General features: G+C 65.3%; 68 protein-coding genes (1 of these 68 running past the window's edge). 9 read left to right on the top strand and 59 right to left on the bottom strand.

Going from position 1 to position 54,527, the window contains the following annotated elements:
* Positions 1-430 carry the 3' end of a MalY/PatB family protein gene (locus QMG61_RS10190; RefSeq protein WP_349358280.1) on the top strand. Its footprint begins 812 nt before the window's first position, so 430 of the gene's 1,242 nt are visible here — the last part of the coding sequence; the start codon falls outside the window, past its left edge; it ends in the stop codon at positions 428-430.
* 179 nt (positions 431-609) lie between these two features.
* Here QMG61_RS10190 and guaB read toward each other — a convergent pair whose 3' ends face one another.
* On the bottom strand, positions 610-2,112 hold the full coding sequence (guaB, locus tag QMG61_RS10185) for an IMP dehydrogenase (RefSeq protein ID WP_283494215.1): 1,503 nt from the start codon (positions 2,110-2,112) through the stop codon (positions 610-612).
* Between the two features lie 324 nt (positions 2,113-2,436).
* Between guaB and QMG61_RS10180 the strand changes: the two genes are divergently transcribed.
* Genes QMG61_RS10180 through QMG61_RS10165 form a run of 4 tightly spaced genes read left to right on the top strand, consistent with a single transcriptional unit; the run spans position 2,437 to position 6,371 of the window.
* On the top strand, positions 2,437-3,705 hold the full coding sequence (locus tag QMG61_RS10180) for a branched-chain amino acid ABC transporter permease (RefSeq protein WP_502847027.1): 1,269 nt from the start codon (positions 2,437-2,439) through the stop codon (positions 3,703-3,705).
* A gap of 15 nt (positions 3,706-3,720) precedes the next feature.
* Complete coding sequence (locus QMG61_RS10175) at positions 3,721-4,701, top strand: branched-chain amino acid ABC transporter permease (RefSeq protein ID WP_283494251.1); 981 nt, start codon at positions 3,721-3,723, stop codon at positions 4,699-4,701.
* The gene (locus tag QMG61_RS10170; protein ID WP_502847026.1) at positions 4,691-5,614 is read left to right on the top strand and encodes an ABC transporter ATP-binding protein; all 924 of its coding nucleotides are present in this window, start codon (positions 4,691-4,693) and stop codon (positions 5,612-5,614) included. The genes QMG61_RS10175 and QMG61_RS10170 overlap by 11 nt, the downstream gene beginning before the upstream one ends.
* Entirely contained in the window at positions 5,601-6,371 is a 771-nt protein-coding gene (locus QMG61_RS10165; protein ID WP_283494214.1) for an ABC transporter ATP-binding protein, read from the top strand. Before QMG61_RS10170 ends, QMG61_RS10165 begins: the two co-directional genes overlap by 14 nt.
* 470 nt (positions 6,372-6,841) lie before the next feature.
* Here the strand turns inward: QMG61_RS10165 and QMG61_RS10160 are convergent, their stop codons facing one another.
* From QMG61_RS10160 to groES, 4 genes are all read right to left on the bottom strand, one after another.
* Positions 6,842-8,137, bottom strand: a complete 1,296-nt coding sequence (locus QMG61_RS10160; RefSeq protein ID WP_283494213.1) for an ABC transporter substrate-binding protein — start codon at positions 8,135-8,137, stop codon at positions 6,842-6,844.
* A 126-nt stretch (positions 8,138-8,263) separates the two neighbouring features.
* Positions 8,264-8,989 carry an ABC transporter substrate-binding protein gene (locus QMG61_RS10155; RefSeq protein WP_283494212.1) on the bottom strand — a complete coding sequence of 242 codons (726 nt, stop codon included), beginning with the start codon at positions 8,987-8,989 and terminating at the stop codon, positions 8,264-8,266.
* A gap of 48 nt (positions 8,990-9,037) precedes the next feature.
* Entirely contained in the window at positions 9,038-9,976 is a 939-nt protein-coding gene (rarD, locus tag QMG61_RS10150) for an EamA family transporter RarD (RefSeq protein ID WP_283494211.1), read from the bottom strand.
* Positions 9,977-10,062: 86 nt separating this feature from the next.
* The gene (gene groES, locus QMG61_RS10145) at positions 10,063-10,359 is read right to left on the bottom strand and encodes a co-chaperone GroES (RefSeq protein WP_066597535.1); all 297 of its coding nucleotides are present in this window, start codon (positions 10,357-10,359) and stop codon (positions 10,063-10,065) included.
* 129 nt (positions 10,360-10,488) lie between these two features.
* On the opposite strand from groES, the gene QMG61_RS10140 reads away from it, so the two are divergent.
* Complete coding sequence (locus tag QMG61_RS10140) at positions 10,489-11,688, top strand: class I SAM-dependent methyltransferase (RefSeq protein ID WP_283494210.1); 1,200 nt, start codon at positions 10,489-10,491, stop codon at positions 11,686-11,688.
* Between the two features lie 9 nt (positions 11,689-11,697).
* On the opposite strand, the gene QMG61_RS10135 is transcribed toward QMG61_RS10140, so the two are convergent.
* The 9 genes from QMG61_RS10135 to glmS form a co-directional block, all read right to left on the bottom strand.
* Positions 11,698-12,126 (bottom strand): hypothetical protein, encoded by a 429-nt coding sequence (locus tag QMG61_RS10135; RefSeq protein ID WP_283494209.1) that lies wholly within the window; start codon positions 12,124-12,126, stop codon positions 11,698-11,700.
* Between the two features lie 8 nt (positions 12,127-12,134).
* The gene (locus QMG61_RS10130; protein WP_283494208.1) at positions 12,135-12,581 is read right to left on the bottom strand and encodes a DUF4190 domain-containing protein; all 447 of its coding nucleotides are present in this window, start codon (positions 12,579-12,581) and stop codon (positions 12,135-12,137) included.
* 134 nt (positions 12,582-12,715) lie between these two features.
* Positions 12,716-13,783: a tRNA (adenosine(37)-N6)-threonylcarbamoyltransferase complex transferase subunit TsaD gene (tsaD, locus tag QMG61_RS10125; RefSeq protein WP_283494207.1), complete on the bottom strand. Its 1,068-nt coding sequence runs from the start codon at positions 13,781-13,783 to the stop codon at positions 12,716-12,718.
* Complete coding sequence (gene rimI, locus QMG61_RS10120) at positions 13,780-14,343, bottom strand: ribosomal protein S18-alanine N-acetyltransferase (RefSeq protein WP_283494206.1); 564 nt, start codon at positions 14,341-14,343, stop codon at positions 13,780-13,782. The genes tsaD and rimI overlap by 4 nt, the downstream gene beginning before the upstream one ends.
* On the bottom strand, positions 14,344-14,976 hold the full coding sequence (gene tsaB, locus QMG61_RS10115) for a tRNA (adenosine(37)-N6)-threonylcarbamoyltransferase complex dimerization subunit type 1 TsaB (RefSeq protein WP_283494205.1): 633 nt from the start codon (positions 14,974-14,976) through the stop codon (positions 14,344-14,346).
* Positions 14,977-14,985: 9 nt separating this feature from the next.
* On the bottom strand, positions 14,986-15,534 hold the full coding sequence (gene tsaE / locus QMG61_RS10110) for a tRNA (adenosine(37)-N6)-threonylcarbamoyltransferase complex ATPase subunit type 1 TsaE (protein ID WP_283494204.1): 549 nt from the start codon (positions 15,532-15,534) through the stop codon (positions 14,986-14,988).
* Positions 15,535-15,543: 9 nt separating this feature from the next.
* Positions 15,544-16,692 (bottom strand): alanine racemase, encoded by a 1,149-nt coding sequence (gene alr, locus QMG61_RS10105; protein WP_283494249.1) that lies wholly within the window; start codon positions 16,690-16,692, stop codon positions 15,544-15,546.
* Positions 16,693-16,702: 10 nt separating this feature from the next.
* On the bottom strand, positions 16,703-17,059 hold the full coding sequence (locus QMG61_RS10100; RefSeq protein WP_283494203.1) for a holo-ACP synthase: 357 nt from the start codon (positions 17,057-17,059) through the stop codon (positions 16,703-16,705).
* A 34-nt stretch (positions 17,060-17,093) separates the two neighbouring features.
* On the bottom strand, positions 17,094-18,944 hold the full coding sequence (gene glmS, locus QMG61_RS10095; protein ID WP_283494202.1) for a glutamine--fructose-6-phosphate transaminase (isomerizing): 1,851 nt from the start codon (positions 18,942-18,944) through the stop codon (positions 17,094-17,096).
* A gap of 33 nt (positions 18,945-18,977) precedes the next feature.
* Here glmS and coaA point away from each other — a divergent pair, with 33 nt between their 5' ends.
* Positions 18,978-19,934, top strand: a complete 957-nt coding sequence (coaA, locus tag QMG61_RS10090; RefSeq protein WP_283494201.1) for a type I pantothenate kinase — start codon at positions 18,978-18,980, stop codon at positions 19,932-19,934.
* 19 nt (positions 19,935-19,953) lie between these two features.
* Here the strand turns inward: coaA and glmM are convergent, their stop codons facing one another.
* From glmM to QMG61_RS10070, 4 genes are all read right to left on the bottom strand, one after another.
* Positions 19,954-21,315 carry a phosphoglucosamine mutase gene (gene glmM / locus QMG61_RS10085; protein WP_283494200.1) on the bottom strand — a complete coding sequence of 454 codons (1,362 nt, stop codon included), beginning with the start codon at positions 21,313-21,315 and terminating at the stop codon, positions 19,954-19,956.
* A 22-nt stretch (positions 21,316-21,337) separates the two neighbouring features.
* The gene (gene rpsI / locus QMG61_RS10080) at positions 21,338-21,823 is read right to left on the bottom strand and encodes a 30S ribosomal protein S9 (RefSeq protein WP_283494199.1); all 486 of its coding nucleotides are present in this window, start codon (positions 21,821-21,823) and stop codon (positions 21,338-21,340) included.
* A gap of 49 nt (positions 21,824-21,872) precedes the next feature.
* On the bottom strand, positions 21,873-22,319 hold the full coding sequence (gene rplM / locus QMG61_RS10075) for a 50S ribosomal protein L13 (protein ID WP_283494198.1): 447 nt from the start codon (positions 22,317-22,319) through the stop codon (positions 21,873-21,875).
* 189 nt (positions 22,320-22,508) lie between these two features.
* Positions 22,509-23,342, bottom strand: a complete 834-nt coding sequence (locus QMG61_RS10070; RefSeq protein WP_283494248.1) for a tRNA pseudouridine synthase A — start codon at positions 23,340-23,342, stop codon at positions 22,509-22,511.
* Positions 23,343-23,532: 190 nt separating this feature from the next.
* Between QMG61_RS10070 and QMG61_RS10065 the strand changes: the two genes are divergently transcribed.
* Complete coding sequence (locus tag QMG61_RS10065) at positions 23,533-25,419, top strand: acyltransferase family protein (RefSeq protein WP_283494197.1); 1,887 nt, start codon at positions 23,533-23,535, stop codon at positions 25,417-25,419.
* Between the two features lie 186 nt (positions 25,420-25,605).
* Here QMG61_RS10065 and rplQ read toward each other — a convergent pair whose 3' ends face one another.
* The 10 genes from rplQ to QMG61_RS10015 form a co-directional block, all read right to left on the bottom strand.
* Complete coding sequence (gene rplQ, locus QMG61_RS10060; RefSeq protein WP_283494196.1) at positions 25,606-26,139, bottom strand: 50S ribosomal protein L17; 534 nt, start codon at positions 26,137-26,139, stop codon at positions 25,606-25,608.
* A gap of 46 nt (positions 26,140-26,185) precedes the next feature.
* A complete protein-coding gene (locus QMG61_RS10055; protein WP_134508190.1) occupies positions 26,186-27,175 on the bottom strand; it encodes a DNA-directed RNA polymerase subunit alpha in 990 nt (329 codons plus the stop codon).
* 147 nt (positions 27,176-27,322) lie between these two features.
* The gene (gene rpsK, locus QMG61_RS10050) at positions 27,323-27,721 is read right to left on the bottom strand and encodes a 30S ribosomal protein S11 (protein ID WP_055821293.1); all 399 of its coding nucleotides are present in this window, start codon (positions 27,719-27,721) and stop codon (positions 27,323-27,325) included.
* Positions 27,722-27,765: 44 nt separating this feature from the next.
* Positions 27,766-28,140, bottom strand: a complete 375-nt coding sequence (gene rpsM / locus QMG61_RS10045; RefSeq protein WP_283494195.1) for a 30S ribosomal protein S13 — start codon at positions 28,138-28,140, stop codon at positions 27,766-27,768.
* Positions 28,141-28,376: 236 nt separating this feature from the next.
* Positions 28,377-28,490, bottom strand: a complete 114-nt coding sequence (gene rpmJ / locus QMG61_RS10040; protein ID WP_035834639.1) for a 50S ribosomal protein L36 — start codon at positions 28,488-28,490, stop codon at positions 28,377-28,379.
* Positions 28,491-28,556: 66 nt separating this feature from the next.
* Positions 28,557-28,778, bottom strand: coding sequence for a translation initiation factor IF-1 (infA, locus tag QMG61_RS10035; RefSeq protein ID WP_055965022.1), 222 nt, complete (start codon positions 28,776-28,778; stop codon positions 28,557-28,559).
* 171 nt (positions 28,779-28,949) lie between these two features.
* On the bottom strand, positions 28,950-30,101 hold the full coding sequence (locus QMG61_RS10030) for a mannitol-1-phosphate 5-dehydrogenase (RefSeq protein ID WP_283494194.1): 1,152 nt from the start codon (positions 30,099-30,101) through the stop codon (positions 28,950-28,952).
* Positions 30,098-30,535, bottom strand: coding sequence for a PTS mannitol transporter subunit IIA (locus QMG61_RS10025; RefSeq protein ID WP_283494193.1), 438 nt, complete (start codon positions 30,533-30,535; stop codon positions 30,098-30,100). The genes QMG61_RS10030 and QMG61_RS10025 overlap by 4 nt, the downstream gene beginning before the upstream one ends.
* Entirely contained in the window at positions 30,532-32,010 is a 1,479-nt protein-coding gene (locus QMG61_RS10020) for a PTS mannitol transporter subunit IIBC (protein ID WP_283494192.1), read from the bottom strand. The genes QMG61_RS10025 and QMG61_RS10020 overlap by 4 nt, the downstream gene beginning before the upstream one ends.
* 65 nt (positions 32,011-32,075) lie before the next feature.
* The gene (locus QMG61_RS10015) at positions 32,076-32,399 is read right to left on the bottom strand and encodes a PTS sugar transporter subunit IIB (protein WP_283494191.1); all 324 of its coding nucleotides are present in this window, start codon (positions 32,397-32,399) and stop codon (positions 32,076-32,078) included.
* Between the two features lie 152 nt (positions 32,400-32,551).
* Here QMG61_RS10015 and QMG61_RS10010 point away from each other — a divergent pair, with 152 nt between their 5' ends.
* On the top strand, positions 32,552-34,465 hold the full coding sequence (locus tag QMG61_RS10010) for a BglG family transcription antiterminator (RefSeq protein ID WP_283494190.1): 1,914 nt from the start codon (positions 32,552-32,554) through the stop codon (positions 34,463-34,465).
* 4 nt (positions 34,466-34,469) lie between these two features.
* Here the strand turns inward: QMG61_RS10010 and QMG61_RS10005 are convergent, their stop codons facing one another.
* The 31 genes from QMG61_RS10005 to QMG61_RS09855 all read right to left on the bottom strand — a co-directional run.
* A complete protein-coding gene (locus QMG61_RS10005) occupies positions 34,470-34,799 on the bottom strand; it encodes a PTS sugar transporter subunit IIB (protein WP_283494189.1) in 330 nt (109 codons plus the stop codon).
* A gap of 162 nt (positions 34,800-34,961) precedes the next feature.
* On the bottom strand, positions 34,962-35,792 hold the full coding sequence (gene map, locus QMG61_RS10000; RefSeq protein WP_283494188.1) for a type I methionyl aminopeptidase: 831 nt from the start codon (positions 35,790-35,792) through the stop codon (positions 34,962-34,964).
* An 85-nt stretch (positions 35,793-35,877) separates the two neighbouring features.
* Complete coding sequence (locus tag QMG61_RS09995) at positions 35,878-36,462, bottom strand: adenylate kinase (protein ID WP_283494187.1); 585 nt, start codon at positions 36,460-36,462, stop codon at positions 35,878-35,880.
* Positions 36,459-37,781, bottom strand: a complete 1,323-nt coding sequence (gene secY / locus QMG61_RS09990; protein ID WP_283494186.1) for a preprotein translocase subunit SecY — start codon at positions 37,779-37,781, stop codon at positions 36,459-36,461. The genes QMG61_RS09995 and secY overlap by 4 nt, the downstream gene beginning before the upstream one ends.
* A gap of 99 nt (positions 37,782-37,880) precedes the next feature.
* Positions 37,881-38,444 carry a 50S ribosomal protein L15 gene (gene rplO / locus QMG61_RS09985; RefSeq protein WP_196901940.1) on the bottom strand — a complete coding sequence of 188 codons (564 nt, stop codon included), beginning with the start codon at positions 38,442-38,444 and terminating at the stop codon, positions 37,881-37,883.
* Positions 38,444-38,626 carry a 50S ribosomal protein L30 gene (gene rpmD, locus QMG61_RS09980; RefSeq protein ID WP_283494185.1) on the bottom strand — a complete coding sequence of 61 codons (183 nt, stop codon included), beginning with the start codon at positions 38,624-38,626 and terminating at the stop codon, positions 38,444-38,446. Before rpmD ends, rplO begins: the two co-directional genes overlap by 1 nt.
* Positions 38,626-39,297, bottom strand: a complete 672-nt coding sequence (gene rpsE / locus QMG61_RS09975) for a 30S ribosomal protein S5 (protein ID WP_134365623.1) — start codon at positions 39,295-39,297, stop codon at positions 38,626-38,628. Before rpsE ends, rpmD begins: the two co-directional genes overlap by 1 nt.
* Positions 39,298-39,332: 35 nt before the next feature.
* A complete protein-coding gene (gene rplR / locus QMG61_RS09970; RefSeq protein ID WP_134508213.1) occupies positions 39,333-39,704 on the bottom strand; it encodes a 50S ribosomal protein L18 in 372 nt (123 codons plus the stop codon).
* A 2-nt stretch (positions 39,705-39,706) separates the two neighbouring features.
* The gene (gene rplF, locus QMG61_RS09965) at positions 39,707-40,243 is read right to left on the bottom strand and encodes a 50S ribosomal protein L6 (protein WP_283494184.1); all 537 of its coding nucleotides are present in this window, start codon (positions 40,241-40,243) and stop codon (positions 39,707-39,709) included.
* Positions 40,244-40,249: 6 nt separating this feature from the next.
* On the bottom strand, positions 40,250-40,648 hold the full coding sequence (rpsH, locus tag QMG61_RS09960; RefSeq protein WP_134363327.1) for a 30S ribosomal protein S8: 399 nt from the start codon (positions 40,646-40,648) through the stop codon (positions 40,250-40,252).
* A 118-nt stretch (positions 40,649-40,766) separates the two neighbouring features.
* Positions 40,767-41,369 carry a 50S ribosomal protein L5 gene (gene rplE, locus QMG61_RS09955; RefSeq protein WP_283494183.1) on the bottom strand — a complete coding sequence of 201 codons (603 nt, stop codon included), beginning with the start codon at positions 41,367-41,369 and terminating at the stop codon, positions 40,767-40,769.
* On the bottom strand, positions 41,369-41,728 hold the full coding sequence (gene rplX, locus QMG61_RS09950; RefSeq protein WP_283494182.1) for a 50S ribosomal protein L24: 360 nt from the start codon (positions 41,726-41,728) through the stop codon (positions 41,369-41,371). Before rplX ends, rplE begins: the two co-directional genes overlap by 1 nt.
* A gap of 3 nt (positions 41,729-41,731) precedes the next feature.
* Positions 41,732-42,100 carry a 50S ribosomal protein L14 gene (rplN, locus tag QMG61_RS09945; protein WP_104100960.1) on the bottom strand — a complete coding sequence of 123 codons (369 nt, stop codon included), beginning with the start codon at positions 42,098-42,100 and terminating at the stop codon, positions 41,732-41,734.
* A 33-nt stretch (positions 42,101-42,133) separates the two neighbouring features.
* A complete protein-coding gene (rpsQ, locus tag QMG61_RS09940) occupies positions 42,134-42,433 on the bottom strand; it encodes a 30S ribosomal protein S17 (RefSeq protein WP_283494181.1) in 300 nt (99 codons plus the stop codon).
* Between the two features lie 2 nt (positions 42,434-42,435).
* Positions 42,436-42,783 (bottom strand): 50S ribosomal protein L29, encoded by a 348-nt coding sequence (gene rpmC / locus QMG61_RS09935; protein ID WP_283494180.1) that lies wholly within the window; start codon positions 42,781-42,783, stop codon positions 42,436-42,438.
* Positions 42,783-43,202: a 50S ribosomal protein L16 gene (gene rplP / locus QMG61_RS09930; RefSeq protein WP_104100963.1), complete on the bottom strand. Its 420-nt coding sequence runs from the start codon at positions 43,200-43,202 to the stop codon at positions 42,783-42,785. The genes rpmC and rplP overlap by 1 nt, the downstream gene beginning before the upstream one ends.
* 2 nt (positions 43,203-43,204) lie before the next feature.
* Positions 43,205-43,966, bottom strand: a complete 762-nt coding sequence (gene rpsC, locus QMG61_RS09925; protein ID WP_104100964.1) for a 30S ribosomal protein S3 — start codon at positions 43,964-43,966, stop codon at positions 43,205-43,207.
* Positions 43,966-44,331 carry a 50S ribosomal protein L22 gene (rplV, locus tag QMG61_RS09920; RefSeq protein ID WP_134369265.1) on the bottom strand — a complete coding sequence of 122 codons (366 nt, stop codon included), beginning with the start codon at positions 44,329-44,331 and terminating at the stop codon, positions 43,966-43,968. The genes rpsC and rplV overlap by 1 nt, the downstream gene beginning before the upstream one ends.
* A 26-nt stretch (positions 44,332-44,357) precedes the next feature.
* Positions 44,358-44,639 (bottom strand): 30S ribosomal protein S19, encoded by a 282-nt coding sequence (gene rpsS / locus QMG61_RS09915; protein WP_104100966.1) that lies wholly within the window; start codon positions 44,637-44,639, stop codon positions 44,358-44,360.
* Between the two features lie 9 nt (positions 44,640-44,648).
* Complete coding sequence (gene rplB / locus QMG61_RS09910) at positions 44,649-45,488, bottom strand: 50S ribosomal protein L2 (protein ID WP_283494179.1); 840 nt, start codon at positions 45,486-45,488, stop codon at positions 44,649-44,651.
* A 25-nt stretch (positions 45,489-45,513) separates the two neighbouring features.
* A complete protein-coding gene (gene rplW / locus QMG61_RS09905) occupies positions 45,514-45,816 on the bottom strand; it encodes a 50S ribosomal protein L23 (protein WP_134508231.1) in 303 nt (100 codons plus the stop codon).
* Positions 45,816-46,466: a 50S ribosomal protein L4 gene (gene rplD, locus QMG61_RS09900; RefSeq protein WP_134567816.1), complete on the bottom strand. Its 651-nt coding sequence runs from the start codon at positions 46,464-46,466 to the stop codon at positions 45,816-45,818. Before rplD ends, rplW begins: the two co-directional genes overlap by 1 nt.
* Before the next feature lie 4 nt (positions 46,467-46,470).
* Positions 46,471-47,130 (bottom strand): 50S ribosomal protein L3, encoded by a 660-nt coding sequence (gene rplC, locus QMG61_RS09895; RefSeq protein WP_283494178.1) that lies wholly within the window; start codon positions 47,128-47,130, stop codon positions 46,471-46,473.
* Between the two features lie 8 nt (positions 47,131-47,138).
* Entirely contained in the window at positions 47,139-47,447 is a 309-nt protein-coding gene (rpsJ, locus tag QMG61_RS09890) for a 30S ribosomal protein S10 (RefSeq protein ID WP_035834607.1), read from the bottom strand.
* 447 nt (positions 47,448-47,894) lie between these two features.
* On the bottom strand, positions 47,895-48,614 hold the full coding sequence (locus QMG61_RS09885; protein ID WP_283494177.1) for a hypothetical protein: 720 nt from the start codon (positions 48,612-48,614) through the stop codon (positions 47,895-47,897).
* A gap of 469 nt (positions 48,615-49,083) precedes the next feature.
* Positions 49,084-49,293 (bottom strand): Rv0909 family putative TA system antitoxin, encoded by a 210-nt coding sequence (locus QMG61_RS09880; RefSeq protein WP_283494176.1) that lies wholly within the window; start codon positions 49,291-49,293, stop codon positions 49,084-49,086.
* Positions 49,294-49,567: 274 nt separating this feature from the next.
* Positions 49,568-50,761: an elongation factor Tu gene (gene tuf / locus QMG61_RS09875; RefSeq protein ID WP_283494175.1), complete on the bottom strand. Its 1,194-nt coding sequence runs from the start codon at positions 50,759-50,761 to the stop codon at positions 49,568-49,570.
* Between the two features lie 126 nt (positions 50,762-50,887).
* Positions 50,888-53,002 (bottom strand): elongation factor G, encoded by a 2,115-nt coding sequence (gene fusA, locus QMG61_RS09870; protein ID WP_283494174.1) that lies wholly within the window; start codon positions 53,000-53,002, stop codon positions 50,888-50,890.
* A 161-nt stretch (positions 53,003-53,163) separates the two neighbouring features.
* Positions 53,164-53,634: a 30S ribosomal protein S7 gene (gene rpsG / locus QMG61_RS09865; RefSeq protein WP_066597688.1), complete on the bottom strand. Its 471-nt coding sequence runs from the start codon at positions 53,632-53,634 to the stop codon at positions 53,164-53,166.
* Positions 53,634-54,008 carry a 30S ribosomal protein S12 gene (gene rpsL / locus QMG61_RS09860; RefSeq protein WP_134365610.1) on the bottom strand — a complete coding sequence of 125 codons (375 nt, stop codon included), beginning with the start codon at positions 54,006-54,008 and terminating at the stop codon, positions 53,634-53,636. Before rpsL ends, rpsG begins: the two co-directional genes overlap by 1 nt.
* A 313-nt stretch (positions 54,009-54,321) precedes the next feature.
* A partial coding sequence (locus QMG61_RS09855) for a hypothetical protein (RefSeq protein WP_283494173.1) occupies positions 54,322-54,527 on the bottom strand: 206 nt, incomplete at its 5' end.

The following is a 54,527-nucleotide window of genomic DNA, read 5'->3' as shown; positions in this document are numbered from 1 at the left end:
ATGCGCGCTGATCGTCACCGCGTCGGAGCGAATGCGCGAGACCGTCACGGCCCTGCCGCAGGAGGTGGCCTGGCGCACGAGCCAGTTCGGGCTGATCGCCGGGATCGCGGCCTACCGACACGGGCAACCGTGGCTCGACGGCGTACTCACCGCACTGGACGCCAATCGCCACCTGCTCGGGGCCCTGCTCGATGCCCAGATGCCCGGGGTTGGCTACTCTGCGCCGGACGCGGGCTTCCTGGCCTGGCTCGACTTCGGCACCCTCGGCTGGGGCGATGACCCGTCGGTTGTCGCACTGGAGCGCGCCAAGGTGGCGCTCAGCCCCGGCCCGATGTTCGGTGCGCCGGGCGCCGGCTTCGCCCGGCTCAACTTCGCCTGCTCACCGGAGGTGCTCTCCGAGGCCGTCTCCCGCCTGGCCGCCGCCATCTGACCCGCGCGGCGGCCAGCCCGGTGGTCCAGCCCGGTGGTCGAGCCTGTCGAGCCCGGGGATGGAGCCTGTCGAGACCGGTGGTCGAGCCTGTCGAGACCGGTGGTCGAGCCTGTCGAGACCGGTGGTCGAGCCTGTCGAGCCCGGGGATCTCGACAGGCTCGACCAGCGCGGCGGCTCGATCAGCGGCGGTAGTTGGGCGCCTCGACCACGATCTGCACGTCGTGCGGGTGCGACTCCTTGAGGCCGGCAGACGTGATCCGCACGAACTTGCCCTTCTGCTTGAGCTCGTCGATGGTGCGAGCGCCCACGTAGAACATCGACTGGCGCAGCCCGCCGATGAGCTGGTAGGCCACGGCGGACACCGGGCCGCGGTAGGGAACCTGGCCCTCGATGCCCTCGGGGATCAGCTTGTCGTCGGAGGGGACATCCGACTGGAAGTAGCGGTCCTTCGAGTACGAGGTCTTCGTGCCGCGGCTCTGCAGTGCGCCGAGCGACCCCATACCGCGATAGGTCTTGAACTGCTTGCCGTTGACGAAGACGAGCTCTCCCGGGCTTTCGTCGCAACCGGCGAGGAGCGAGCCGAGCATGACGGTGTCGGCGCCGGCCACGAGCGCCTTCGCGATGTCACCGGAGTACTGCAGGCCACCGTCGGCGATCACCGGGATGCCGGCCTCCCTGGCCGCGAGCGATGCCTGGTAGACCGCGGTGACCTGAGGCACGCCGACGCCGGCGACGATGCGGGTGGTGCAGATCGAGCCGGGCCCGACGCCCACCTTGATCGCGTCGGCGCCGGCCTCGATCAGGGCCTGCGCACCGGAGCGAGTCGCCACGTTGCCGCCGATGACGTCGACGTCGGCGAAGGCCGGGTCGGTCTTCAGGCGACGGATGATGTCCAGCACCCCGGCACTGTCACCGTTGGCCGTGTCCACAACGAGAACGTCAACCCCGGCCTCCAGCAGCGCGGTGGCGCGCTGCCAGGCGTCACCGAAGAAGCCGATTGCCGCGCCGACGCGGAGGCGTCCGGCGTCATCCTTGGTCGCGAAGGGGTATTCCTCGCTCTTGTCGAAGTCCTTGACCGTGATCAGACCGGTCAGGCGCCCCGCATCGTCGACCAACGGCAGTTTCTCGATCTTGTGGGTGGCGAAGATGGCGACGGCGTCCATCGGCGCCATGCCGACCTTGCCGGTGATCAGCGGCGCGGTGGTCATGACCTCGCGCACCCGGGTGGTGTGCTTCTTCGTGGCGGACACGAAGCGCATGTCGCGGTTCGTGATGATTCCGACGAGGACGCCGTCCGAATCGATGACCGGGAGGCCGCTGATCCGGTACTGGCCGCAGAGCGCGTCAACCTCGGCAACGGTGGCGTCGGGCGAAGTCGTTACCGGATTGGTAATCATGCCGGATTCGCTGCGCTTGACGAGGTCGACCTGCTCGGCCTGGTCGGAGATGGAGAGGTTGCGGTGCAGCACCCCGAGCCCGCCTTCGCGGGCCATGGCGATGGCCATCCGGGTCTCGGTGACGGTGTCCATCGCGCTGGAAAGCAGCGGTGTGGCCACGCTGATCCGACGGGTCAGGCGAGACGTGGTCTCTGCCTCACTGGGAATGACGTCGGTGTGCCCCGGCAGGAGCAGAACGTCGTCGTAGGTAAGCCCGGTGAAACCGAACGGATCTGGCTGATCCATGAAACCCCTTTTGCGTGAACTGAATAAATGGAAGAAGTCCGGAAATCCCAGGGATGCGACCGGTCCATCAATGTTAAGCGAGATTGCTCCCCGCGCATTCCGGTGTGATCCATGTGGGATAAACCAGCGCCACAGCCCCGTCTCGGCAAAGAAAATCGTCGCTGGGAGGAACATTGCCGAAACATATGAGACATAATCGGCACGTACTGTCGACAATGATGTTGGCAGGTGAGACCCGGGGCAGGCTCGGTGACAGACCCAGCATGCCGCCATGGAGGTGCAGTGAATTCCACTGAAGCTGTTCGCAGAATTTCACCCAGGACGTTGGTGGTCTTCCTCGGTCTGCTCTTTGCGGCCTTGACGATGTCCACGTTCTCCACCCTGTCGGCAAGCCCGGCCCACGCCGACGAGATCGGCACCGAGTACGACTACTCCTTCGCCGGAAACGTGCAGTTCAACGGCAAACCCCTCGACGGGGTCCTGATCTCGGTGAAGGGCGCCGGCTACGACGCCGAGGTCAAGACCGATGCCGAGGGCAAGTGGCGGATCGGCGTACCGGAGCGAGCCGCGTACACCATCACCCTGGACGAGAAGACCCTTCCCAAGGGAGTCGCCATCGTCAAGGATTCAACGATCAAGGCCGAGTTCGGCCAGACCAAGTTCAAATCGGTGAACTTCTTCCTGGGTCAGGAGGTCAGGTCCACGGTCAGCTTCTTCGACCAGTTCATCAACCGGTTCTTCAACGGCCTCAACTTCGGCCTCTTGCTCGCCCTTGCGGCCATCGGGTTGTCCCTGATCTTCGGAACGACCGGCCTGAGCAACTTCGCGCACGCGGAGATGGTCACCTTCGGTGCGCTCATGACCATGGCGTTCTCCTCCGGCGCGGGGCTCCCGATCTGGCTGGCCATCATCATCGCCCTCGTGTTGAGCGCCGGTCTCGGCTGGGGACTCGACGCGGCGATCTGGCAGCCACTGCGTCGCAAGGGAGTCGGTCTGATCCCCCTGATGATCGTGAGCATCGGCCTCTCGCTGGCGCTGCGATACCTCTACCAGTACTTCATCGGCGGATCCACACGACAGTTGCCCGGTGCCGGAATGGCGGACCTCAAGTTCGGTGCGATCTCCCTGTCGCCGATCGACATCGCCAGCATGATCGTCAGCACCGTGGTCTTGCTGGCCGTCTCCTACTTCCTCTTGCGCACTCGCATCGGCAAGGCGACGCGCGCGGTGTCGGACAACCCGAGCCTCGCCTCGGCCAGTGGCATCGACGTCGACCGGGTGATTCGGATCGTCTGGGTGCTCGGCGCGAGCCTGGCCGGGTTGAGCGGCGTGCTCTGGGCCTACTTCCGGCCCGGCGTGAGCTGGGACATGGGGTTCCAGATCCTGCTGCTCATCTTCGCCGCCGTCACGCTCGGTGGTCTCGGCACGGCGTTCGGCGCTCTCATCGGCTCGATCATCGTTGGTCTGCTCGTCGAGTTGTCGACGCTCTGGATTCCCTCCGACATGAAGTATGTCGGTGCCCTTGTTGTGCTGATCCTGGTCCTGCTGCTTCGGCCGCAGGGAATCATGGGTCGCAAAGAGAGAATTGGCTAGAGAGGCATACTGATGATCGACTGGGGAGCAATTTTTGGCAACGCAGCCGTCGAGCTGATCAGCCCGACAACGGCGGCGTACGCCCTCGCAGCACTCGGCCTTGCAATTCACTTCGGCTACACCGGTCTCCTGAACTTCGGTCAGGCCGGTTTCATGGCACTCGGCGCCTACGGCTACGCCATCTCCGTACTCAAGTTCGGTTTCCCGGTCTGGGGGGCCGTGCTCGTCGGCGTCGGGGCATCCGTGATCTTCGCCCTGATCCTCGGAATTCCGACGTTGCGACTGCGCGCGGACTACCTCGCCATCGTGACGATCGCTGCCGCGGAGATCGTGCGGCTCTTGTTCACCACGAACACCTTCGCGCCGCTGACCGGTTCCGCCAACGGCCTGAGCGGCTACAAGACGGGCTTCGCGGCGCTGAACCCGATTCCCGCCGGGCGGTACGGCTTCGGTCCGTTTGAATACAACGCCTACGACTGGTGGTTGCGAATCGTCGCCTGGACGATCGTCGTCATCGCCGTCGTCTTCGTCTGGCAGCTCATGCGCAGCCCGTGGGGCCGCGTGATCAAGGGCATCCGGGAGGACGAGGATGCCGTGCGCGCGCTCGGCAAGAACGTCTATTCCTACAAGATGCAGTCGCTCATCCTCGGTGGCGTGCTCGGCACGATCGCGGGAATGATCTTCGCCCTTCCCCGCGCAGTGGTGCCCTCGAACTATCAGACGGCGCTGACGTTCTTCATCTACGCGATCCTCCTGCTCGGTGGCGCGGCCACCGTTCTGGGTCCGGTCATCGGTGCGATCATCTTCTGGGTTCTGCTCTCCTTCTTCTCGGGGTTCATCTCCCGTGCGGTCGAAGCGGGCTGGTTGCCGTTCATGTCGAGCATTCAGGCCGGGCAGTTGCGTTTCATCCTGGTTGGGGTCGCGATCATGTTGATAGTGATCTTCAGACCCCAGGGCATCTTCGGAAACAAGAAGGAGCTGGCCTTTGTCAAGTAGCAGCGTTCCCAACGCCAAGCCGGTCAAGACGACCGACCTTCACATCGGCGCGGCCGAACCCGGTTGCAAGAAACGCGATCCGATCCTCGTCATCGACAATGTGAGCCGGTCCTTCGGCGGGCTCAAGGCAGTGGACGTCGAGCACCTCGAGATTCCTCGCGGCGCGATCACCGCGCTGATCGGACCGAACGGGGCCGGCAAGACCACCCTGTTCAACCTGCTCACCGGTTTCGACAAACCGAACACCGGCGCCTGGATGTTCGACGGCAAACCGCTGGCCGGCGTGCCCGCGTTCAAGGTTGCACGGATGGGCCAGATTCGCACCTTCCAGCTCACCAAGGCGCTCGCCCTGCTCACCGTCATGGACAACATGCGGCTTGGCGCCAAGGGCCAGACCGGAGAGAACCTGTTCCGGGCGCTGATTCCGTCGCTGTGGCGCAAGCAGGAGACGGCGAACGAGGCCAAGGCCCTTGACCTCCTCGCTCGCTTCAAGCTCGACACCAAAAAGGACGACTACGCTGCGAGCCTCTCCGGCGGACAGCGCAAGCTCCTCGAGATGGCCCGTGCGCTGATGAGCGATCCGACGCTCGTCATGCTCGATGAGCCCATGGCCGGTGTCAACCCGGCCCTGACCCAATCCCTGCTCGAACACGTGTTGAACCTGAAGTCGGAAGGCATGACCGTTCTGTTCGTCGAGCACGACATGCAGATGGTCCGTCACATCGCTGACTGGGTCGTCGTGATGGCAGAAGGCCGTGTCGTCGCGGAAGGCGACCCCCACGAGGTCATGCGCAACCCCGCCGTCATCGACGCCTACCTGGGCCAGCATCACGACGAGGACATCGGCGAAGACAGCGACGAGCAGACAAAGCACGTCCAGGACATCAAGGAGTTGCTCGATGACGAACGCTAGTGCCACCACCGAACCGAGGGTGACCCCCGCCGGCGTCCCCGTCGTCGAAGTCCGGAGTGTGACGGCCGGCTACCTGCCCGGGGTCAACATCCTCACCGATTGCTCGCTGACCGCCCACGCGGGTGAGCTCATCGGCATCATCGGTCCCAACGGCGCCGGCAAGTCAACACTGCTCAAGTCCATCTTCGGGCAGGTGAAGGTACGCGCGGGCCAGGTTTTCCTGTACGGCGAGGACATCACGAACCTGAAGGCGAACAAGCTGGTGTCACAGGGGGTTGGCTTCGTTCCGCAGTCGAACAACGTCTTCCCGACGCTGACCATCCGGGAGAACCTGGAGATGGGCATCTTCCAGAAGCCCAAGGGTCTCGCCGAGCGGCTCGCCTTCGTCACGGACATCTTCCCCGAACTGGCCAAGCGAATGAGTCAGCGAGCGGGCTCGCTCTCGGGCGGTGAACGGCAGATGGTCGCCATGTCCCGTGCTCTCATGATGGGACCGCACGTGCTCCTGCTCGATGAGCCGTCCGCCGGCCTGTCTCCGGTGCGCCAGGATGAGGCCTTCCTGCGTGTCAAGGAGATCAACAAGGCCGGGGTCACCACGATCATGGTCGAGCAGAACGCGCGCCGCTGCCTCCAGATCTGCGATCGAGGCTACGTGCTCGACCAGGGCCACGATGCGTACACGGGCACGGGTCGCGAACTGCTCAACGACCCCAAGGTGATCGGCCTCTACCTGGGCACGCTCGGCCAGGACGAGTAGCCAGGACAAGCAGCACAGACGAGCAGCAGCACCTGCGGCCACGCGGCCGACTGAAGCGGCGTCCGGGATCCCCGGGCGCCGCTTCTGCGTGCGCCCCGGCCGGTCTCCGGGCGTCCAGCGGCCCCGCGCGCTGTCACCGGCCCCGTTGCGCCGCCAGGGTTCCAGCGCCCTCCAGCGCCCTCCCTCGCCCTCCAGGGTTCCCGGGCCCTCCAGGGTCCGGGCCCTCCAGGGTCCGGGCATGCCTCTCCAGCGCCCCAGGCGGCCTTCCAGGGTCCAGGGTGCGGCCAGGCGCCCCGTGGCGCGTCCACGCCGTGCGGCGCCTCCCGCGTCCCGTGACTCCCGGGGCGTTCGATCCCGGGGTCCCCAACCCCAGGGGGTGTCGGCCCGAGGCCGGGCGGGGCACGCGAAAAGGGCCCCGACCGAAGTCGGGGCCCTTCTGCATCACAGACCTGTCAGTGACGAATCAACGACTAGTTGATGCGCTTGTACGTGTTGTCTGCGTTGTACTCGTAGATGCCGATGGTGGCCTCGGTCGGGTCGCCGTTCTCGTCGAACGTGACCGGGCCGGAGAAACCGTCGTAGTTGACCTGCTTGCCGTCCTTGAGGGCCTTCGCAGCACTCGCGAAGTCGGTGACCTTCGTGCCGTCTCCGGTTCCTCCCGAAACCTGGCGGAGGTACGAGGCGATCGACTTGCCGGACACGTCGTTGCCGGCGTAGGCCGCCATGGCGATCAGCATCACGGTGTCATAGGACTCGGCCGCGTAGCTGAAGTCGGTCAGGGTGGGGTCGATCTCCTTCAGACGCGTGGTGAAGTCGCCGAGCGTTCCGACGTCCAGACCGGGCAGGGTACCCTTCGCGCCGGTGATGAGACCGGGGGCGAAGTCCTTGCTGTAGTCCGAGAGGTTGCCGTCGACGAAGTAGAGCTTTCCGCCGGGGAAGCCGCTGCCGACAAGAGCCGGAACGATGATCTTCGCCTGGTCGAACGTGATGATGGCGATCGCGTCGGGGTTGGCGGCGGTCACATCGGCGATCTGAGCGGCGAAGTTGGAGTCACCCTCGTTGAAGAGCGATTCCGCGACGACCTTGCCGCCTGCACTCTCGAACGTGTCCTTGAGGGACTTGGCCAGGCCGGTCCCGTAGGCGTCGTTGAGGACGATCAATCCGAGGGTGCTGTTTCCATCCTCGGCGATCTGGTTCCCGAGAACCTCACCCTGCAGCAGGTCCGACGGTGCGGTGCGCCAGTACAGTCCCTGGTCCGGGTAGTTGGTGAAGTCCGGCGACGTGTTCGCCGGCGAGAACATGACGACGCCGGCGCCGGTGATCTTGTCGATCACGGTCTTGGAGACACCAGAGGAGGCCGCACCGACGATCGCCGTGACGTCCCGTGAGAGGAGGTCGGTCACCGAAACGGTTGCGATGTCGGTCGTGGTGTCGCCGGAGTCGAGGTAGGTCGGCTCAACGGTGATTCCGAGCTTCGCGTCGTTGATGTCCTTGACGGCCAGCGCAACGCCGGCTTCCTCAGGCGGGCCGAGGAAGGCGAGGGCGCCACTCTGGGGAAGGATCGTGCCGATCTTGAGGGTGAGGTCACGGTCGCCGGCCTTGACGGCCTTGACGTCTCCGCTCGCGGCGGGCGTGTCCGATGCAGTCGGGGCAGCAGAGTTGCTGCTACATCCGGTGAGCAGAAGTGCACTGACGCCGACCATGGCGACACCAGTGATTACTGCCCGGACTGAGCGGGAGGCCGAGGCCTTCGCAAATACGCTCATGTTGCTCCTTGGGACTAGGAAGTGATTGGTCACGGCGATCGATTGACTGCCGTGCTGTCACATTATTGACAGGAATGGCGCGAAACAAGACAACCGGGTTACATCCGTGTAACACGACCCAAATCGTTACGATCGGCGGCCGGTGACGCCCGTATAGGCAATCTGTTGCGTCTCGGCCAGCGCGGCCGCACATTCTCCCCACGATCCGCAGGCCACAGCACCGGAACTCACCCGGTCGAAAGCCTGCTCGATCGACCGGGCGCCGTCGTCGTCGGCCTCCACCGCGGCCAGGGCGGTGAGAACCACTCCGTCATAGGCCTCGCCACCTCCGGCCGTGGCGACCAGGGCGGGGTCCATGGTGCGCAGGCGGCCGGCGAATTCGTCGCTGGCGGCGAGCGGGGTGCCCCCGTTGGCGAATTCGGCGAGGGGGATGACGGCGACGCCGGCCGTGCGAAACGCGGTCGTCACATCCGCCGGCACCGGGCTGGTCGCGTCCCACAGCACGGCGTCGACACCGCGCGTGAGGAGGTCGGCCACCGCGGACGTGACGTTGTGCGCGGAATCACGGTGCACGATGACGACGGGGTGGCCGAGCACGAGGCCCTGCTCGGAGATCTCCCTGGCGGCCAGCTCCGCACCGGCGACCTGGGCCGCCCCCGACTCGAGCGCGTCACCCGTCATCGGGAAAAGGGAACCGAGCAGCAGCGTGCCGTCACCGGATGCCGCGACCCGCGACGCGACGCTGGGCGTCTTCGTCGGTGAGGGGGCGGTCTCGGCGGTGGGCGCGCAGCCCGCTACGGCTACCAGAAGGAGACCGGCGAAGGCGAGGATGACGGTGGTGCGGCGGGGCATCCGGTTTCCTTTCACGAAGGGCGGCAGCGCCACCGAGCGTAGCCCGGCTCAGGCCGGTTCGAGGGATGCTCGCCGGGGGCCCCTCCCCGAGATGATCATGTCCGTGGTGAGGATGATCAGTGCCAGCCAGACCAGCCCGAAACCCGCCCAGCGTTCCGGCGGCATCGGTTCGTTCAACACGAACACCCCGACCAGGAACTGGAGGATGGGGGCGAAGAACTGGATCAGCCCGAGGGAGGTGAGCGGGAGTCGCCGGGCGGCGGCGGCGAAGAAGAGCAGCGGCACGGCCGTGACGACCCCGGTGGTGAGGAGACCGACCGTGTGCCACGGCGAGATGGTGCCGAAGGTGAGCCCGGACAGGGCGCCGACGACGATCAACTGCACGATCGCGATCGGGGCAAGCCAGACGGTCTCCAGGGTGAGGCCGGCGAGCGCGTCGACGCGGTGGCCAACACGCTTCTTGATCAGCCCGTAGAAGCCGAAGGAGAAGGCGAGCACGAGCGAGATCCAGGGCAACGAGCCGTAGCCGATGGTGAGCACGACCACGGCGGCGATGCTGATGCCCACGGCCACCCACTGGAACACCCGCAGCCGTTCGTGCAGCACCAGGACGCCGAGGAACACGGTGACGATCGGGTTGATGAAGTAGCCGAGCGCGGCCTCGACCACGTGGCCGGACAGGGTGCCGAACACGTAGGTCTGCCAGTTGATGAAGATGAGGAGACCGGCCAGGCCCATGGTCCACACGATTCGCGGTTGCCTCAGCAGCGCACGGAATGGAATCCACCGCCGGGTGACCGTGATCAGCAGGGCGCAGAAGACGAGCGAGAAGAGCACCCGCCAGGGCACGATCTCGAAGGCGCTCGTGGGGCTCAGCAGGAGGAAGTAGAGCGGCAGCATCCCCCACAGCCCGTAGGCGAGAACCGCGTAGATCAACCCGGTGCTGTGCGCGGTGCGCGGCGGGCGCGCGGGGTTGTCGGTGTCCATTGTCTGCCCATCTTCATGGACCGTCCCCGGAAACGACAAATCCCGGCTGGCCATGGCCATCCGGGATGAGTCGTTCGGGTGTCCGACTAGCGGACGACGACCGCGAGCACGTCGCGGGCCGAGAGAACGAGAAGGTCCTCGCCACCGAACTTGACCTCGGTTCCACCGTACTTGGAGTAGATGACCTTGTCGCCGACGGCGACGTCGAGCGGGATGCGGTTGCCGTTGTCGTCGATGCGGCCGGGGCCTACTGCGACAACTTCGCCCTCCTGGGGCTTTTCCTTGGCGGTGTCAGGAATGACCAGACCTGATGCGGTGGTCTGCTCTGCGTCGACCTGCTTGATGACGATGCGATCCTCGAGCGGCTTGATGGAGACCGACACGGTTGACCTCTTTCTTAGCTAAGACTTGGTTGGCAGACTCACAGCGAGAGTGCTAAGTCGAGTTTAGGGCGCATCTGGCACTCACGCAATGTGAGTGCCAGATGTGCGCATGGTTGGTAGGTTTGCGGGATGGATCGCTCAGAGCTCGTCGAGCTGTTATCGCCGGAGGGTTTGCGCCTGCTGGACTCCCTCCCGCCCTACGAACCAACGGCCGACGTCGTGCGGATGGTGAGCGACCTCCGCAAGGCCGGTCACGCTCCCGGCCTGGTCACCGCGGTTCTCAGCCAATCCCGGCTCCGAGCCAGGGCCGTGCCCAAGTTCGGCGAGTTTGCCGGGCGGATGCTGTTCACCGAGGCAGGTCTGGAGCAGGCGACCCGGCTGCGGGTCGCGGCACTCCATGCCGGCCGATTCGTCGGCGCCTCCCTGGGCCGGGTCGTCGACCTGGGCTGCGGGATCGGCGGCGACGCCATGGCCATGGCCGCGATGGACATCACTGTCACGGCCGTGGACACCGACGAGGTCACCGCGACCGTCGCCAGCTTCAACCTGGCCCCGTTCGACAACGCTCAGGTGGAACAGGGCGACGCCGAAACCTTCGACCTCTCCGGCTTCGACGCGGCCTGGCTCGACCCGGCCAGGCGCACCGCGGGCCACAACAACACCTCCCGGCTGAGCCGGCCGGAGGACTACTCCCCCAACCTCGATTTCGTGTTCGGCCTCAGTGAACGGATGCCGATCGGCGTCAAGCTCGGTCCCGGCCACGACCGCGATCTCATCCCCGCCGGCGCGGAGGCGCAGTGGGTGTCCGTGGACGGCAAACTGGTCGAGATGGGGCTCTGGTTCGGCGCCCTGGCCCGCACCGGCATCCGCCGATCGGCTCTCCTCCTGGACAAGGAGGGCAGCCATGAACTCAGTGCCCCCGCCGACTCGGAGGACGTGGAGGTGGGTGCGCTCGGCGACTACGTCTACGAACCGGACGGCGCGGTCATCCGAGCCCGCCTGATCGGCGACCTGGCCCGATCCCTCGACGCGCTCATGCTCAGCGATTCAATCGCGTACCTGACGTCGGCCACCCTGCAGCAGACCCCGTTCGCGACGGCGTTCCGGGTGCTGGAAGTGCTCCCGTTCGACGAGAAGAAACTGCGCCTTGCGCTTCAGGAACGGCGGATCGGCACGCTGGAGATCAAGAAACGCGGCGTGGACATCGACCCGGCGACGCTGCGCACCCGGCTGCGGCTGAAGGGGTCTGAGTCCGGCACTCTCGTGCTCACCCGTGCGGCCGGCCACCGGGTCGCCCTGCTCGTGGAGCGGGTGCGCACCCTCGCCTGAGGCATCAGATCAGTACGGGATCCGGTCCAGGGCCTCACTGATGATCACGATCCAGACGATCACGATGGCCAGGCCACCCAGACCGGCGGCCATCCCCCAGACCCAGAGCGCTCCGCCGAGTCGTTCGGATCGTTGGGCCATCACGGCCAGCACGACCGCGGCCAGGGAGAGGGGCGCACCCCACACCCCGAACAGGGCGCCGAGCAGCCCGGCCAGCCCGAAGACGAGCGACGCGATCGACAGGCCGCGACCGCCCTCACGAGAGCGCAACTCGGTGTCGGTGTACACGTACGGCACCCACTCGGTGGGGGCCGTCACGGTCGACTCATAATCCAGTTCGCCGGCGTCCGGACCCCGCGGGCGGGTGAGGTTCAACCGGCTCTCCCGGCGTCCGATGGGTGGGACGGTCAGATCACCGTCCGGGCGTTCAGCTTCCATGGACCGGGTCAGTAGGTGTAGCCGGAGCTCGGGATGTTGGCGAAGACGATCGCCCAGATCACGATACTCAGCAGGGCCAGGGCGACACCGACCGCTCCCGTGATGATCCCGGTGAGCCAGAGCCCCTTTGCCCGCGGCTCCTTGGTGCGGCCGAAGAATCCGAGCACGATGGCAGCGGCGGGGATGAACAGTCCGAAGATGCCACCGACGATGGGGATGAATACCACCGGCGAACCCAGAATACCGATCACGCCGGCCACGAGGGCAAGGATGCTGAGGATCGGCTGCTTCGCGGCCGGCGTGCCCGGGTAGGGGGCGTACGGGGCCGCGTTGCCGGGCGGAGGCGTGGCCGGTCCCCCGTAGGGCGGCGGCGGTGGCGGGCCACCATAGGGCGGCGGGGTCGGCGGGCCACCATACGGCGGCGGGGTCAGGGGCTGCAGGTTCGGGTCGGTCATGTGATGCGCTCCTTCAGAATTTGTCGTCTGGCGGTGCCATAGTGGCAGCGCAGGCCGCGAGGTGTCAATGCGGCCGATCTGGCCACCACGCCCAGAATATCCCTTTCCGGAGGAACCGCGGGTGGGGCCCGGTTTCAGACCTGGATTTCCGAGACCGGCAGCGTCGAGTCCGCGCCGAACCCCAGCGACGACGGCTCATGCCCGGCCATGATCAGTTGCGCGCCGAGGGCGGCGATCATGGCGCCGTTGTCGGTGCAGAGCGACAGAGGCGGGATCCGGAGGGCGATGCCGGCGGCATCCGTGCGTTCGACGGCAACCTGGCGCAGCCTGGCGTTGGCGATGACCCCGCCGCCGAGGAGGAGCCGGGGCACGTCGAGGTCCACGCACGCCGCGACGGCCTTGATGAGCAGGATGTCCACGACGGACTCGCGGAAGCTGGCCGCGACATCGGCGATCGGCACCGGTTCGCCCGCGTCCTGCCGCTGCTCGACCCAGCGGGCCACCGAGGTCTTCAGCCCGGAGAAGGAGAAGTCGTAGCGGTGCCTGGCCATGTCCTTGGTCTGGCTGAGACCCCGGGGAAAACGGATGGCCTTCGGGTCTCCGCCCTGCGCCGCACGGTCGATCTGCGGGCCGCCGGGGTAGGGCAGGCCGAGAATCCGGGCCACCTTGTCGAAGGCTTCCCCGGCCGCGTCGTCGATGGTCTCGCCGAGGAGTTCGACGTCGGAGACGATGTCACGCACGAGCAGCAGGGAGGTGTGCCCACCCGAAACGAGGAGCGCGATGGTGGGGTACTCGAGGGGAGCCTCGGCCACGGCATCGTCGCTGCGCAGCAGGTCCGCCCCAACATGCCCGACGAGGTGGTTGACCGCGTAGATCGGTTTGCCCAGCGACACGGCGAGGGCCTTCGCGGCCCCGACGCCGACCATGAGCGCCCCGGCAAGGCCGGGGCCGCTGGTCACGGCAACCGCGTCGATGTCGGCCAGGTTGATGCCGGCCTCAGCGGTGGCCGCCCGGATGGCCGGCACGAGCTCCTCCAGGTGCGCGCGGGCGGCGACCTCCGGCACGACGCCCCCGTAGCGGGCGTGTTCGTCCATCGAGGACGCGATCGTGTTGGAGAGCAGGGTCGTGCCGCGCACGATCCCGATCCCGGTTTCGTCGCAGGACGTTTCGATGCCCAGCACGAGCGGGTTCGTGCGGTTCATACGGTGGCCTCCGGGCGTGCGGGTTCCTGCTCGTGCGGTGCCGGTGCGGTGTCTGGGGTGGGTTCCGGCTGGGCGAGCATGGTCGGTGCGGATTCCGGGTCGGGCAGGTGTACCCGCATCACCAGCGCGTCGACGTTGTCGGGCTGGTAGTAGCCGCGGCGCACGTCGAGGTCCTCGAAACCGAGTCGGCGGTAGACGCGCTGCGCTCCCGGGTTGTCGGCGCGCACCTCGAGGAACACCTCGCGGGCACCGCGCTTGCGAGCCTCGGTGAGCAGGGCCAGCATGAGCGTGCGGCCCAGGCCGTGTCCCCTGGCGTCCTCGGTGACCGCGATGGTCTGGATGTCGCCCTCCAGCGCGCCGCGGGGCGCCAGCAGCCCGGCGTAAGCGTCGATCCGGGTCGGGATGTCGGGCGGGAACGCGACGAGATAGTAGCAGTCCGGGTCGGTGACGTCCCTGGCCATGGCGTCCGCCGACCAGGCGTCGTTCGCAAAGATTCGGGTTTCGAGCGCCATGATGGCGATGACGTCGGCGCGGTTTGCTCGCCGCAGCTGCCAGGTCATCTAGCTCACCCGTTTCGGCCCGGTGGGCATGGTGACGTCCGGCGACCGCAGGTAGAGCGCCTCGTCGGCGGCGAAGGCGCGCCGGTTCGCCCGGAGGATCTCAGCGACCAGGCCGAGGTCTCCGGCCGAGACCGTCGCCGCGTCGACCCGCGGCAGCTCGGCGTGGAGCCAGTCGGGTTCCTGCAGCGCCGTCGGTTTCGCCACCCCGGGCGGGTCGATCCGGATCGGCAGGCCGACGGCATCCGCCCCGCTGTAGGCGGACCAGTTCACCTCGCGGCGGCGCGCGTCGGTGACGACGACGAGCCCGCCGACGTGGCCGGACCGGAAGCGACCGTAGGCGATGGCGTCGTGGCTGATGATCGGCACGAACGGCTTGCCGGCGCCGAGGGCGAAAACCCTGGCCGCGGCGATCCCCACCCGGAGGCCCGTGAACGGTCCGGGCCCCATGCCCCCGACCACCGCGGAGAGGTCCGCGACGCGGACCCCGGCCTCGTCGAGGCAGTCGGCGATCAGCCGGCCGACCACCTCGGCGTGACGCATGGTGTCGCCGGTGCCGAGTTCGGCGATGACGCCACGCTCGAGGTCGACGACGGCGACGCTCGTGCCGGCGGAGGTATCGATGGCGAGAAGCACCTCACCAGCCTATTCGCTGGGCCGCGGGTCCCCGGTCTCTTCCGGGGCATCCGACTCGTCGAATCCGGCGGCGTCGGCCCACCGCGGACCGTACGCGGTGATCGTGACGGTGCGCGGCTCGTCGAGGTCGAACTCGTCGCCGGCGGCGGGGCCGACTGCCTCGACGGCCTGCGACGCGCCGAGCGGCCGCTCGATCTCGATGTCCAGCCAGGATTCGGTCAGGCCGTCGAGCATGCCCCTGCCCCACTCGACGACAACGATCGAGTTCGGGAAGTCGATGTCGAGGTCGTCGAGTTCGACGGCGCTCGAGAGCCGGTACGCGTCGACGTGCACCAGCGGCGGCCCGCCGATCGTGCTCGGGTGGGTGCGGGCGAGCACGAAGGTGGGGCTGGTGACGGAGCCGCGCACCCTAAGTCCCTCGCCGAGGCCGCGGGTGAAGGTGGTCTTGCCCGCGCCGAGCGGTCCGGTCAGCACGATCAGGTCTCCGGCCCTGAGCCGGCCGGCGAGACTGATGCCGAAGTCGTGCATTCCGTCGGCGTCGGGGATGATCGTGCGCATGGCGCCTGGTCAGCCTTCCTCTTCGGCCGGAGCGGACCGTTCCGGGTCCAGGTAGCTGCGCGGAACGCGGTGCCCGATCCGGGTCACGATCTCGTAGTTGATCGTGCCGGCGGCGTCGGCCCAGTCTGTGGCGCTCGGGGCGCCGGTCGCCGGGTCGCCGAACAGAACGACGGTGTCGCCCACGGCAACGTCGCCCTGACCGACGTCGACCACGAACTGGTCCATCGCGATCCGACCCACGATCGGATGCGTGCTCGCGCCGATCCGCACGCTCGCGGCCCCGGAGGCCTGCCGCGGCACCCCGTCGGCGTAGCCGAGGGGCACCAGGGCGAGGTTCCCGTCTTCCGGTGCCCGCCAGAGGTAGTCGTAGGACACCCCGGCGCCGGCGGCGACCCGGCGCACGGCCGCGACCCGCCCGCGCAGGGTCATCGCGGGAATGAGGCCCAGTTCGTGCGAACTCTGATCCTCGAATGGCGACAGCCCATAGAGGCCGATTCCGATCCGCACCATGTTGAACCGCGCCGCCGGGAGCCGGAGCGCCGCAGCGGTCGACGCGAGGTGGATCAGACTCGGCGACAGTCCGGCATCCGCCGCGAGCCGCACGCCGCGCTCGAAGCGCACGATTGCCTCGGCGTCGTCGGCCGGGGACGCGTTGGACAGATGGCTGAAGAGCCCGCGCACGCGCAGCAGTCCCGCCCGCTCGTACCCGGCGGCCAGTGCGAACACCTCCGCCCAGTCCGATTCGGCTACCCCGTTGCGGTTGAGCCCGGTCTCGAGCTTGATCTGCACCGAGGCCGCGCGGCCGAGGGTTGCCGCGGCATCCGCCGCCTGCCGGAGCTGACGTTGCGAGGACAGGCCGAGGTCGATGTCCTGGCTGATTGCCGGGGCGAAGTCGACGTCGGGGTCGTGCAGCCAGGCGAGGATGGGCGAGTCGATGCCGCCGGTGCGCAGCTGGAGCGCCTCGGCGGCGTCGGCGACGCCGAGCCAGTCCGCTCCGGCGGCCAGGGCCGCGCGGGCCACCGGAAGGGCGCCGTGGCCGTAGGCGTTCGCCTTCACCACGGCCATCAGGTGCGGGGTGCCGACGACAGCACGCAGGTGGGCGACGTTGGCCCGGATCGCGCCGAGGTCGACGACCGCTTCCCGGAACGCGGTCACGATCCGAAACCGGTCATGAGTCGCCCTCCGCGACCACGAAGGCGCAGGCGACCCCCGCGTCATGGGTCATCGTCAGGTGCACGGTGCTGATCTTCCGCGCGGTGAGCACCGCGGCGGCGCCGCCGGAGAGCCGGAAACCGGGGTTTCCGTGCTCGTCGGTGACGACCTCCATCTCCTGCCAGGTGGCCCCCGCGCTGTCGCCGAGCGCCTTGATCAGCGCTTCCTTGGCGGCGAATCGCGCGGCCAGCGAATGCACCGGCAGCTCACGTTCGCGCGGGGTGAAGAGCCTGGGCACGAGCCCGGGAGTGCGCAGCACCTGGCGTTCGAAGCGTGCGAGGTCGACGATGTCGACCCCGATGCCTCGAATCATGCGGTGTCCTCGCGCATCCCGTTCCCGACGCCCGCTATTCGACCGTGACGGACTTCGCCAGGTTGCGCGGCTGGTCGACGTCGAGGCCCTTGACTGTGGCCAGGGCCATGGCGAAGATCTGCAGCGGGACCACGGCCAGGAGCGGTTCGAACAGCGGCGCGGCCAGCGGGATCCGGATGACGGTGTCCGCGTAGGGCAGCACGGCGACGTCGCCCTCTTCGGCGATGGCGATGATGCGGGCACCGCGGGCGCGGATCTCCTGGATGTTGGAGACGACCTTCGGGTGCAGGTGTGCCGAACCGCGGGGGCTGGGCACGATGACGAAGACCGGCTGGCCGGGTTCGATCAGAGCGATCGGGCCGTGCTTGAGTTCGCCGGCCGCGAAGCCCTCAGCGTGGATGTAGGCGAGTTCCTTGAGCTTGAGGGCACCCTCGAGCGCGATCGGGAAGCCGACGTGGCGGCCGAGGAAGAGCACCGCCCTGGTGTCGGCCATCCAGCCGGCCAGTTCCTGAACGGTGGCTTCCTGGAGCAGGGTCGTCGCGATCTTCTCCGGGATGGCCTGCAGCTCGGCGACCTGTTCCGCCGATTCGGCGAGGCTCAGGGTGCCGCGAACGCGGGCGAGGTGAAGCCCGAAGAGGTAGAGGGCGGCGATCTGGGCGGTGAAACCCTTCGTCGATGCCACGGCGACCTCGGGGCCGGCGTGGGTGTAGATCACGGCATCGGACTCCCGCGGGATGGTGGCACCCTGCGTGTTGCAGATGGAGATGGCCTTGGCGCCGCCCTCCCTGGCGTACTTGACCGCCATCAGCGTGTCCATGGTCTCGCCGGACTGGCTGATCGAGATGACCAGCGTCTCCGGGGTCAGCACCGGGTCGCGGTAACGGAATTCGTGGCTGAGTTCCACATCGACCGGGACCCTGGTCCACTTCTCGATCGCGTACTTGGCGACGAAGCCGGCGTTGGCGGCGGTGCCGCAGGCGACGATGATGATCCGGCGGATGCCGGCCAGCACGTCATCGCCGAAGACGGTCAGCTCGGGAACGACGGCCTGGCCCTCGTGGATGCGGCCGCGGAGGGTGTTGGCGACGGCATCCGGCTGCTCGGTGACCTCCTTGGCCATGAAGCTGGACCAGCCGCCCTTCTCCGACGCCGAGGCGTCCCAGGCGATGTCGAACTCCTCGGTTTCGACCGGGTTGCCGTCGAAATCGGTGACGGTGACCAGGTCGGGCGTGATCGTGACGATCTGGTCCTGGCCGATGGCCACGGCGCGGCGGGTGTATTCGACGAAGGCTGCGACGTCGGAACCGAGGAAGTTCTCCCCGTCGCCGAGGCCGATCACGAGCGGCGAGTTGCGGCGGGCGCCGACGACGACGCCGGGCTGGTCCTGGTGCACGGCGAGGAGGGTGAAGGCGCCGTCGAGCCGGGACACGACCGAACGGAAGGCGTCTCCGAGGTCGCCGAATCGCTGGTATTCGCGACCGAGCAGCACGGCGGCCACCTCGGTATCGGTCTCACTCTCGAATTCGAAGCCCTCGGCGACGAGTTCTTCCTTGAGACCGGCGAAGTTCTCGATGATGCCGTTGTGAATCAGGGCGAGCTTGCCGTTGTCGCCGAGGTGCGGGTGCGCGTTGGCGTCGGTCGGGCCGCCGTGGGTGGCCCACCGGGTGTGGCCGATGCCGGTGCGTCCGTTGTTGATCGGGTGAGCCTCGAGTTCACCGGCGAGCACGGCAAGCTTGCCGGCGCGCTTGGCCGTGTTGAGCACCCCGTCGGAGTCGATGACGGCAATACCGGCCGAGTCATACCCCCGGTATTCCAGTCGCCGCAGCCCCCCCATCAGAACCTCGACGCTTTTATCTTCTCCGACATAACCTACGATTCCGCACATGAACCCGATTTTAGTCGGACTAAGCTTGGGGAAATGTCCGAACCGGTTGCGAGCCCCTGGAAGAACGGCCACAGCACCCCGTTTGTCGAACTAGACCGGGCCGACTGGGCTGCACTCGCCCCCACCACCATGCTGCCGCTGCGCGAGACCGAGATCGTGCAGCTGCGCGGGCTGGGCGAACCGCTCGATCTCAGCGAGGTGACGGATGTCTACCTTCCGTTGAGTCGGCTCCTGAATCTCTACGCGGCGGGTGCCAGGCAACTGCACCGGGCAACGAGTGACTTCCTCGGTGAACGCGCCCAGCGCACCCCGTTTGTGATCGGTGTCGCCGGCTCCGTCGCGGTGGGCAAGTCCACCATCGCCAGGCTGCTGCGTGAACTGCTCGCCCGCTGGGAGGACACTCCCCGGGTGGAACTCGTGACAACCGATGGTTTCCTGTTCCCGAATGCGGAGCTGGCCCGGCGCGGTCTGATGGACCGCAAGGGTTTCCCGGAATCGTACGACCGGCGGGCGCTGCTCCGTTTTGTCTCCGCGGTCAAGAGCGGAGCCACCGAGGTGCGCGCCCCGTTCTACTCCCACCTCAGCTACAACATCGTGCCGGACGCCCAGATCGTGGTGCGTCAGCCCGACATCCTGATCGTTGAGGGCCTCAACGTGCTGCAGCCGCCCGGGCCTGGCCATGGCCTCGCGGTCAGCGACCTGTTCGACTTCACCGTGTTCGTCGATGCCCGCACCCAGGACATCGCCCGGTGGTACGAGGAACGCTTCCTCAAGTTGCAGCGCGGCGCCTTCACGAACCCGAAGTCGTATTTCCACCGGTTCTCCACGCTGACCGAGGCCGAGGCGCGCCACCGGTCGCGGACGATCTGGACCGAGATCAACGAGCCGAACCTGGTGCAGAATATTCGCCCGACCAAGTCACGCGCGACGCTCGTGCTGCGCAAGGACTCCAACCACGCCGTCTCGAAGGTGCTCCTGCGCAAGGTGTGACCCGGCGGTCGGCTGAGGCCTAGAGGGCCAGGCGCTCCCGGACGAGGTCGGCCAGCGCGTGCGCCAGCCGATCGGCGGTCACCTGGTCTGCGGCCTCGACCATGACGCGCACCATCGGTTCCGTGCCGGATGGGCGCAGCAGCACGCGCCCGGTGTCGCCCAGTTCGGCCTCCGCAACGAGTACCGCCCTGGCGATCGTGTCGTCGCTCTTGAGGGCGTGATGGTCAACGTTCCGCACGTTCACGAGGATCTGCGGATACACCTTCATCACCGATGCCAGCTCGGCCAGGGTTTTGCCGGTGCGGGCCATCTCGGCCACGAGGTGCAGGCCGGTCAGGATGCCATCGCCGGTCGTGGCGAATTTGGTCATGATCACGTGGCCGGACTGCTCACCGCCGAGCGAAAGCCCGCTCGCGTTGAGTGCCTCGAGCACGTAGCGGTCGCCGACCTTGGTTTCGATCATCGTGATGTCGTTGTCGGCCATGGCCTTGCGCAGGCCGAGGTTGCTCATCACGGTGGCGACCAGCGTGCGGTCCTTGAGCACGCCGCGCTCGGCCATCGAGACCGCGAGGATCGCCATGATCTGGTCACCATCGACGACATTACCGTCGCGGTCGACCGCGAGGCACCGGTCGGCGTCGCCGTCGTGCGCGATGCCGATGTCAGCGCCGTTGGCGATCACTGCGGCGGCCAGGTTGTCGAGGTGGGTCGAGCCAACGCCGTCGTTGATGTTGAGGCCGTCGGGGTCGGCACCGATCACCGTCAGGCGTGCGCCGGCATCCGTGAAGACCTGCGGGGAGACGCCCGCTGCGGCACCGTGCGCGCAGTCAAGCACGACGTGGATGCCGTCGAGACGGTGCGGAAGTGTGCTGAGCAGGTGCACGACGTACCGGTCCTCGGCGTCGGCGAACCGACGGATGCGTCCGACGTCGCCACCGATCGGGGTGAGATTGGGTCCGGCGAGGTGTTCCTCGATGCGGTCCTCGACGTCGTCGGGTAGTTTCGTTCCCCCGAAGGCAAAGATCTTGATGCCGTTGTCGGGGGCGGGGTTGTGCGAGGCGGAAATCATCACGCCGAAGTCAGCGCCGATATCGGCGATCAGGAAGGCCGCGGCGGGCGTCGGAATGACGCCGGCATCGAGCACATCCACGCCGGAGCTGGCCAGACCGGCCGCGACGGCGGAGGCAATGAATTCGCCGGAAATGCGGGGGTCGCGGGCCAGGACCGCCACGGGGCGGCGGCCTTCCACACGACGCAACTCAGCGCGACGGCCCTGCGTGAGGACCGCCGCACTGGCCTGGGCGAGGCTCAGGGCCAGGCCAACCGTGAGATCACGGTTGGCCAGGCCCCGGACACCGTCCGTGCCGAAAAGTCGAGGCATTATTATGCTGTCGACGCTCGGGTTAGCGCTTCGAGAACTGAGGCGCCTTACGGGCCTTCTTGAGTCCGGCCTTCTTGCGCTCCTTGACGCGAGCGTCACGGTTGAGGAAGCCGGCCTTCTTCAGGATCGGGCGGTTGTTCTCTTCGTCGATCTGGTTCAGCGAACGCGCGATGCCCAGGCGCAGGGCGCCGGCCTGACCCGAGGGGCCACCACCGGTGATGCGCGCGATGACGTCGTAGCTGCCGAGCAGGTCAAGGACCTTGAACGGGTCGTTGATCAGCTGCTGGTGCAGCTTGTTGGGGAAGTAGTCCGCGAACTCGCGGCCGTTCACCGTGATGGTGCCCGAGCCGGGAACGATGCGCACGCGGGCGATGGCCTGCTTGCGACGTCCGACGGCTGCGCCGGGAACGTTGAGGACGGCGCGGGGCGCCTTGGTTACGGTTTCGGCCGGAGTCTCGGTCGAGTAGCTCTCCGGAGCCTGGTCAATCTGGTCTGCGATCTTCGCCACGATGTAGTGAATCCTTTTTTCTTAGAGTCGAGAAGTCTGGTGGCCGGCGCTACTGAGCGACCTGGGAGAGGGTGTACGGCTTCGGCTGCTGAGCAGCGTGCGGGTGCTCCGGACCGGCGTAGACCTTCAGCTTGGCCAGCTGGGCGCGACCGAGCGTGTTCTTCGGCAGCATGCCACGGATGGCCTTTTCTACCGCACGGGTCGGGTGCTTCTCGAGCATCTCCGAGTAGTTGGTGGCCGTGAGGCCGCCCGGGTAACCGGAGTGGCGGTACGCCATCTTCAGGTCGAGCTTCTTGCCGGTGAGGGCGATCTTCTCGGCGTTGATGATGATGACGAAATCGCCCATGTCCATGTGAGGAGAGAACGTTGCCTTGTGCTTTCCCCGAAGGAGAATGGCGGCGTGGCTGGCAAGACGACCGAGAACGATGTCTGTGGCGTCGATGACGACCCAGTCGTGCTGGACTTCGCTTGCCTTGGGAGTGTAAGTGCGCGTCACTATTAAGCTGCTTTCTTGTTCGAACGGAGGTGTTCGTGAATCCCGCTCCGGGTGTGTTCCAAATGTGGGAACACGATCGATGGAGGGCTCACGTTCGTGTGCCTGGCTGCAACGCACAGACACCAAAGGTCAATAGTAGTCTCCCGGCCCATCCCCGCGCAATTCCCCGCGGGAGTACGGGGCCGGCGGCTACTCCGTGTCGTCGATGAGTTCGCGCCGCGCCCGGGTTTCGCGTGCCCGCGCCGCGAGCTGTTCGTCGGCGGGGTAGGCGACCTCCATCAGGGTCAGCCCCTGGGGTGGCATCACCTTGAACTCGCTGGTCCTGGCCCGCTCGATCCGGAGGTCGACGAGACGATCCCCGGCCAACCGGCCCTCCCCCACCGCGACACAGGCGCCGACCAGCGCCCGAACCATGCTGTGACAGAAGGCGTCGGCCTGCACGGATGCGACGATCACGCCGTCCGGGTCGCGTCGCCAGTGAAATTCCTGCAGCGTGCGGATCGTCGTGGCGCCCGGCCGCGGCTTGCAATAGGTGGCGAAGTCGTGAAGCCCGATCAGCGTCGTCGCCGCCTCGGCCATCTTGTCCACGTCCAGCCGGAAACCGTGCCAGGTGGTGCGGAAACGCTGAAGGGGGTCATGGCCGACCACGGAATCGGCGATCCGGTACTCGTAGCGACGAAAGAGCGGAGAGAACCGGGCGTCGAAACCGGGAGGCGCGATGCTGGAGGACTTGAGCACGATCTCCGGCTGGGTGACGAGGATGCCGCCGAGCCGCCGCTGCACCATGACGGCCAGGGGGGTCGGAGGTCGGCCCTTGCCACGGGTGATCCGCACGAGACTGTCGGCCTGCTCGCGGTTCAGGTCGAAATGGGCCACCTGGCCGGCGGCGTGCACCCCGGCATCCGTTCGTCCGGCCACGGTCAGCACGGGGTACGGCGGGTGGCTCCGCAGGATGCCGGCGAGCCCAGCCTCGATCTGGCCCTGCACGGTGCGCAGTCCCGGCTGGGTCGCCCAGCCCGACATGCCGGTGCCGTCGTAGGCGATATCGAGCCTGATCCGGGTGGTGTCCTCCGCTGGGGTCTCGTCGGGCGCCGGGGGAAGAATCACGGAGGTAAGTGTACGGTCCGGGCCGGGTTATCGTTGAACCCGGACCGCGGTCCACTCCTGTGATGACTATCTGCAACCCCTACCCCCTGACGCCCGGGTGCAGTCCGTGAGCATCCCGACCAAGCGTCTGGCCGGCCTGGACGGCCTGCGCGGCATTGCCGTGTCCCTGGTCGTGGTGTTCCACTTCTTCCCCGCCCTGCTGCCGGGCGGGTTCATCGGCGTCGACGTCTTCTTTGTGATCAGCGGGTTCCTGATCACCGGCCTGCTCCTGGTCGAACGAGACGGCGCCGGTCGCCTCGCGCTCGGCCGGTTCTGGCAACGCCGGGCCCTGCGCCTCGTGCCGCCGCTGATTCCGTTGGTGCTGATCTGCGGCACTGCCGCGTGGCTGATCGGCGGGGACGTGCTGGTGGGCGTCGGCTGGCAGGTTCTCGGGGCGGCGATCTTCGGCTACAACTGGGTGTCGATCGTCAGTTCGGCCAGCTACTTCAGCGCGAGTGCCCCGGAGCTGTTCCGCAACCTGTGGTCGCTGGCGGTCGAGGAACAGTTCTACCTGGTCTGGCCGGTTGCCCTGCTCGGTCTCCTCCTGCTCCGGAACCGCCGGCTGCGTCTGGCCCTGGTCTGCGCGCTCGCCCTGGCGTCCGCCCTGTGGATGGCTCTGCTCTTCCAGCCCGAGGATCCTACCCGGGTCTACTACGGCTCCGACACTCACAGCTTCGGCCTCTTCACCGGGGCCGCGCTCGCGTTGATGCTGCACCGAGCCGATCTGAGGACTGGCCCCGCGATTCGTCTCCTGGCCGCGCTCGGCCGCTGGCGCCCGTGGCTCGGCCTCGGCGCCCTCGCCGGGCTCCTGGACGCGGCGCTCTGGCTGCCGGACACGGGAGCCGTGACCTACCGCGGCGGGCTGCTGGCGGTGAGCCTGCTGACGGCGGTCGTGATCTGGGCGGCCGTGCCGGGGCGCCGCTTCGGCACGGCCCTGGACAGCAGGCTGCTGCGCTACCTGGGCGAACGATCCTATGGAATCTACCTCTGGCACTGGCCGCTGCTCGTGCTCCTGCAGGCGGCGTGGCCCGCGGTCCGCTCGTCCCCGGGCGTGCCGGCGAGCATCGGCGTCGGGGTGCTGGCGGGCGCGCTGACGCTCCTCGCCGCCGGGGTGTCATATCGCTGGCTCGAACGCCCCGTGCGCTCGCTCGGGGTGCGCGGCAGCATCCGGCGCCTCCGCGACCTGGCCTACGGCTCGAACCGTCGGCTGGCCTGGCTGGGCCTGGCGGTGGTCGCCGGACTGCTCCTGACGACGGGCACCACCGCGGCGATCGTGACCGCCCCGACCAGCACGAGCGCCCAGACCGAGATCGAGCGCGGGCAGCAGGCGCTGGCCGCCGCGGAACGCCACGCCGAGCGGCTCGCCCGGCGCGCGTCGCGGCCGGCCAAACCGGCGGCCGGAGACCGGATCACGGCCGTCGGCGATTCCGTGATGCTGGCTTCCGCAGCCGAGCTGCAGGCCCGTTTCCCGGGGATCGCGATCGACGCCGCGGTGTCGCGGGGCATGGGGACCGCGCCCGACATCCTCGCCGCGCAGGAGGAGGCCGGCACACTCCGGCCCGTCGTGGTGGTCGGGCTCGGCACCAACGGGCCCATCCGGTGGAGCCAACTCGACGAGATCCGGGCGGTCATCGGCCCCGAGCGGGAACTGGTGCTGGTGGATGCGTTCGCCGACCGGGACTGGACGGCGGGCGTCAACGACATCCTGGCCGAGTACTCCGCACGTCACCGGCGGGTCGAGCTCGCCGACTGGCACGACGCGATCGCCCCGCACACCGATGTGCTCGCCGGCGACAACATTCACCCGGGCCCTACCGGCGGCCGGATCTACGCGGGGACCGTTCGGGCCGCTTTGGAACGCCTGGCCAGGGCTCCGGCCCGAAGCGAGCTGGATGCGTACCGGACACCCCTCCCGGACGGCACTGCCGAGTTTCGCCCGCCGCTCCTCCCGTGATGACGCGGATGCCCCGGGGCGCGCAGCGCCAGAGCTCGACGGTGAGCGCGAGCCTCGTGCTGGTGGGCTGAGACCCGTTCCTTGTCCGGCGGACAGCCCGGTCTCGGGCGCGAAAAAGGGGCCCGACCGAAGTCGGGCCCCTCAATTCAGTGCAGCCTCTCGGCCGAACCTAGAAGGCGAATGCGCCTACTTGGATTCCTCGGCGTCAGCAACGACGTCAGCTTCAACGGCGTCTGCTTCAACGACGTCTGCTTCAACGGCTGCATCCTCTACGACGTCCTCGGCCGGAGCCTCGGCGACGGGAGCTTCCGCGGCCGGCTTGGCAGCCGACTTGGTGGAAGACCGCTTGACCTTCGGGGTGACGGGCTCGAGAACGAGTTCCATCTGCACCATCGAGGCGTTGTCGCCCTTGCGGAAGCCGAGCTTCGTGATGCGGGTGTAGCCACCCTCACGAAGAGCAACCTGCGGCGCGATCTCGGTGAAGAGCTCGTGCACGACGGTCTTGTCGCCGATGGTCGCGAGAACGCGACGACGAGCGTGAAGGTCGCCCTTCTTCGCGAACGTGATCAGTCGCTCGGCAACCGGACGCAGGCGCTTGGCACGGGTCTCGGTCGTCTTGATCGACTTGTGGGTGAACAGGGACGCGGCCAGGTTGGCGAGCATCAGGCGCTCGTGGGCCGGGCCGCCGCCGAGGCGGGCTCCCTTAGTGGGCGTAGGCATTGGTAATCTCCAGTATCAAAGTCGAAAGTCAGTCTGAACGACTGCTTTAGATGGTTTCTTCGTCGTAGCCGCTGTAGAAGTGGGCGCCGTCGAATCCGGGCACCGAGTCCTTGAGCGACAGGCCGAGCTCTACGAGCTTGTCCTTGACCTCATCCACCGACTTCTGACCGAAGTTGCGGATGTTCATCAGCTGGGTCTCCGAGAGGGCGACCAGTTCGCTGACGTTGTTGATGCCTTCACGCTTGAGGCAGTTGTACGAACGAACCGACAGATCGAGGTCTTCGATCGGAATCGACAGTTCGGTCGACAACACGGCGTCGACCGGCGCGGGGCCGATTTCGATGCCCTCAGCGGCGGTGTTCAGTTCGCGGGCCAGACCGAACAGCTCGGTCAGCGTGCGACCGGCGGATGCGATGGCGTCGCGAGGCGAAATCGCCGACTTGGTCTCCACGTCAACGACGAGGCGGTCGAAGTCGGTGCGCTCACCGGCACGAGTTGCCTCGACACGGTAGGTCACCTTGAGCACGGGCGAGTAGATCGAGTCGACCGGGATCTGGCCGGCCTCTGAGTACTCGTTGCGGTTCTGGGTGGCCGACACGTAGCCGCGGCCACGCTCGATGGTCAGTTCGAGTTCGAACTTCGCCTTGTCGTTCAACGTGGCGATGACCAGCTCGGGGTTGTGTACCTCGACGCCGGCCGGAGCCGAGATGTCGGCGGCGGTGACCTGGCCGGAACCCTGCTTGCGCAGGTACGCGGTGATCGGCTCGTCGTGCTCGCTGGAGATGACGAGACCCTTGATGTTCAGGATGATCTCGGTGACGTCTTCCTTGACACCGGGAACGGTGCTGAACTCGTGCAGCACACCATCGATCCGGATGCTGGTGACAGCGGCTCCGGGGATCGAGGACAGCAGGGTACGGCGCATCGAGTTGCCGAGGGTGTAACCGAAACCAGGCTCGAGAGGTTCGATGACGAACCTGGATCGGAACTCCGAAATGTTCTCTTCGGTGAGCGTGGGGCGCTGTGCGATAAGCACTATTGATTCCTTTCGGCTAAGTGTCCGCTATATGACACTTGCGTGGCGAGGTAATGAGTGTGAAAGAAAAACGGTGATCCGGGCCCGACCGGCTCGATACCCGGATGCCGGGAATCGAGCCAGTCAGGATCAGATCAGAGAGAGTGCTTAGACGCGGCGACGCTTGGGCGGACGGCAGCCGTTGTGAGCCTGGGGCGTGACGTCGTTGATCGAGCCAACCTCGAGGCCCGCGGCCTGAAGCGAACGGATCGCCGTCTCGCGTCCGGAGCCGGGGCCCTTGACGAAGACGTCTACCTTCTTCATGCCGTGCTCCTGCGCCTGGCGGGCGGCCGACTCGGCTGCCAGCTGTGCGGCGAACGGGGTCGACTTACGCGAACCCTTGAAGCCAACTCCACCTGAGGACGCCCAGCTGATGACCGCACCGGTGGTGTCAGTGATCGAGACGATGGTGTTGTTGAACGTGCTCTTGATGTGGGCCTGGCCCACAGCGATGTTCTTCTTTTCTTTCTTGCGCGGCTTCCGAACGGCCGACTTTGGTGCTGCCATGAATTTCTCCTGAATCCTGAGGGCGAGACGGGCCGGGCCGAGGCCTAGCGCGCCTTCTTCTTGCCGGCTACGGTGCGCTTCGGGCCCTTGCGGGTGCGAGCGTTGGTCTTGGTGCGCTGGCCGCGAACGGGCAGGCCCTTGCGGTGGCGGATGCCCTCGTAGCTGCCGATCTCGACCTTGCGGCGGATGTCAGCGGCAACCTCACGGCGGAGGTCACCCTCAACCTTGAAGGTTCCTTCGATGTAGTCACGGAGGGTGACGAGCTGGTCGTCACTCAAATCCTTGACTCGGATGTTTCCATCGATTTCAGTGTCGGCGAGGGTCTTGAGTGCCCTCGTACGGCCAACACCAAAGATGTAAGTCAGTGCAACTTCCACGCGCTTATCGCGAGGAATATCAACGCCGGCTAGACGTGCCATTGTGGCTTCTCCTGTATATGAGTGGAGGTCTGTAGCAATGCCTGTTCATCGGCCTCCAACCGATGGTGTCGCCCCGAAGGGTTCCCGGCATTGCTATTTTGAGTTTTCAGTTGTGTCTCGACGGGCTCGACACCCGTTGCAGCGATCGAGCACCTAAACGGTGATCGAGCACCTAAGCGGTGATCGAGCACCTAAGCGGTGATCGAGCACCTAAGCGGTGATCGAGCTTGTCGAGATCAGCCCTGACGCTGCTTGTGACGCGGGTTCTCGCAGATGACCATCACGTTGCCGTTACGGCGGATGACCTTGCACTTGTCACAGATCTTCTTGACGCTGGGCTTGACCTTCATTGTGTGTCCTTGTATTCGCTGTCTTCGTACCCCAGGAACGCCTCGGGCCGTTACTTACAGCAATGCTTACTTGTAGCGGTAGACGATCCGGCCGCGAGTCAGGTCGTACGGGCTCAGCTCCACGATCACGCGGTCCTCGGGGAGGATACGGATGTAGTGCTGACGCATCTTGCCCGAAATGTGGGCAAGAACTTTGTGGCCGTTGCTCAGCTCAACACGAAACATCGCGTTGGGAAGAGCTTCGACTACTGCGCCCTCGATTTCGATGACACCGTCTTTTTTTGCCATAACTCACTATCGCTAGGGTATTGATTGCTGGTCGTGCGTGGATTGTGGTGCCCTGACACGCCGAAAGCGACGGCATCAGACACCAAGGATTTACTCTATGGTATGAAGTTGCGATTTACCAATTCATACCTATAATCCTCGGAGTGTCCGACACCGTCGCAGGGTTCGGTGTTACAGCCGTTCCTGGGCCTCGCGGACGACCGCCACCACGTCGCCGAAGAGGGGATGCGCGGGATCGAGCCCGCAGACCTGCCCGGTGAACGCCTCAGCGGTCTCGGAGCGCAGCAGCCGCTGCAGTTCGACGCTCTGGTCGTCGTCGGAGACGTCGAACCGCAGGGCTGCGCCGACGGCCTCGAGCAGCGCCGTGGGGCGGGTTCCGCGCTCGGCGATCTCGGCCGCCGGCCCGATGAAACGTTCGTGGCGGCTGAGCTTGCGCATCGGCTGACGCCCCACCCGTTCGACCGTGTCCGGCAGTGCCGGGTTCGCGAACCTCACCAGGATCTTCTCTCGGTAGGCACGCTGCGCTGATTCGTCGAGCTCGTGCTTGGCCACGAGCAGTGCGGAGGTCTCCTCGAGCACCCGCCGTGCCCCGTTCAGCACCTCGGGCACCGCGAGGGCGTCCGAGATCCGGGTCACCCCGGCGACCGAACCGAGGTAGGCCACCGTTGCGTGACCGGTGTTCACCGTGAACAACTTGCGCTCGATGTAGGGTGCGAGGTTGTCAACGAAGGTCGCGCCCGGGATGACCGGCACGGCATCATTGAACGCGCCGCGCTCGATCACCCATTCGTAGAAGGCCTCGACGGTCACGTCGATGCCGCTGCCGGCCGCCTGGCCCGGCACGATCCGGTCAACCGCGGTGTTCGCGAAGGCGACTTTCGCGGACAGGGTCTGCAGTTCGTCGGCCGAGACGCCCTTCCAGACGTGCCCGGCGAGAACGTCGGTCGCGTTGATCGCGTTCTCACAGGCCATCACGGCGAGCGGAGGGAGTGCAGCCGCCCGCCGTTTCAGACCGGCGAGGATCACCGGCGCCACGAAGGGGAGCACGGTCGGTCCGACCGCTGTCGTGACGATGTCGGCGGTCGCGATCTCCTCGATCAGGGCCTCCTCCTCGGCGCGGCTGTTGATGGCGCGGAAGTTGTCGACCACGCGGTCGGTCGACGTCTCCCCCGCCTCGTGCACGGTGTAGCTCGTGGCGGCCTGCAGTGCCTCGATCAGGGAAGCATTCACATCGGCGAAGACGACCTCGTATCCGGCATCGTGGAGCAGGAGGCCGACGAATCCGCGACCGATGTTGCCTGCGCCGAAGTGGATGGCTTTCATTCTGCGTTGACCTCCTCGAGGAGCGTAAAGATGTCCTCTGCCGTGGTGGCATCGATCAGTTTCTGCACCTCGTCCGTGTCCGCGAAGACAACGGCGATTTTCGAGAGGATCTCCAGGTGCTCGTTGTTCAGGCCGGCGATACCGACCGCGAACCGCACCGGCTTCCCGTCCCAATCGATCGGGTCGGGATAGCGCACGAGCGAGAGGGACGACCGGATGATCGATTCCTTGGCCTCGTTCGTGCCGTGCGGGATGGCGAGGAAGTTACCCATGTAGGTCGACACGCTCGCCTCCCGTTCGAACATCGAGTCGATGTAGGCGCTGGTCACGGCGCCGGCGTCCACGAGCAGGGCGCCGGCCTCGCGGATGGCGTCCTCCTTCGTGGTGGCCGTGCCGAATGCAACAACGTTGCCGGGTTCCAGGATCTGCGTCATCGTGATGCTTCCTCCGTTGCCTTGCTCTGCAGCATGGCGACGACCTCGTCGTATTTCGGGCTGTTCATGAAGTTGTCCACCGAGACGAAGATGGAGTTCGGCGACTTCTCCTGCGCACGGGCGGCCAGGTCCTGGTGGGTGATGACCAGGTCGGCCGTGCCGTCAAGGTTGGCGATGGCCTGGTTGACCACCGTGATGCCCTCAAGGCCGGCCTTCTTGATCTTGTTGCGGAGCACGGATGCGCCCATGGCGCTCGAGCCCATGCCGGCGTCGCAGGCGAACACGATGTTCTTGATCTCGCGGTTGTCGGCGGCTGCCGCTCCCGCTCCGGTGAGGCCACCGAGGACGCTGCTGGACTTGCCCTTCATGGCTTCCGTCTTCGCGACGGCCCCGGTGAGGTCGCCGTCCATGCCGTTGGCGATGTCGCGCTTGCGGCTGGCCCTCAGAATGACCGAGGCGATCAGGAACGACACCGTCGCGGAGAGGATGACGGAGAGGATCACGCCGATGTAGCTGTCCGACGCGGTCTGAATGAGGACCGCGAAGATGCTGCCCGGTGAGGCGGGAGCGCGCAGGCCGGTCTGGAAGGCCACGTTGACCGCAACGCCGGTCATGCCGCCGCCGATGGCCGCGAGAACGAGGATCGGCTTCATCAGCACGTACGGGAAGTAGATCTCGTGGATGCCACCGAGGAAGTGGATGATGATCGCACCGGGCGCGCTCGCCCGGGCAAGGCCGAGACCGAAGAACGAGTAGGCAAGCAGGATACCCAGGCCGGGGCCGGGGTTCGCCTCGATCAGAAAGAGCAGCGACTTGCCGGATTCAGCAACCTGCTGCACGCCGATCGGCGTGAACACGCCGTGGTTGATGGCGTTGTTGAGGAACAGGATCTTGCCGGGCTCCACCAGGATGCTCGCAAGCGGCAGCAGGTTGTTGGAGACGAGCCAGTTGACGCCGCCCTCGAGAATGGAGCTGAATCCGCTGACGACCGGGGCGATTCCGAAGAACGCGCCGAGGGCGAGGATGGCGCCGAGGATACCGGAGGAGAAGTTGTCGATGAGCATCTCGAAGCCGGGCTTGACCTTGCCGGCCCAGAGGCTGTCGAGCTTCTTGAGCAGGTAGGCCGACAGCGGGCCGACGAGCATGGCGCCGATGAACATCGGGATCTCACTGCCGACGATGACACCCATGGTGGCGATCGTGGCGATGACGCCGCCGCGGATGCCGTAGACCATCCGGCCACCGGTGTTGGCGATGAGCAGTGGGAGCAGGTACACGATCATCGGGCCGACCATCGCGGCGACCGTTTCGTTCGGGGTCCAGCCGGTGGGAATGAAGAACGCGGTGATGAGGCCCCACGCGATGAACGCCGCGATGTTGGGCATGATCATTCCGCTGAGGAAGGTGCCGAATCGCTGAACGTGTACGCGGGCTCCTCCGCTCGTGCTCGTTGTCCCTGGTGACGTCGTCGTCATTGTTCTGCCTTTCGTTTCGGTGGTGATTGCGGTGCTGTGCGGGTGGGGTACTTCGCCGGCGCCGTTCAGGCGCCCAGGTTGATTCCGGGTGAGACGGTGCCGAGCGCCAGATCGAGAGCGTCGTTTCCGTCCCGTGCCGTGAAGATCGTGGACGGGAGCAACGCGCATCCGACGCCGAGTCGTTCGGCCTGGGCCGTGAACTCGTCGAAGCGGGGGGCGAGGTGCGGGCCGACCAGGAGCACGTCGACCCCGTCGAGGGCATCCGGCAGGTCAGACTCGCTGCCCGCCGATACGTCCAGAGCCAGGCCCCGGGCGACCGCGGTCTGGCGCATCCTGAGTGCCACGAACGTGCTGGACGCGCCGGCGCCGCAGACGACTAAAATCCTCATCGGCCCACCTTTCACTGTTGCGATGAAGCCAGTCTGGCCCGGTGGTCCGCTCCGGTCCACCACTCTCGTTTCCGCACCCCCGGAAACGGATCTGAGCGGCCCTGACGCGCCGGACGTGGTTGACTACCAGTGGATTAGTGGAGCTGTGTGCAATGAGCGATAAACAGACCCGGATGCTGGATTATCTGTCCCAAACGCCGGCTTGGGTGACTGCGGGCGAACTTGCCGACCTCCTGGGCGTCACGCCCCGCACGGTGCGCAGTTACATCACCGCGCTGAAGGCGGCCGCTCAGCCGCTCGAGGTCGTGGAGTCCGGTGCTGCCGGCTACCGGCTGGATCGGGACGCCTACGCCGCCTACCGGGCGACTCAGCGCGCGAACACCGAACCGGAGACTCCGCAAAACCGGCTGCACGCGCTCGTACGCCGGCTCACCGAGGCGCCTTCCGGCCTGGATGTCTACGATCTCTCCGCGGAACTCTTCGTCAGCGACTCCACCATCGAGGCGGACCTGGCCAAGGTCAGGCAGTTGCTCCCGGACACCGGCCTCATCCTGGGCCGCCAGGGCAGCGTGGTCACGCTCAAGGGCTCGGAGACGGATCGCCGCCGGCTACTCAGCCGTATGTTCCGGGATGAGACGAGCCGCGGTCTGCTCGAACTCGAGGAGATCCAGAAGGAGTTCGCGTCGGAGAGCCTGGGGGCGTTCAAGACCGACCTGATCGCGATGCTCGACTCGCAGGGCTACTTCGTCAACGAGTACGGCACCAACGACGTTCTGCTGCACGTGGCCATCGCCATCGACCGGGTGACCAGGCGAACCGCCCCGGTGATCGCGGCCACGCCGTCCACTCCCCCGGATGACCTGACCCTGGCCCTGTCCGAATTGGTCACCCGGCATTTCCAGGTCGAGCTCGGCACCGGGGACCTCGACTATCTGGCCCTGCTGCTCAAGACCCGGGTGATCACGCCGGGCCAGGACAAGCCGGCAGCCGTGCTCATCGACAGCTTCGTGCGCGCCGAGGATCTCGAGTCGGTCCGCCGGATCGTGGGCCAGGCCGGCGAGGAGTTCCTGATCGACCTCGTCGAGGAGAACTTCATCGTTCGCCTCACCCTGCACGTGCGTAACCTGATCAACCGCGCGCAGGACCGCTCATACTCGCACAACCCGCTCACCCGGTCGATCAAGACGAGCTATCCGATGATCTACGAACTGGCGGTGTACATTGCCAGCGCCCTGCAACGCCAGGAGAACATCATCATCAACGACGATGAGATCGCCTACATCGCGATGCACGTCGGAGCTCACCTCCAGCAGCAGTCCCGCCGAGAGGACCTGGTCAGCTGCGCCCTGGTCTGTCCGAACTACTACGACATGCACGTCCTGCTGCGGGAACGGATCGAGCGGGTGCTCGGTGACGAGCTCGAGGTGGTCTCGGTGATCACCCGGAGCGACGTTGAGTGGTCCGGGATCGAGGCGAGTCTCGTGCTCACGACCATCGAACCGCAGGTGCCGTCGGAGGGCGTCATCGTCATCCAGCCGTTCCTCACCGAGGGCGACATCGAACGGGTCCGGAAGGCGGCCAGCCGGATTCGACGGATGCGTCGCCGCTCGCATCTCAAGGACGACCTGCTGCGCTTCTTCGATGAGTCGTTGTTCCTGCACAACTTCTATCCCGCCGACGAGAGCGCCATGATCAGGGCCCTCGGCGAACGGATGCTGGCGCTGGGCACCATCGGCCAGGACTACATCGACGGCGCCATCGAGCGCGAGCTGATGTCATCGACCGCGTTCACCGACAATCTCGCGGTGCCGCACTCGATGTCGATGACGGCGAACCAGACCTCGATCGCGGTCGTCGTCAACGATTCCCCGATGCCCTGGGGGGAGAACCGGGTCAACGTGGTGGCCATGGTGGCGTTCAGCAAGGAAGGCCGCAGCAGTTTCCAGACCGTGTTCGATCAGTTCGTCGAGGTCTTCTCCGACCGGGCCGACGTGCAGCGGCTCGTGAAACGGTCGGTGGACTTCTCATCCTTCATCGACGAGCTCGTCCATCTGATGGACCAGTAGCGGTTCAGGCCGGGGCGGCATCCCAGCTGCGGGACTTGAACGCGTAGATCGCAGCGTCGAGGGCTTCATCGCCGTTCTGGGACGCGAAGACCGTGTCGGGGAGGAGCGCGATCCCCACACCCGCCTTGATCGCCAGCGCACGGATCCTCTCGTAGCGAGGCGCCAGGTACGGACCGACGAGCAGCACGTCGATCGGGCCGAGCGACCCGGGGAGGTCGGACTCGCTACCAGCGTGCACCGACACCTCAAGACCACGTTCGGTTGCCGTATGACGCACACGGTGGGCCACGAAGGCGCTGGAGGCTCCAGCACCACAAACGACGAGGATCTTCATTGACGTGCTCTTTTCTCTTGGCGGGTTCTACCCACCTCAATCCTCTCGCTTCCGCCGCCCCGCCGCGACCACCGCGCTCCCCCCGGCTCCCCCGATCCGCGAAAGTGCACTTTTCGCCCTTTCCAGCGTGCGGAAGGGGCCAAAAGTGCACTTTCGCGGAACCTACTGGAGGGGGACCGGGGTGATGCCGAGGGGGGCGAGGGCGGCGGCTCCGCCGTCCGGGGCGGTGAGCACCCAGATGCCGTCCTTGTGCACGGCGACGCTGTGTTCCCAGTGTGCGGCGGCCTTGCCGTCGCTCGTAGCGACGGTCCAGTCGTCCTCGCGCACGTAGGTTTCGATCGAGCCGAGCACAACCATCGGCTCGATGGCCACGACCAGGCCGGGCTTGACATCCGGGCCCTTCTGACGCACCCGGTAGTTGAACACCGGCGGAGCCTCGTGCATGGAACGTCCGATGCCGTGGCCGACGTAGTCGGTGAGGATGCCGTACTCGCCCTGGGACTCGACGTAGTCCTCGATGGCCTCGCCGACCTCGTTGAGGTGCCGCGCGACGGCGAGCCGGGCGATGCCGTGCCAGAGCGACTGCTCGGTCACGTCGGAGAGACGCTGGCGTTCCGCGACGACGTCGGGTCGGCTCGGGTCGGGGATCACGAAGCTGAACGCGGCGTCGCCGTTCCAGCCGTCGATGATCGCGCCACTGTCGATCGACACGAGGTCACCGGCACCGAGGATGCGTCCACCCGGGATGCCGTGCACGACGTCATCGTTCACGGAAGCGCAGACCGTGTGGTGGTAGCCCTGCTCGAGCTTGAAGTTCGGCTGCCCGCCCAGGGCCACGATGGCGGCCTCGGCGGCGGCGTCGATCTCCAGGGTCGTCGCCCCGGCACGGATGGCGGCGCGCGCGGCCTCGAGGGACGCGGCGGTGGCCAGGCCGGGCGCCAGCATGAGTCGCATCTGCGCCGGCGACTTATAGATGGAACGTCGAAGGCTCATGATGAAAATCCCTGCATGCTGCGTGATTGTCGTGCGTGAACGGCCGGTCGAGTCGACCCGGTCAGCGTGTGTTGCGGCCGGCGCCTCAGGCTGCGTGGATGCCGCGCTCGGCGAGGGCGTCGAGGATGCGGGTGGTGACCTCGTCGACCGCGCCCAGGCCGTCGACCGTGACGACAATGCCGCGGGAGCCGTAGATGTCGATCAGCGGCGCCGTCTGCTCCGCGTAGACGTCGAGCCGGTGCCGGATGACCTCGGCCGTGTCATCGGCCCTCCCCTGCTCCGCAGCGCGCTTGAGGAGCCGTGCGACGACCTCCTCGGTGTCGGCGACGATCTGCACGACGACGTCGAGCGGGGCGCCGGTGGCCGCGAGCAGGCGGTCCAGCTCCTGCACCTGGTCCTGGGTGCGCGGATAGCCGTCGAGCAGGAAGCCCGCCGCGACATCCGGCTGGCTCAGGCGGTCGCCGACGATCTCGTTCGTCAGGGAGTCCGGCACGTACTTGCCGGCGTCGATGAACTCCTGCACCTGCACGCCGAGCGGGGTCTTGTTCTTGACGTTGTAGCGGAAGATGTCGCCGGTGGAGATGGCCGGGATGGAGAAGGCTGCCGCCATCCTTTCCGCCTGGGTGCCCTTGCCCGCGCCGGGCGGGCCAATCACGAGAAGACGGGTCATCGGAGGAGCCCTTCGTAGTGTCGCTGCTGGAGCTGCGAGTCGATCTGTTTGACCGTCTCGAGTCCGACACCGACGATGATCAGGATGCTGGCGCCACCGAACGGGAAGTTCTGATCCGCGCCGATGGCCGAGAAGGCGAGCAGCGGGAGCAGCGCGACCAATCCGAGGTAGAGCGCGCCGGGCAGGGTCACCCGGGTGAGCACGAAGTCGAGGTACTCGGCGGTCGGTCGACCGGCACGGATGCCGGGGATGAACCCGCCGTACTTCTTCATGTTGTCGGCGACCTCTTCAGGGTTGAAGGTGATGGCGACGTAGAAGTAGGTGAACCCGACGATGAGCAGGAAGTACATCGCCATGTAGAGCGGGTGGTCGCCCTTGGTCAGGTTGTTGGTGACCCAGGTCACCCAGGCGGCGGACGCCTGGCCCGCGGCGGGCTGGTTGAACTGGGCGATCAGGGCGGGCAGGTACAGCAGCGACGAAGCGAAGATGACGGGCACGACGCCGGCCATGTTCACCTTGATCGGGATGTAGGTGTTATTCCCGCCGTAGGTGCGACGGCCGACCATCCGTTTGGCGTATTGCACGGGGATGCGTCGCTGCGATTGTTCGACGAAGACGACGGCGGCCACAACGAACAATCCGATGACGAGCACGATCAGGAGGACGTCGATGCCCTTCTGCGTGCCGATCGCGCCGAGCGAGCTCGGGAAACGTGCCGCGATCGAGGTGAAGATCAGGAGGGACATGCCGTTGCCGATGCCGCGCTCGGTGATGAGCTCGCCCATCCACATGATCACGCCGGTGCCGGCGGTCATGGTGATGACCATCAGCATGATGGCGTACCAGGCGTCATTGGTGATGAGCTGCGAGCACTCGGAGCTGGCCGAGGTGCCGAAGAGCGCTCCACTGCGGGCCACGGTGATCAGCGTCGTCGACTGGAGGATGCCGAGCGCGATCGTCAGGTAGCGCGTGTACTGGGTCAGGGTGCTCTGACCGGACGCGCCCTCCTTGTAGAGGGTTTCAAAGTGTGGGATGACCACGCGCAGCAGCTGCACGATGATCGAGGCCGTGATGTACGGCATGATGCCCAGCGCGAAAACGGACAGCTGCAGCAGTGCGCCACCGCTGAACAGGTTGACGAGCTCATAGAGGCCGCTGGTTCCCTGGTTCGCGGCAAGACACGCTTGCACGTTGCCGAAGTCCACGAAGGGCGCCGGGATGAATGAGCCCAGACGGAACAGGGCAACGATCCCCAGGCTGAACCCGATTTTCTTGCGAAGGTCGGGCGTGCGGAATATCCGCGCAATGGCGCTGAACACAATGCCTCCAGTTAATAACGTGAAAAACGAGCTTGTCGAGACCAGCATCGAAAAAGTTCCGATTGGTGGCCTCGACAAGCTCGCTCAGCGTCGACGGTCTTACTTGATTGAGCCACCTGCAGCGACGATCTTCTGCTCTGCTGAGCCGGAGACCTTGTCCACCGCAATGTTCAGCTTAACGGCAATGTCACCGTTGCCGAGAACCTTGACCTTCTCGTTGTCGCGAACCGCGCCCTTGGCGACCAGATCGGCGATGGTTACATCGCCGCCGTTCGGGTAGAGCTCGGCCAGCTTCTCCAGGTTGACAACCTGGTATTCGACGCGGAACGGGTTCTTGAACCCGCGCAGCTTCGGGGTGCGCATGTGCAGAGGCATCTGCCCACCCTCGAACCCGACGCGCACGTTGTAGCGTGCCTTCGTGCCCTTGGTGCCACGACCCGCGGTCTTACCCTTGGATCCTTCACCACGGCCAACGCGCTGACGCGACTTCTTGGCGCCGGCGGCCGGACGAAGGTGGTGCACCTTCAGGACCTGCTCGCGCTTTTCGGCCGGAGCAGCCTTGACGGCAACCTTGGCGGCAGCAGCCTTCTTGGGGGCTGCGGCCTTCTTCTCAGTGGCGGGCTTGGCTGCTGTCTTCTTGACAGCTTCCTTCTCGTCAGCCATTACTCGATCTCCTCGACCTTGACAAGGTGAGCGACGGTGTTGACGTAGCCACGGTTCTGCGAGTTGTCCTCGCGAATAACCACGGCGCCAATGCGTCGAAGACCCAGGCTGCGAAGCGTGTCGCGCTGGTTCTGCTTCTCACTAATTTTGGACTTGATCTGTGTCACTTTGAGGCGAGCCATCAGGCACCTGCCTTTGCTGCTGCAGCGGCTGCTGCCGCTGCGGCGTCGGCACGCAGGAAACGTGCCGGAGCGACGTCTTCGTACGCGAGGCCACGACGAGCCGCAACCGCACGCGGCTCTTCGAGCTGGTGCAGGGCCTCGACGGTGGCGTGGACGATGTTGATGGTGTTCGACGAACCGAGCGACTTGCTCAGCACGTCGTGGATGCCGGCGCACTCGAGAACGGCGCGCACCGGGCCACCGGCGATAACGCCGGTACCTGCTGCAGCCGGACGGAGCAGAACGACGCCGGCCGCGGCCTCACCCTGGACGGGGTGCGGGATGGTCAGGCCAACGCGGGGAACGCGGAAGAAGTTCTTCTTCGCTTCCTCGACACCCTTGGAGATCGCGGTAGGCACTTCGCGTGCCTTGCCGTAGCCGACTCCGACCAGTCCGTTGCCGTCTCCGACGACGACGAGGGCGGTGAAGCTGAAGCGACGACCACCCTTGACGACCTTGGACACCCGGTTGATGGTGACGACGCGCTCCAGGAACTGGCTCTTGTCGGCATCGCGGCTACCGCGGTCCTTGTTGGGGTTGCGCTCACGGCCACCACGACGAGCCTCACGAGGCTCGTTCTGCGGGGGCGTCGTTGACGCAGCAGTTTCGACGGGTGCCTCAGCGGCCACCACGTTCTCCTTTGTTGCTGTGCTTGCAGTTTCAGTGCTCACAGGTTCAATCCACCCTCTCGAGCTCCCTCGGCGATGGCAGCGACGCGTCCCGCGTACTTGCTGCCGCCACGGTCAAATACGACGGCTTCGATACCGGCGGCCTTCGCACGCTCGGCGACGAGCTCGCCGACCTTGCGGGCCTTGGCGGTCTTGTCACCATCGAAGGTGCGCAGACCGTCTTCGAGCGTGGACGCCGACGCAAGGGTGAAGCCCTTGCTGTCATCGACGACCTGCACGAACACGTGGCGAGCCGAACGGGTCACGACGAGACGCGGACGAAGCGCAGTCCCCTCGATCTTCTTGCGAAGACGTGTGTGCCTGCGTCCGCGGGCAGCAGCCTTGCTCTTACCTCTAGTTCCGAGACCCATGGTTACTTACCACTCTTTCCGGCCTTGCGGCGAACAATCTCGCCGGCGTAACGCACACCCTTGCCCTTGTAGGGCTCCGGCTTGCGAATCTTACGGATATTGGCGGCAACCTCGCCGACGGCCTGCTTGTCGATGCCACCGACCGTGAGGCGGTTTACGCTCTCGACGGTGAGGGTGATGCCGGCAGGTGCCTCGACGAGGACCGGGTGCGAGAAGCCGAGGGCGAACTCGATCGAGCTGCCCTTCTGGGCGACGCGGTAACCGGTACCGACGATCTCGAGGGACTTGGTGTAGCCCGTGGTCACCCCGATGATCTGGTTGGCGATCAGCGTGCGGGTCAGTCCGTGCAGCGAACGCGAGTCGCGCTCGTCGTTCGGGCGAGTGACGACAACATGGCCGTCCTCGATCTTGACCTCGATGGGCTTCGCGACGGTGAGCGCGAGCTCACCCTTCGGGCCCTTGACGCTGACGGCCTGGCCTTCAGTGACTACGGTGACATCCGCGGGAATCGGGATGGGAAGTCTTCCAATACGTGACATCGTCGACTACCACACGTAGGCGAGAACTTCTCCGCCTACGCCCTTCTTCTCGGCCTGGCGGTCGGTGAGCAGACCGCTGGAGGTGGACAGGATGGCAACGCCGAGGCCACCGAGAACGGTGGGGATTTCGGTCGACTTTGCGTACACGCGCAGGCCGGGCTTGGAAACCCGCTTGATGCCTACGATGGAGCGCTCGCGGTTCGGACCGAACTTGAGGTTGAGCGTGAGGGTCTTTCCGACCTCTGCATCCTTGACGTCCCAAGCCGAGATGTAACCCTGGGCCTTGAGGATGTCTGCGATGTTCGCCTTGAGCTTGCTGTGCGGCATGGACACGGTGTCGTGAAACGCCGAGTTAGCGTTGCGCAGTCTGGTCAGCATGTCTGCGACCGGATCTGTCATTGTCATTTTGTGGTGCCTTTCTCGCCTGGTTTCGTTCATCCGTTACACGGATGACGACCTTGGTCGTTGTGGGGCTGGACGGTTGTCCAGCCCCCGGGGTGTACTACAAGGAGCCGAAGCTACTTTACTTGGTGTTTTCGGCCGTCTTGAACGGGAAGCCCAGCGCCTTGAGCAGCGCGCGTCCTTCGTCGTTGTTCTTGGCCGTCGTCACAACCGTGATATCCATACCGCGGATACGGTCGATCCGGTCCTGGTCGATCTCGTGGAACATGACCTGCTCGGTGAGACCGAAGGTGTAGTTACCGCTGCCATCGAACTGCTTGTCCGACAGACCGCGGAAGTCACGGATACGGGGAAGCGCGAGGCTGAGCAGCCGGTCGAGGAACTCCCACATGCGGTCGCCACGAAGTGTGACGTGCGTGCCAATGGGCTGTCCTTCACGCAGTTTGAACTGCGCGATCGACTTGCGTGCCTTGGTGACCTGCGGCTTCTGACCGGTGATCTTGGTGAGGTCGGCGACGGCGCCATCCATGATCTTGCCGTCGCGTGCTGCCTCGCCGACACCCATGTTCACAACGATCTTGACCAGGTTCGGAACCTGGTGAACGTTGGTGAAGCCGAGGTCCTTGCTGAGCTGGGCGGAGATCTCATCGCGGTACTTCTGCTTCAGGCGCGGCAGTGCTGCCGGGTCGGTTGCTTCGGGCGCTGCTACTGCAGTGTCGGTCATCAGAGGTCCTTCCCTGACTTCTTGGCGTAACGGATGCGGACGGTCTTGGTGACCCCGTCCTTCGTTACGTCCTCGAGGCGGACGCCGACGCGAGTCGGCTTCTTGGTCTCCGGGTCGACGAGGGCCACGTTGGACACGTGAATCGGCGCCTCCATGGTCTCGATGCCGCCGGTCTTGGTGCCGCGCTGGGTCTGGCCGACGCGAACGTGCTTCGTGACGAAGTTGATGCCCTCTACGAGGACGCGGTTCTTCTCCGTGAGCACTGCGATGACCTTGCCCTGCTTGCCACGGTCGCCGCCGCGGGCCTGAGTGCGGCCGGTGATGACCTGAACGAGGTCACCCTTTTTGAGTCTGGCCATGATTTAGATAACCTCCGGTGCCAACGAGATGATCTTCATGAACTTCTTGTCGCGAAGTTCGCGACCGACCGGTCCGAAGATTCGGGTACCGCGAGGGTCACCCTCGTTCTTCAAAATCACTGCGGCGTTCTCATCGAACTTGATGTACGAACCGTCTGAACGACGGGTCTGCTTTTTGACGCGAACGACGACGGCCTTGACGACGTCGCCCTTCTTGACGTTGCCGCCGGGGATCGCATCCTTGACCGTGGCGACAATCGTGTCGCCCAGTCCGGCGTAACGACGGCCTGAGCCGCCGAGCACGCGAATGGTCAACAGTTCCTTGGCACCCGTGTTGTCGGCAACCTTGAGTCGTGACTCTTGCTGAAGCACTTTTTAACTCCTTCTATCAAGCAAGCGCGAGGCTTACTTGGCCTTCTCGAGGATCTCGACCAGGCGCCAGCGCTTGGAGGCGCTGAGCGGACGGGTCTCACTGATCAGGACCAGGTCGCCGACGCCGGCGATGTTCGCCTCGTCGTGAGCCTTCAGCTTGGACGTACGGCGGATGACCTTGCCGTACAGGGGGTGCTTCACGCGGTCTTCGACCTCGACAACGATGGTCTTTTCCATCTTGTCGCTGGTCACGTAACCACGCAGCGTCTTGCGGTAGCCGCGAACGAGAGCCTCAGCCTCGGCAGCGACGACCTTATCGTCAGTCTTCGCCATGACTAGGCCTCCTTCTTCTCGTCGACGTCTGCCGCAGCGGTGTCGTCAACCGACTCGACTGCAGGCTTGGCCTTCTTGGTCTTCTTCTCGGCCTTTTCCGCCTTCGCGGGGGCCTCGACGGGCACGGGAGTCGGGCGAATGCCCAACTCGCGCTCACGGAGAACCGTGTAGATGCGAGCGATGTCGCGCTTGACCGCGCGGAGGCGGCCGTGGCTTTCGAGCTGGCCGGTGGCCGACTGGAAGCGAAGGTTGAACAGTTCTTCCTTCGCCTTCTTCAGCTCGTCGAACAGTCGCTCATTTTCAAAAGTGTCGAGCTCGACCGAGGCGAGCTCCTTGGATCCGATCGCCATTATGCGTCGCCCTCCTCGCGCTTGATGATGCGTGCCTTCAAGGGCAGTTTGTGAATTGCGCGGGTCAGCGCTTCCTTGGCAACGATGTCGGTGACACCGCTGAGTTCGAACAGAACACGACCCGGCTTGACGTTGGCGACCCACCACTCGACAGAACCCTTACCGGAACCCATGCGGGTTTCGGCCGGCTTCTTGGTGAGGGGGCGGTCCGGGTAGATGTTGATCCAGACCTTGCCGCCACGCTTCATGTGGCGCGTGATCGCGATACGAGCGGACTCGATCTGACGGTTCGTCACATAGGCCGGGGTGAGCGCCTGGATGCCGTACTCGCCGAACGAGAGTTCAGTACCACCGGTTGCGTGGCCGGTACGGCCCGGGTGGTGCTGCTTGCGGTGCTTGACTCTGCGTGGAATCAACATGGTTATGCCTCAACTCCTGCTGCAACCGGTGCCGCTGCCTCTGCGCGGGGCGCGCGGCGGGGACGGTCGTCACGTCGTTCGGGGCGGGTCGACTTAGCGTTGGCCTGCTCGCGAGCGAGTTCCTTGTTGGTGATGTCGCCCTTGTAGATCCAGACCTTCACGCCGATGCGGCCGAAGGTGGTCTTGGCTTCGTAGAAGCCGTAGTCGATGTTCGCGCGCAGGGTGTGCAGTGGCACGCGTCCCTCACGGTAGAACTCCGAACGGCTCATTTCGGCGCCACCAAGGCGACCGGAAACCTGGATGCGAACACCCTTGGCGCCGGCGCGCTGGGCACCCTGCAGGCCCTTACGCATCGCGCGGCGGAAAGCCACACGAGCGGAGAGCTGCTCTGCGATGCCCTGTGCGACGAGCTGAGCGTCGACCTCGGGGTTCTTGACCTCGAGGATGTTCAGCTGGATCTGCTTGGCGGTGAGCTTTTCGAGGTCGGAGCGGATGCGCTCGGCCTCCGCGCCGCGGCGACCGATCACAATGCCCGGACGGGCGGTGTGAATGTCGACGCGAACACGGTCACGAGTGCGCTCGATCTCGATGCGGGACACGCCGGCACGGTCGAGGCTGGTGCTCAACAGTCGGCGGATCTTGACGTCTTCAGCGACGAAGTCGCTGTAACGCTGGCCGGGCTTCGTCGAGTCAGAGAACCATCGCGACACGTGGTCGGTCGTGATTCCCAGACGGAAGCCGTAGGGGTTTACTTTCTGACCCATTACTTCGTACCCTCCTCAGGAGTGGCGAGCACAACAGTGATGTGGCTCGTGCGCTTCTTGATCTGGAATGCGCGACCCTGTGCTCGGGCCTGGAAACGCTTGAGGGTCGTACCCTCATCAACGAACGCCTGACTGACGAACAGGTCCTGCTCGTCCAGGAAGGTGTTTGCTGCATCTGCCTTGACCCGGGCGTTGGCGATTGCCGAAGCAACCAGCTTGTACACCGGATCGCTCGCACCCTGCGGTGCGAACTTCAGGATGCCCAGGGCCTCGTGTGCCTGCTTGCCGCGGATCAGGTTGACAACGCGACGAGCCTTCTGGGGGGTAACGCGGATGTGACGCACGCGTGCGATCGACTCCACCATTTCTTCTCCTCCTTCACGTCACCGCGTTAGCGGCGACGGCCCTTCTTGTCGTCCTTCACGTGACCACGGAAGGTGCGGGTGGGCGCGAACTCGCCGAGCTTGTGCCCGACCATGCTCTCGGTGACGAACACCGGGATGTGCTTGCGTCCGTCGTGAACCGCGATGGTGTGCCCGAGCATGCCGGGGATGATCATCGAACGGCGCGACCAGGTCTTGATTACGTTCTTGCTACTGGCTTCGTTCGCCTTGACAACCTTGCGAAGCAGGTGGTCGTCAACGAACGGGCCTTTCTTGAGACTGCGTGGCATCGTCTACTCCTACTTACGCTTCTTGCCGACGGTACGGCGACGAACGATGAGCTTGTCGCTTTCCTTGTTCGGGTGGCGGGTGCGCCCTTCCTTCTGGCCCCAGGGGCTGACGGGGTGACGTCCACCGGACGTCTTACCCTCACCACCACCGTGCGGGTGGTCGACCGGGTTCATGGCTACACCACGAACGGTCGGGCGAACGCCTTTCCAGCGCATGCGGCCGGCCTTGCCCCAGTTGATGTTCGACTGCTCGGCGTTGCCGACCTCACCGATCGTGGCGCGGCAGCGGGCGTCGACGTTGCGGATTTCTCCGGACGGCAGGCGCAGCTGGGCGTAGATGCCGTCCTTCGCGACGAGACGAACAGACGATCCGGCGGAGCGGGCCATCTTGGCGCCACCGCCCGGACGCAGCTCGACCGCGTGAATGATGGTACCGGTGGGGATGTTCTTCAGCGGCAGGTTGTTGCCGGGCTTGATGTCAGCGCCGGCGCCCGACTCTACGATGTCGCCCTGGTTCAGCTTGTTCGGGGCGATGATGTAGCGCTTGGAACCATCAAGGAAGTGCAGGAGCGCGATGCGCGCCGTGCGGTTGGGGTCGTACTCGATGTGAGCGACCTTGGCGTTGACGCCATCCTTGTCGTTACGACGGAAGTCGATCAGACGGTACTGGCGCTTGTGTCCACCACCGATGTGACGAGTGGTGATGCGACCCTGGTTGTTACGGCCACCGGTCTTGGACAGGGGGCGAAGCAGGGACTTCTCCGGGGTCGAACGGGTGATCTCTGCGAAGTCTGCAACAGATGAACCGCGACGACCAGGAGTCGTGGGCTTGAACTTACGAATAGCCATTTCTTATTCCTCTAGTCCGCGCCGCTTAGCCGACGGCCGTGAAGATGTCAATGGAACCGGACTTGAGCGTGACGATGGCACGCTTGGTGTCCTTGCGCTTTCCCTGACCGAACTTCGTGCGACGAGTCTTGCCGATGCGGTTCATGGTGTTGATCGAAGCGACCTCTACCTTGAAGATCTTCTCGATCGCGAGCTTGATTTCGGTCTTGTTGGAACGCGGGTCCACGATGAAGGTGTACTTACCCTCATCGATCAGGCCGTAGCTCTTTTCAGAGACGACCGGAGCGATGATGATGTCGCGGGGGTCCTTGTTGAGCGGGGTAGCCATTATGCGGACACCTCTTCCTTCTTGGTCTTGCTCTCCACGAACGCGTCGAACGCGCCCTTGGTGAAGACGATGTCGTCGCTGACGAGCACGTCATAGGCATTCAGCTGGTCCCACGGCAGAACGTGCACCGTCGGCAGGTTGCGGATGCTGCGGAGCGTCATTTCGTCCGTGCGTTCCAGGACAACCAGCACGTGCTTGCTGCTGGCGATCTGGCTGAGCAGTTCGATGGCGCCCTTGGTGCTGGGCGTCTCGGCGCTGAACAGTGCCGTCACGACGTGCAGGCGGTCGCCACGGGCGCGGTCCGAAAGCGATCCGCGCAGTGCTGCCGCGATCATCTTTTTCGGGGTGCGCTGCTCGTAGTTGCGCGGGGTCGGTCCGTGGACGATGCCACCACCGGTCATCTGAGGGGCGCGGATCGAGCCCTGACGAGCGCGACCGGTTCCCTTCTGCTTGAACGGCTTGCGGCCGGCACCGGAAACTTCACCACGACGCTTGGTCTTGTGAGTGCCCTGGCGTGCGGCAGCGAGCTGCGCGACGACGACCTGGTGGATCAGCGGGATGTTGGTCTGAACGTCAAAGATCTCGGCGGGCAGCTCAACGGAGCCGGCCTTCTTGCCCTTGGCGTCGATGAGATCGAGTGAGGTAGTCATACGACTAGGCTCCCTTCACTGCGTTGCGGACGAATACGAGGCGGCCCTTGGCGCCGGGAACGGCACCCTTGACCAGCAGGAGGCCCTTCTCGGCATCAACAGCGTGAACCTTGAGGTTCAGCACGGTGACGCGCTCGCCACCCATACGACCGGCCATGCGCATGCCCTTGAAGACACGGCTCGGGGTCGAGGAAGCACCGATGGAACCGGGCTTGCGGTGGTTACGGTGTGAACCGTGCGAGGAGGAAACACCCTTGAAGTTGTGACGCTTCATAACACCGGCGAAACCCTTACCCTTGCTGGTGCCCATGACGTCGACCTTGGTGCCGGCAGCGAAGACACCGTCAACGGTGAGTTCCTGGCCCAGGGTGTAGTCAGCGGCATCCGCGGTGCGGAGCTCGGTGAGGTGACGGCGAGGCGTGACGCCTGCCTTTTCGAAGTGTCCGGCGGAAGGCTTGTTGACCTTGCGCGGGTCGATGGCCCCAGCAGCGATCTGAACGCCGGTGTAACCGTCGATCTCCTTGCTGCGGATCTGGGTGACAACGTTGGGCGAGATCTCGATGACGGTGACGGGTACGAGCTTGTTGTTCTCGTCCCATACCTGGGTCATGCCGAGCTTCTTGCCGAGGAGACCCTTGGTGGTCTTGGTATCTGCGTAAGACATCGCGGGCCCTAGAGCTTGATCTCGATGTTGACGTCGGCCGGAAGGTCGAGACGCATGAGCGAGTCGACAGCCTTCGGGGTCGGGTCAATGATGTCGATCAGACGCTTGTGGGTGCGCATTTCAAAGTGCTCCCGGCTGTCCTTGTACTTGTGAGGGGAACGGATGACACACACCACGTTCTTCTCGGTCGGAAGCGGCACGGGGCCGACGACGGTCGCGCCCGCACGGGTCACGGTGTCGACGATCTTGCGCGCCGAGATGTCGATGACCTCGTGGTCATACGACTTAAGTCGAATGCGGATTTTCTGTCCCGCCATGTCGAACTCTCTTTCTTGTCAAGGCTTCGTACATCCCGAAGGCTGCATTGGACGCCGTAGTAGCACTGCTGCTGTCGCACCACTGTTCATCTGTCAATTTCGATTCATCGCGCCGCAGCCGCTGGGCCGCACCACTTCGAACCGTGCCAACTCCCGCTCCACGCCTGCGCGTGGGGGAAGGCATGGTTTTACCCAAGAAATCCCGGATGTTGGTTTGAGCTCTGTTCTGCTACCCGCGGCCTAGCTGCGTATCCCGGCGTGTTACCACGCACGACACCAGCTATGCACTGCCTGGCAGTGATCCCGACACCGCGTGCAGCGCGGCAGTCGAAAGTGTTGAACTAGAAGAGTCTGCCACAGGATTGGGTCATTGTGCAACCCGGGCGTGTCGCGGTCGGCGTGTCGCGCGTTCCGCGTCATTCCGCGGCTCCTCGCGTCTCCCGCGCATCAGGACGCGCGCAACCGCGGGCGCCGAATCGGAAGCCCCAGCTGGAGCAGCCGGGCGCGCAGGCGTGCCTGGCTCATCGCGACCGGGAAGTCCCACCGGGTGAATCCGCGCACCTGGCGCCGCACGCCATCCTCCCGGCGCTTCTCCTCGTAGACGACGTCGGCCGCCGTACGGCCGGCCAGCATCACCGGGTCGAAGTACTTCACCTTGCCGTCTGCCTCGCCCACACTCTCCTCCTCGATCCAGAAGAAGTCCACGAAGACGAGTTTCCCGTCGACAACGAACGGATGCTGCAGGATCGGCTCCGGGAAACCGCTGAGGGCGATGTTCACACGACTACCCGATTCGCCCGGAGATCCCGAGAGATGACTTGCGAAGTCGATCACCGCGCGAGCGCGCACCGAGCCCCGGAAGGGCAGCATCCGCTCCCACTGCTCGAGCAGATCGGCCCGGGTCGCGAGCGTCGGCGCGCGACCGGACCTGTCGACCGCCAGAGCCCGGTCCGCCACCGCGACGGCCGACTTCAGGTCCAGCGTCCCGGCCAGGTCGACGACGGTTCTCACCACTGTGGTGCACAGCACACCGTGCCGCGTCGTGATGTCGCGCGGGTCCAACCGCACCGCGTGCTTGCGGACGCCGGGGTCTGAGCGGCCACCGGAAGCGCGCTCGACGAGAAAATGCACCTCGCGCGGCCAGGCCTCAAGGAGTGGGAGGCCCACAGAACCGCCGCGGATTGATGAGAGAGCGCCAGTTCGGTGCGACGGGCCGCCGCTGCGGCGTGCACCACGAGGGCGTAGCGACCGCCGGCGTCGAGAGCAGTCCACCTTGCCGCCTCGACGTACGCTCCCCGAGAGACACGGTGCAACAGGCCCTGCTCGGCCCCTCGCCGCAACCGAAGATCAGCGCCGAATGCGCCGCGGTAGTCGGTCGAGAGCAGCAGGCCGCTCGGTTCCTGATCTGTTCGGATTGCGGGTTCCATGCGGGAAACCCTGCCCGCCGGATGCGCACACCGGTCGGCGGGCCAACGATCTGTGCGGGAATCCCCCCGCGCTCCCGGCGGGGAGGAACTCCGCTGGGGACCTATCCAGTTGCCCGGGCGCCAGCGCGCGGGGGTCGCGCCGCCCCGCGGGTGGTGCGCCACCCGCGGGGCGGCGCAGGACCCGCGCGGGTCAGCGGGACCGATTGGTCTTAGTCGCTGCCGATCTTGTCGTCTGCGGAGGCGCGGGCGCCCTCGATCTGATCTTCGAACTTGCCGCCGGTGACCTTGTTCGCCGCATCGGCGACTCCTCCGAGGAGCTTGTCGCTGATGTCCTCGGCCTGCTCGCTCTTCAGTGCGTCTTTGACCTTGTCGTCGCCCAGGAAGTCTTGTGCCTTCTTGGTGATGTCTTCGAATCCCATGGTGTGCTTCCTATCCGGGCAGCGTCAATGCTGTCGAAATCAAAGTAGAGGAGTCGGGTGGGGAGCGCAAGGAATATTGAGGGCGTGGGGCGGTGTGAGGGGCGGGGGGATCTCGACAAGCTCGATCACCGGGGGCTCGGGCACCGAGGGCTCGGGCACCGGGGGCTCGGGCACGAAAAAAGGGGCCAGCCCCGAAGGACTGGCCCCTGATCTCGACAAGCTCGATCACCGGGGTGACCGTCGATCACCGAAGTGACCGGGTTGCGAAAGGGTGTTACTTGATGATCTTCGTCACGGTTCCGGCGCCGACGGTGCGGCCACCTTCACGAATAGCGAAGCCGAGGCCCTCTTCCATGGCGATCGGCTGAATCAGCGCGACAATCATGTCGGTGGTGTCGCCGGGCATGACCATCTCGGTGCCCTCGGGCAGCGTGATGACGCCGGTGACGTCGGTGGTGCGGAAGTAGAACTGCGGGCGGTAGTTCGCGTAGAACGGGTTGTGACGGCCGCCCTCTTCCTTTGACAGGATGTACGCGGTGCCCTCGAAGTCGGTGTGCGGCGTGACCGAACCCGGCTTGACGACAACCTGGCCGCGCTCGACGTCTTCGCGCTTGGTGCCACGAAGAAGAAGACCACAGTTCTCGCCGGCCCATGCCTCGTCGAGCTGCTTGTGGAACATCTCGATACCAGTGACCGTGGTCTTGATGGTCGGGCGGATGCCGACAACCTCGACCTCGGAGTTGATCTTGAGGGTTCCACGCTCGGCGCGGCCGGTGACAACGGTTCCACGACCGGTGATCGTGAAGACGTCCTCGATCGGCATCAGGAAGGGCTTGTCCTTGTCGCGGACGGGCTCCGGGAAGTACTCGTCGACAGCGGTCATCAGCTCGAGGATGTTGCCGACCCACTTCGGGTCGCCTTCCAGAGCCTTGAGTGCGGACACGCGAACGACGGGAGCGTTGTCGCCGTCGAAGCCCTGCGCGGTGAGGAGTTCGCGAACCTCGAGCTCAACGAGCTCAAGGATCTCTTCGTCTTCAACCATGTCGGACTTGTTCAGCGCGACGAGCAGGGACGGCACGCCGACCTGCTTCGCGAGCAGAACGTGCTCACGGGTCTGAGCCATCGGGCCGTCGGTAGCGGCAACCACGAGGATCGCGCCGTCCATCTGTGCGGCACCGGTGATCATGTTCTTGATGTAGTCAGCGTGGCCCGGTGCGTCAACGTGCGCATAGTGACGCTTTTCGGTCTCGTACTCAACATGCGAGATGTTGATCGTGATGCCGCGCTGGCGTTCTTCCGGAGCCGAGTCGATCGACGCGAAGTCGCGCTGAACGTTCGTCTTGGACGGGAACGTGTCGGCCAGGACCTTGGAGATCGCTGCAGTCAGCGTGGTCTTTCCGTGGTCAACGTGACCGATCGTTCCGATGTTTACGTGCGGCTTGGTCCGCTCGAACTTGGCCTTGGCCACTGTGGGTCCTCCTCAGGACTCTCGGCTTCACCGACCGCTGGTTTGCGGCCGGTGAACCTGCTGGATTTGTGTACTTATGCTACTCGGGCCGGGAGGCCTAAGCGATTTGGGCCCGAAGGCCCCAGGCTATTCGCCCTTGTTCTTCTGGATGATCTCTTCGGCTACAGCCTTGGGGACCTCCGCATAGCTCTCGAAAGTCATCGAGTACACGGCGCGGCCGGAGGTCTTGGACCTCAGGTCGCCGATGTAGCCGAACATCTCCGAGAGTGGAACATGGGCGCGAATTACCTTCACACCGCTTGCGTCCTCCATGGTTTGGATCTGACCGCGGCGCGAGTTGAGGTCGCCGATTACGTCACCCATGTATTCCTCAGGGGTGCGTACTTCGACACTCATCAACGGCTCGAGCAGAACCGGGTCTGCCTTACGAACGGCTTCCTTGAAGCCCATCGATCCGGCAATCTTGAACGCCATCTCCGAGGAGTCGACGTCGTGTGCGGCGCCGTCAAGCAGACTTGCCTTGACGCCAACCATCGGGTACCCGGCCAGGACGCCAACGTGCAGCGCGTCCTGGATTCCTGCGTCCACCGAGGGGATGTATTCCCTGGGGATGCGGCCACCCGTGACCTTGTTTACGAACTCGTAGCTCTTATCGGCCGTGATCTCGAGCGGCTCGATCGCGATCTGAATCTTCGCGAACTGCCCGGATCCACCGGTCTGCTTCTTGTGCGTGTAGTCGTGACGCTCGACCGCCCTGCGGATGGTCTCGCGGTATGCAACCTGGGGCTTGCCGACGTTGGCTTCGACGTTGAATTCACGCCGCATCCGGTCGACGAGGATGTCCAGGTGCAGTTCGCCCATTCCCTTGATGACCGTCTGACCAGTTTCCTGGTTCTGCTCGGTGCGGAAGGTCGGGTCTTCTTCGGCCAGCTTCTGGATCGCGAGACCCAGCTTTTCCTGGTCCTGCTTGGTCTTCGGCTCGATCGCAACCTCGATCACCGGGTCAGGGAACGTCATCGACTCGAGTACGACCTGGTTGTTCGGGTCGCACAGGGTGTCGCCGGTGGTGGTGTCCTTGAGGCCGATGACCGCGTAGATGTGACCGGCGGTCACGAAGGCCACCGGGTTCTCCTTGTTGGCGTGCATCTGGAAGATCTTGCCGATGCGCTCCTTCTTGCCCTTGGTCGAGTTGATGACCTGGGCGCCGGAGTCGAGGTGACCGGAGTACACGCGAACGTAGGTCAGACGACCGAAGAACGGGTGCACGGCAACCTTGAACGCGAGAGCCGTGAACGGCTCGGTCGCATCCGGGTGGCGCATGATGACCTTCTCCTCGTCACGCGGGTCGTGCGCCTCAATGGCGGGCACGTCGAGCGGGGTGGGGAGGTAGTCGATGACGGCGTCGAGCATCGGCTGAACGCCGCGGTTCTTGAACGCCGAGCCACAGAGCACCGGGTAGATCTCGCTGTTGACCGTGAGCTTGCGGATCGCGTGCTTGATCTCGGCAACGGTGAGCTCTTCGCCGGAGAAGTACTTCTCCATGAGGTCGTCGTCGGTTTCGGCGACAGTCTCGAGGAGCAGCTTGCGGTACTGAGCGGCCTGGTCGACGAGGTCGGCCGGGATCTCTTCGATGGCGTACTTGGAGCCCATCTCGACGTCACCCTTGGAGTCGCCGCGCCAGGTCAGTGCACGCATCTCGACGAGGTCGACAACACCTTCGAAGGTGTTCTCGGCGCCGATCGGCAGCTGGATGACGAGCGGCTTGGCGCCGAGGCGCTTGACGATCGTGTCGACGGTGTAGAAGAAGTCCGCGCCGAGCTTGTCCATCTTGTTGACGAAGCAGATGCGGGGAACGTCGTACTTGTCGGCCTGACGCCAGACGGTCTCGGACTGGGGCTCAACGCCCTCCTTGCCGTCGAACACGGCGACCGCGCCGTCGAGCACGCGGAGCGAACGCTCCACCTCAACGGTGAAGTCAACGTGGCCGGGGGTGTCGATGATGTTGATCTGGTGTTCGGCCCAGAAACAGGTCGTCGCGGCAGACGTGATGGTGATGCCACGTTCCTGCTCCTGCGCCATCCAGTCCATGGTCGAGGCGCCGTCGTGGGTCTCGCCGATCTTGTGATTGACACCCGTGTAGAACAGGATGCGCTCGGTGACGGTGGTCTTGCCAGCATCAATGTGAGCCATGATGCCGATGTTGCGGACCTTACTCAGGTCGGTGAGCACGTCAAGTGCCACGGGGGTCCTCCGGAAGTTTTTGTGGGTTGGGGCAAAACAGGGCATCCGATGATCGTGCCGCGGTGATCGACCCCGGTGATCGAGCCGGTCGAGATCTGATCTCGACAAGCTCGATCACCGAGGCGACTCGATTACCGACCGGCACGACCGCCGGAACGCGACTACCAGCGGTAGTGAGCGAAGGCCTTGTTCGCCTCGGCCATCTTGTGCGTGTCTTCGCGGCGCTTGACAGCGGCACCGAGGCCGTTGGACGCGTCGAGGATTTCGTTGGTGAGACGCTCAGTCATGGTCTTCTCGCGACGAGCCTTGGCGTAGCTGGTCAACCAGCGAAGGGCCAGGGTGTTGGCGCGGTGCGGCTTGACTTCGACCGGAACCTGGTAGGTGGAACCACCGACGCGGCGCGAACGCACCTCGAGAGTGGGGCGCACGTTGTCGAGCGCCTTCTTCAGCGTGACAACGGCATCCGCACCGTTCTTGGCAACGACGCCTTCGAGTGCATCGTAAACGATGCGCTCGGCGAGGCCCTTTTTGCCGTCGAGGAGGATTTTGTTGACGAGCTGGGAGACGATGGGAGCGCCGTATACCGGGTCAGCGATAACGGGACGCTTGGGCGCTGGGCCTTTACGAGGCATTACTTCTTCTCCATCTTGGCGCCGTAGCGGCTACGAGCCTGCTTGCGGTTCTTGACTGCCTGGGTGTCCAGTGCGCCACGAACGATCTTGTATCGAACACCGGGAAGGTCCTTAACACGACCACCACGGACGAGCACCATCGAGTGCTCCTGCAGGTTGTGACCCTCGCCGGGGATGTAGGCGGTGATCTCGGTACCGTTCGACAGCTTGACGCGGGCGACCTTACGAAGAGCCGAGTTCGGCTTCTTCGGGGTGGTCGTGTAGACACGGGTGCAAACGCCGCGCTGCTGGGGGTTGGACTTCAGGGCGGGAGCCTTGGTCTTGGTGACCTTGGGGCTGCGACCCTTCCTGACCAACTGCTGAATGGTGGGCACTAATTACTCCTTGTTTTTGCTGCACGGTGACAGCGTGGTGATGGTTAGCATTCGAATCGGGCACGTTTCCGGCCGAACCGAGTTCATCTGGACCCGCCGGCACGCACGGAACAATCTCCGGTTGTTGAGGTGGGTATGCCGTGGGGGCTGCTCGAAGAGCAAACCCTGTATGCGTGCCGTATCGGCGCGCCTAAGGTGCAGCACGACGGTATCGCGGTGGCATGACTCAAGCGCACGACAAAGCGCACACCTCGAAATACTAACTCGGCAGTGGTGGCCCGGTCAAATGGGTTACGCCCTTGGGCGGATTCGTTCAGCAGTTGTTCAGATAGAGCCGGGGATCGAGCTTGTCCGGTGATCGAGCTTGTCCGGTGATCGAGCTTGTCCGGTGATCGAGCTTGTCAGTGATGATGGTTGGTGGGGTCAGGGTGGTCTGACTCAGAGCTTGTCTGACGCTTCGGCTGTCTTTGTCTCGATGCGTCGGCCGGTCTGGCCCTGACATTGTTTTGTCACGTTCAG

It is taken from the genome of Cryobacterium sp. PH31-AA6 (assembly GCF_030063195.1).
GTDB lineage: Bacteria > Actinomycetota > Actinomycetes > Actinomycetales > Microbacteriaceae > Cryobacterium.
The sequence above is the reverse complement of the archived record's forward strand: the minus strand, read 5'-3'. Positions and strand labels throughout refer to the sequence as shown.

Coding starts and splice junctions, on each gene's coding strand:
- guaB (WP_283494215.1), bottom strand. CDS start 2,112: ATGGATCAGCCAGATCCGTTCGGTTTCACCGGGCTTACCTACGACGAC.
- QMG61_RS10165 (WP_283494214.1), top strand. CDS start 5,601: ATGACGAACGCTAGTGCCACCACCGAACCGAGGGTGACCCCCGCCGGC.
- QMG61_RS10160 (WP_283494213.1), bottom strand. CDS start 8,137: ATGAGCGTATTTGCGAAGGCCTCGGCCTCCCGCTCAGTCCGGGCAGTA.
- QMG61_RS10155 (WP_283494212.1), bottom strand. CDS start 8,989: ATGCCCCGCCGCACCACCGTCATCCTCGCCTTCGCCGGTCTCCTTCTG.
- rarD (WP_283494211.1), bottom strand. CDS start 9,976: ATGGACACCGACAACCCCGCGCGCCCGCCGCGCACCGCGCACAGCACC.
- QMG61_RS10140 (WP_283494210.1), top strand. CDS start 10,489: ATGGATCGCTCAGAGCTCGTCGAGCTGTTATCGCCGGAGGGTTTGCGC.
- QMG61_RS10135 (WP_283494209.1), bottom strand. CDS start 12,126: ATGGAAGCTGAACGCCCGGACGGTGATCTGACCGTCCCACCCATCGGA.
- QMG61_RS10130 (WP_283494208.1), bottom strand. CDS start 12,581: ATGACCGACCCGAACCTGCAGCCCCTGACCCCGCCGCCGTATGGTGGC.
- tsaD (WP_283494207.1), bottom strand. CDS start 13,783: ATGAACCGCACGAACCCGCTCGTGCTGGGCATCGAAACGTCCTGCGAC.
- rimI (WP_283494206.1), bottom strand. CDS start 14,343: ATGACCTGGCAGCTGCGGCGAGCAAACCGCGCCGACGTCATCGCCATC.
- tsaE (WP_283494204.1), bottom strand. CDS start 15,534: ATGCGCACGATCATCCCCGACGCCGACGGAATGCACGACTTCGGCATC.
- QMG61_RS10100 (WP_283494203.1), bottom strand. CDS start 17,059: ATGATTCGAGGCATCGGGGTCGACATCGTCGACCTCGCACGCTTCGAA.
- glmS (WP_283494202.1), bottom strand. CDS start 18,944: ATGTGCGGAATCGTAGGTTATGTCGGAGAAGATAAAAGCGTCGAGGTT.
- coaA (WP_283494201.1), top strand. CDS start 18,978: ATGTCCGAACCGGTTGCGAGCCCCTGGAAGAACGGCCACAGCACCCCG.
- glmM (WP_283494200.1), bottom strand. CDS start 21,315: ATGCCTCGACTTTTCGGCACGGACGGTGTCCGGGGCCTGGCCAACCGT.
- QMG61_RS10070 (WP_283494248.1), bottom strand. CDS start 23,342: ATGTCGGGCTGGGCGACCCAGCCGGGACTGCGCACCGTGCAGGGCCAG.
- rplQ (WP_283494196.1), bottom strand. CDS start 26,139: ATGCCTACGCCCACTAAGGGAGCCCGCCTCGGCGGCGGCCCGGCCCAC.
- rpsK (WP_055821293.1), bottom strand. CDS start 27,721: ATGGCAGCACCAAAGTCGGCCGTTCGGAAGCCGCGCAAGAAAGAAAAG.
- rpsM (WP_283494195.1), bottom strand. CDS start 28,140: ATGGCACGTCTAGCCGGCGTTGATATTCCTCGCGATAAGCGCGTGGAA.
- rpmJ (WP_035834639.1), bottom strand. CDS start 28,490: ATGAAGGTCAAGCCCAGCGTCAAGAAGATCTGTGACAAGTGCAAGGTC.
- infA (WP_055965022.1), bottom strand. CDS start 28,778: ATGGCAAAAAAAGACGGTGTCATCGAAATCGAGGGCGCAGTAGTCGAA.
- QMG61_RS10030 (WP_283494194.1), bottom strand. CDS start 30,101: ATGAAAGCCATCCACTTCGGCGCAGGCAACATCGGTCGCGGATTCGTC.
- QMG61_RS10025 (WP_283494193.1), bottom strand. CDS start 30,535: ATGACGCAGATCCTGGAACCCGGCAACGTTGTTGCATTCGGCACGGCC.
- QMG61_RS10020 (WP_283494192.1), bottom strand. CDS start 32,010: ATGACGACGACGTCACCAGGGACAACGAGCACGAGCGGAGGAGCCCGC.
- QMG61_RS10015 (WP_283494191.1), bottom strand. CDS start 32,399: ATGAGGATTTTAGTCGTCTGCGGCGCCGGCGCGTCCAGCACGTTCGTG.
- QMG61_RS10010 (WP_283494190.1), top strand. CDS start 32,552: ATGAGCGATAAACAGACCCGGATGCTGGATTATCTGTCCCAAACGCCG.
- QMG61_RS10005 (WP_283494189.1), bottom strand. CDS start 34,799: ATGAAGATCCTCGTCGTTTGTGGTGCTGGAGCCTCCAGCGCCTTCGTG.
- map (WP_283494188.1), bottom strand. CDS start 35,792: ATGAGCCTTCGACGTTCCATCTATAAGTCGCCGGCGCAGATGCGACTC.
- QMG61_RS09995 (WP_283494187.1), bottom strand. CDS start 36,462: ATGACCCGTCTTCTCGTGATTGGCCCGCCCGGCGCGGGCAAGGGCACC.
- rplO (WP_196901940.1), bottom strand. CDS start 38,444: ATGGCTGACGAGAAGGAAGCTGTCAAGAAGACAGCAGCCAAGCCCGCC.
- rpmD (WP_283494185.1), bottom strand. CDS start 38,626: ATGGCTCGCCTCAAAGTGACACAGATCAAGTCCAAAATTAGTGAGAAG.
- rplR (WP_134508213.1), bottom strand. CDS start 39,704: ATGGGTCTCGGAACTAGAGGTAAGAGCAAGGCTGCTGCCCGCGGACGC.
- rplF (WP_283494184.1), bottom strand. CDS start 40,243: ATGTCACGTATTGGAAGACTTCCCATCCCGATTCCCGCGGATGTCACC.
- rpsH (WP_134363327.1), bottom strand. CDS start 40,648: ATGACAATGACAGATCCGGTCGCAGACATGCTGACCAGACTGCGCAAC.
- rplE (WP_283494183.1), bottom strand. CDS start 41,369: ATGACCGACACTGCAGTAGCAGCGCCCGAAGCAACCGACCCGGCAGCA.
- rplX (WP_283494182.1), bottom strand. CDS start 41,728: ATGGCCAGACTCAAAAAGGGTGACCTCGTTCAGGTCATCACCGGCCGC.
- rpsQ (WP_283494181.1), bottom strand. CDS start 42,433: ATGGCGAAGACTGACGATAAGGTCGTCGCTGCCGAGGCTGAGGCTCTC.
- rpmC (WP_283494180.1), bottom strand. CDS start 42,783: ATGGCGATCGGATCCAAGGAGCTCGCCTCGGTCGAGCTCGACACTTTT.
- rplP (WP_104100963.1), bottom strand. CDS start 43,202: ATGTTGATTCCACGCAGAGTCAAGCACCGCAAGCAGCACCACCCGGGC.
- rpsC (WP_104100964.1), bottom strand. CDS start 43,966: ATGGGTCAGAAAGTAAACCCCTACGGCTTCCGTCTGGGAATCACGACC.
- rplV (WP_134369265.1), bottom strand. CDS start 44,331: ATGGTGGAGTCGATCGCACGCGTGCGTCACATCCGCGTTACCCCCCAG.
- rpsS (WP_104100966.1), bottom strand. CDS start 44,639: ATGCCACGCAGTCTCAAGAAAGGCCCGTTCGTTGACGACCACCTGCTT.
- rplB (WP_283494179.1), bottom strand. CDS start 45,488: ATGGCTATTCGTAAGTTCAAGCCCACGACTCCTGGTCGTCGCGGTTCA.
- rplW (WP_134508231.1), bottom strand. CDS start 45,816: ATGGCTACCCCGCTCAACAAGGACCCCCGCGACATCATCATCGCTCCG.
- rplD (WP_134567816.1), bottom strand. CDS start 46,466: ATGACTACCTCACTCGATCTCATCGACGCCAAGGGCAAGAAGGCCGGC.
- rplC (WP_283494178.1), bottom strand. CDS start 47,130: ATGTCTTACGCAGATACCAAGACCACCAAGGGTCTCCTCGGCAAGAAG.
- rpsJ (WP_035834607.1), bottom strand. CDS start 47,447: ATGGCGGGACAGAAAATCCGCATTCGACTTAAGTCGTATGACCACGAG.
- QMG61_RS09880 (WP_283494176.1), bottom strand. CDS start 49,293: ATGGGATTCGAAGACATCACCAAGAAGGCACAAGACTTCCTGGGCGAC.
- rpsG (WP_066597688.1), bottom strand. CDS start 53,634: ATGCCTCGTAAAGGCCCAGCGCCCAAGCGTCCCGTTATCGCTGACCCG.